This window comes from Agromyces sp. NPDC058484 (assembly GCF_042720415.1).
In the GTDB taxonomy this organism is placed as follows: Bacteria; Actinomycetota; Actinomycetes; order Actinomycetales; family Microbacteriaceae; genus Agromyces.
Genome location: NZ_JBHXMP010000013.1, coordinates 1 through 57,068 on the forward strand (window position 1 = coordinate 1; position 57,068 = coordinate 57,068).

At 65.5% G+C, this 57,068-nt stretch carries 51 protein-coding genes, 1 tRNA gene and 4 pseudogenes (1 of these 56 running past the window's edge); 12 read left to right on the forward strand and 44 right to left on the reverse strand.

Annotated features, from left to right (window positions below):
* The first annotated feature begins 326 nt into the window (after positions 1-326).
* Positions 327-1,562: an IS110 family transposase gene (locus ACFWN7_RS11665; protein ID WP_376938981.1), complete on the forward strand. Its 1,236-nt coding sequence runs from the start codon at positions 327-329 to the stop codon at positions 1,560-1,562.
* Positions 1,563-1,583: 21 nt separating this feature from the next.
* On the opposite strand, the gene ACFWN7_RS11670 is transcribed toward ACFWN7_RS11665, so the two are convergent.
* Entirely contained in the window at positions 1,584-2,057 is a 474-nt protein-coding gene (locus tag ACFWN7_RS11670) for a hypothetical protein (protein WP_376938982.1), read from the reverse strand.
* A 412-nt stretch (positions 2,058-2,469) separates the two neighbouring features.
* Between ACFWN7_RS11670 and ACFWN7_RS11675 the strand changes: the two genes are divergently transcribed.
* Positions 2,470-2,943: a hypothetical protein gene (locus tag ACFWN7_RS11675; RefSeq protein ID WP_376938983.1), complete on the forward strand. Its 474-nt coding sequence runs from the start codon at positions 2,470-2,472 to the stop codon at positions 2,941-2,943.
* 179 nt (positions 2,944-3,122) lie between these two features.
* Here ACFWN7_RS11675 and ACFWN7_RS11680 read toward each other — a convergent pair whose 3' ends face one another.
* The 12 genes from ACFWN7_RS11680 to ACFWN7_RS11735 form a co-directional block, all read right to left on the reverse strand.
* Positions 3,123-3,341, reverse strand: coding sequence for a type II toxin-antitoxin system RelE/ParE family toxin (locus tag ACFWN7_RS11680; RefSeq protein WP_376938984.1), 219 nt, complete (start codon positions 3,339-3,341; stop codon positions 3,123-3,125).
* Positions 3,338-3,607, reverse strand: coding sequence for a type II toxin-antitoxin system ParD family antitoxin (locus ACFWN7_RS11685; protein ID WP_376938985.1), 270 nt, complete (start codon positions 3,605-3,607; stop codon positions 3,338-3,340). Before ACFWN7_RS11685 ends, ACFWN7_RS11680 begins: the two co-directional genes overlap by 4 nt.
* Before the next feature lie 430 nt (positions 3,608-4,037).
* Positions 4,038-4,412: a hypothetical protein gene (locus ACFWN7_RS11690; RefSeq protein ID WP_376938986.1), complete on the reverse strand. Its 375-nt coding sequence runs from the start codon at positions 4,410-4,412 to the stop codon at positions 4,038-4,040.
* A gap of 37 nt (positions 4,413-4,449) precedes the next feature.
* The gene (locus ACFWN7_RS11695) at positions 4,450-4,980 is read right to left on the reverse strand and encodes a GNAT family N-acetyltransferase (RefSeq protein ID WP_376938987.1); all 531 of its coding nucleotides are present in this window, start codon (positions 4,978-4,980) and stop codon (positions 4,450-4,452) included.
* Complete coding sequence (locus tag ACFWN7_RS11700) at positions 4,980-5,930, reverse strand: LysR family transcriptional regulator (protein ID WP_376938988.1); 951 nt, start codon at positions 5,928-5,930, stop codon at positions 4,980-4,982. The genes ACFWN7_RS11695 and ACFWN7_RS11700 overlap by 1 nt, the downstream gene beginning before the upstream one ends.
* Before the next feature lie 103 nt (positions 5,931-6,033).
* Complete coding sequence (locus ACFWN7_RS11705) at positions 6,034-7,860, reverse strand: ABC transporter ATP-binding protein (protein WP_376938989.1); 1,827 nt, start codon at positions 7,858-7,860, stop codon at positions 6,034-6,036.
* Complete coding sequence (locus ACFWN7_RS11710) at positions 7,850-8,692, reverse strand: ABC transporter permease (protein WP_376938990.1); 843 nt, start codon at positions 8,690-8,692, stop codon at positions 7,850-7,852. Before ACFWN7_RS11710 ends, ACFWN7_RS11705 begins: the two co-directional genes overlap by 11 nt.
* Complete coding sequence (locus ACFWN7_RS11715; RefSeq protein WP_376938991.1) at positions 8,689-9,729, reverse strand: ABC transporter permease; 1,041 nt, start codon at positions 9,727-9,729, stop codon at positions 8,689-8,691. The genes ACFWN7_RS11710 and ACFWN7_RS11715 overlap by 4 nt, the downstream gene beginning before the upstream one ends.
* A gap of 2 nt (positions 9,730-9,731) precedes the next feature.
* Positions 9,732-11,315 carry an ABC transporter substrate-binding protein gene (locus ACFWN7_RS11720; RefSeq protein ID WP_376938992.1) on the reverse strand — a complete coding sequence of 528 codons (1,584 nt, stop codon included), beginning with the start codon at positions 11,313-11,315 and terminating at the stop codon, positions 9,732-9,734.
* 311 nt (positions 11,316-11,626) lie between these two features.
* Complete coding sequence (locus ACFWN7_RS11725; protein WP_376938993.1) at positions 11,627-12,757, reverse strand: FAD-dependent monooxygenase; 1,131 nt, start codon at positions 12,755-12,757, stop codon at positions 11,627-11,629.
* Between the two features lie 172 nt (positions 12,758-12,929).
* Entirely contained in the window at positions 12,930-13,829 is a 900-nt protein-coding gene (locus ACFWN7_RS11730; RefSeq protein ID WP_376938994.1) for a LysR family transcriptional regulator, read from the reverse strand.
* Positions 13,830-14,191: 362 nt separating this feature from the next.
* Positions 14,192-14,467 carry a cell wall-binding repeat-containing protein gene (locus ACFWN7_RS11735; RefSeq protein ID WP_376939083.1) on the reverse strand — a complete coding sequence of 92 codons (276 nt, stop codon included), beginning with the start codon at positions 14,465-14,467 and terminating at the stop codon, positions 14,192-14,194.
* Between ACFWN7_RS11735 and ACFWN7_RS11740 the strand changes: the two are divergent.
* The 3 genes and pseudogenes from ACFWN7_RS11740 to ACFWN7_RS11750 all read left to right on the forward strand — a co-directional run.
* Positions 14,357-14,796: pseudogene (locus tag ACFWN7_RS11740) on the forward strand (XRE family transcriptional regulator); the annotation flags it as partial. The gene ACFWN7_RS11735 and the pseudogene ACFWN7_RS11740 overlap by 111 nt on opposite strands.
* A gap of 122 nt (positions 14,797-14,918) precedes the next feature.
* On the forward strand, positions 14,919-16,364 hold the full coding sequence (locus ACFWN7_RS11745; protein ID WP_376938995.1) for an NAD(P)/FAD-dependent oxidoreductase: 1,446 nt from the start codon (positions 14,919-14,921) through the stop codon (positions 16,362-16,364).
* Between the two features lie 217 nt (positions 16,365-16,581).
* Positions 16,582-18,062: pseudogene (locus ACFWN7_RS11750) on the forward strand (amidohydrolase).
* Here the strand turns inward: ACFWN7_RS11750 and ACFWN7_RS11755 are convergent.
* The 8 genes from ACFWN7_RS11755 to ACFWN7_RS11790 form a co-directional block, all read right to left on the reverse strand.
* Positions 18,041-19,309: a cytosine permease gene (locus tag ACFWN7_RS11755; RefSeq protein ID WP_376938996.1), complete on the reverse strand. Its 1,269-nt coding sequence runs from the start codon at positions 19,307-19,309 to the stop codon at positions 18,041-18,043. The pseudogene ACFWN7_RS11750 and the gene ACFWN7_RS11755 sit on opposite strands and share 22 nt — an antisense overlap.
* A gap of 97 nt (positions 19,310-19,406) precedes the next feature.
* Positions 19,407-20,012 carry a class II aldolase/adducin family protein gene (locus ACFWN7_RS11760; protein WP_376938997.1) on the reverse strand — a complete coding sequence of 202 codons (606 nt, stop codon included), beginning with the start codon at positions 20,010-20,012 and terminating at the stop codon, positions 19,407-19,409.
* Positions 20,009-21,235 carry a Tm-1-like ATP-binding domain-containing protein gene (locus ACFWN7_RS11765; RefSeq protein WP_376938998.1) on the reverse strand — a complete coding sequence of 409 codons (1,227 nt, stop codon included), beginning with the start codon at positions 21,233-21,235 and terminating at the stop codon, positions 20,009-20,011. Before ACFWN7_RS11765 ends, ACFWN7_RS11760 begins: the two co-directional genes overlap by 4 nt.
* On the reverse strand, positions 21,232-22,038 hold the full coding sequence (locus ACFWN7_RS11770; protein ID WP_376938999.1) for an N-acyl homoserine lactonase family protein: 807 nt from the start codon (positions 22,036-22,038) through the stop codon (positions 21,232-21,234). Before ACFWN7_RS11770 ends, ACFWN7_RS11765 begins: the two co-directional genes overlap by 4 nt.
* Positions 22,039-22,845: 807 nt before the next feature.
* On the reverse strand, positions 22,846-24,177 hold the full coding sequence (locus ACFWN7_RS11775) for an MFS transporter (protein WP_376939000.1): 1,332 nt from the start codon (positions 24,175-24,177) through the stop codon (positions 22,846-22,848).
* The gene (locus ACFWN7_RS11780; RefSeq protein WP_376939001.1) at positions 24,174-25,814 is read right to left on the reverse strand and encodes a hydantoinase B/oxoprolinase family protein; all 1,641 of its coding nucleotides are present in this window, start codon (positions 25,812-25,814) and stop codon (positions 24,174-24,176) included. The genes ACFWN7_RS11775 and ACFWN7_RS11780 overlap by 4 nt, the downstream gene beginning before the upstream one ends.
* Positions 25,811-27,811, reverse strand: a complete 2,001-nt coding sequence (locus tag ACFWN7_RS11785; RefSeq protein ID WP_376939002.1) for a hydantoinase/oxoprolinase family protein — start codon at positions 27,809-27,811, stop codon at positions 25,811-25,813. The genes ACFWN7_RS11780 and ACFWN7_RS11785 overlap by 4 nt, the downstream gene beginning before the upstream one ends.
* Positions 27,812-27,838: 27 nt before the next feature.
* The gene (locus tag ACFWN7_RS11790; RefSeq protein WP_376939003.1) at positions 27,839-28,402 is read right to left on the reverse strand and encodes a helix-turn-helix domain-containing protein; all 564 of its coding nucleotides are present in this window, start codon (positions 28,400-28,402) and stop codon (positions 27,839-27,841) included.
* A gap of 109 nt (positions 28,403-28,511) precedes the next feature.
* Between ACFWN7_RS11790 and ACFWN7_RS11795 the strand changes: the two genes are divergently transcribed.
* A complete protein-coding gene (locus ACFWN7_RS11795; protein ID WP_376939004.1) occupies positions 28,512-29,879 on the forward strand; it encodes an NAD(P)/FAD-dependent oxidoreductase in 1,368 nt (455 codons plus the stop codon).
* 87 nt (positions 29,880-29,966) lie between these two features.
* Here the strand turns inward: ACFWN7_RS11795 and ACFWN7_RS11800 are convergent, their stop codons facing one another.
* On the reverse strand, positions 29,967-30,356 hold the full coding sequence (locus ACFWN7_RS11800) for a hypothetical protein (protein WP_376939005.1): 390 nt from the start codon (positions 30,354-30,356) through the stop codon (positions 29,967-29,969).
* Between the two features lie 253 nt (positions 30,357-30,609).
* Between ACFWN7_RS11800 and ACFWN7_RS11805 the strand changes: the two genes are divergently transcribed.
* Positions 30,610-30,681, forward strand: a tRNA-Gly gene (locus ACFWN7_RS11805).
* Positions 30,682-30,802: 121 nt separating this feature from the next.
* On the opposite strand, the pseudogene ACFWN7_RS11810 reads toward ACFWN7_RS11805, so the two are convergent.
* The 8 genes and pseudogenes from ACFWN7_RS11810 to ACFWN7_RS11845 form a co-directional block, all read right to left on the reverse strand.
* A pseudogene (locus tag ACFWN7_RS11810) lies at positions 30,803-32,111 on the reverse strand (ISL3 family transposase).
* A 506-nt stretch (positions 32,112-32,617) separates the two neighbouring features.
* A complete protein-coding gene (locus ACFWN7_RS11815) occupies positions 32,618-33,295 on the reverse strand; it encodes a hypothetical protein (RefSeq protein ID WP_376939006.1) in 678 nt (225 codons plus the stop codon).
* A gap of 265 nt (positions 33,296-33,560) precedes the next feature.
* The gene (locus ACFWN7_RS11820; protein WP_376939007.1) at positions 33,561-34,838 is read right to left on the reverse strand and encodes an alpha/beta fold hydrolase; all 1,278 of its coding nucleotides are present in this window, start codon (positions 34,836-34,838) and stop codon (positions 33,561-33,563) included.
* Positions 34,839-34,947: 109 nt separating this feature from the next.
* Positions 34,948-36,195, reverse strand: coding sequence for an RNA polymerase sigma factor (locus ACFWN7_RS11825; protein ID WP_376939008.1), 1,248 nt, complete (start codon positions 36,193-36,195; stop codon positions 34,948-34,950).
* Complete coding sequence (locus ACFWN7_RS11830; RefSeq protein ID WP_376939009.1) at positions 36,192-36,560, reverse strand: YciI family protein; 369 nt, start codon at positions 36,558-36,560, stop codon at positions 36,192-36,194. The genes ACFWN7_RS11825 and ACFWN7_RS11830 overlap by 4 nt, the downstream gene beginning before the upstream one ends.
* Before the next feature lie 203 nt (positions 36,561-36,763).
* Positions 36,764-38,446 (reverse strand): dihydroxyacetone kinase family protein, encoded by a 1,683-nt coding sequence (locus tag ACFWN7_RS11835; RefSeq protein ID WP_376939010.1) that lies wholly within the window; start codon positions 38,444-38,446, stop codon positions 36,764-36,766.
* A 126-nt stretch (positions 38,447-38,572) separates the two neighbouring features.
* Entirely contained in the window at positions 38,573-39,472 is a 900-nt protein-coding gene (locus tag ACFWN7_RS11840) for a dihydrodipicolinate synthase family protein (protein WP_376939011.1), read from the reverse strand.
* 90 nt (positions 39,473-39,562) lie between these two features.
* Entirely contained in the window at positions 39,563-40,888 is a 1,326-nt protein-coding gene (locus ACFWN7_RS11845) for an MFS transporter (RefSeq protein ID WP_376939012.1), read from the reverse strand.
* Between the two features lie 115 nt (positions 40,889-41,003).
* Between ACFWN7_RS11845 and ACFWN7_RS11850 the strand changes: the two genes are divergently transcribed.
* Positions 41,004-41,729: a GntR family transcriptional regulator gene (locus tag ACFWN7_RS11850; protein ID WP_376939013.1), complete on the forward strand. Its 726-nt coding sequence runs from the start codon at positions 41,004-41,006 to the stop codon at positions 41,727-41,729.
* Here ACFWN7_RS11850 and ACFWN7_RS11855 read toward each other — a convergent pair.
* The 9 genes from ACFWN7_RS11855 to ACFWN7_RS11895 form a co-directional block, all read right to left on the reverse strand.
* Complete coding sequence (locus ACFWN7_RS11855) at positions 41,726-42,307, reverse strand: Lrp/AsnC family transcriptional regulator (RefSeq protein ID WP_376939014.1); 582 nt, start codon at positions 42,305-42,307, stop codon at positions 41,726-41,728. The genes ACFWN7_RS11850 and ACFWN7_RS11855 overlap by 4 nt on opposite strands.
* Positions 42,308-42,393: 86 nt before the next feature.
* Positions 42,394-43,161, reverse strand: a complete 768-nt coding sequence (locus ACFWN7_RS11860) for an amino acid ABC transporter ATP-binding protein (protein WP_376939084.1) — start codon at positions 43,159-43,161, stop codon at positions 42,394-42,396.
* A 5-nt stretch (positions 43,162-43,166) separates the two neighbouring features.
* Positions 43,167-44,132, reverse strand: a complete 966-nt coding sequence (locus ACFWN7_RS11865; RefSeq protein WP_376939015.1) for an amino acid ABC transporter permease — start codon at positions 44,130-44,132, stop codon at positions 43,167-43,169.
* Between the two features lie 44 nt (positions 44,133-44,176).
* A complete protein-coding gene (locus ACFWN7_RS11870) occupies positions 44,177-45,127 on the reverse strand; it encodes an ABC transporter substrate-binding protein (protein WP_376939016.1) in 951 nt (316 codons plus the stop codon).
* Positions 45,128-45,218: 91 nt separating this feature from the next.
* Positions 45,219-46,394, reverse strand: a complete 1,176-nt coding sequence (locus ACFWN7_RS11875; protein WP_376939017.1) for a pyridoxal phosphate-dependent aminotransferase — start codon at positions 46,392-46,394, stop codon at positions 45,219-45,221.
* Between the two features lie 219 nt (positions 46,395-46,613).
* A complete protein-coding gene (locus ACFWN7_RS11880) occupies positions 46,614-47,171 on the reverse strand; it encodes a dihydrofolate reductase family protein (protein WP_376939018.1) in 558 nt (185 codons plus the stop codon).
* 114 nt (positions 47,172-47,285) lie between these two features.
* Positions 47,286-48,521: an RNA polymerase sigma factor gene (locus ACFWN7_RS11885; protein ID WP_376939019.1), complete on the reverse strand. Its 1,236-nt coding sequence runs from the start codon at positions 48,519-48,521 to the stop codon at positions 47,286-47,288.
* 53 nt (positions 48,522-48,574) lie between these two features.
* Positions 48,575-48,955, reverse strand: a complete 381-nt coding sequence (locus tag ACFWN7_RS11890; protein WP_376939020.1) for a YciI family protein — start codon at positions 48,953-48,955, stop codon at positions 48,575-48,577.
* 17 nt (positions 48,956-48,972) lie between these two features.
* Positions 48,973-49,557, reverse strand: coding sequence for a dihydrofolate reductase family protein (locus tag ACFWN7_RS11895; RefSeq protein WP_376939021.1), 585 nt, complete (start codon positions 49,555-49,557; stop codon positions 48,973-48,975).
* A gap of 76 nt (positions 49,558-49,633) precedes the next feature.
* On the opposite strand from ACFWN7_RS11895, the gene ACFWN7_RS11900 reads away from it, so the two are divergent.
* Positions 49,634-49,789 (forward strand): response regulator transcription factor, encoded by a 156-nt coding sequence (locus ACFWN7_RS11900; protein ID WP_376939085.1) that lies wholly within the window; start codon positions 49,634-49,636, stop codon positions 49,787-49,789.
* A gap of 42 nt (positions 49,790-49,831) precedes the next feature.
* Here ACFWN7_RS11900 and ACFWN7_RS11905 read toward each other — a convergent pair whose 3' ends face one another.
* Positions 49,832-50,257, reverse strand: a complete 426-nt coding sequence (locus ACFWN7_RS11905) for a TetR/AcrR family transcriptional regulator C-terminal domain-containing protein (RefSeq protein WP_376939022.1) — start codon at positions 50,255-50,257, stop codon at positions 49,832-49,834.
* 15 nt (positions 50,258-50,272) lie between these two features.
* Positions 50,273-50,455 (reverse strand): annotated as a pseudogene (locus ACFWN7_RS11910) (helix-turn-helix domain-containing protein); the annotation flags it as partial.
* A 226-nt stretch (positions 50,456-50,681) separates the two neighbouring features.
* Here ACFWN7_RS11910 and ACFWN7_RS11915 point away from each other — a divergent pair.
* The gene (locus tag ACFWN7_RS11915; RefSeq protein ID WP_376939023.1) at positions 50,682-51,944 is read left to right on the forward strand and encodes a globin domain-containing protein; all 1,263 of its coding nucleotides are present in this window, start codon (positions 50,682-50,684) and stop codon (positions 51,942-51,944) included.
* Positions 51,945-51,954: 10 nt separating this feature from the next.
* Complete coding sequence (locus tag ACFWN7_RS11920) at positions 51,955-52,653, forward strand: DivIVA domain-containing protein (protein WP_376939024.1); 699 nt, start codon at positions 51,955-51,957, stop codon at positions 52,651-52,653.
* A gap of 122 nt (positions 52,654-52,775) precedes the next feature.
* Here the strand turns inward: ACFWN7_RS11920 and ACFWN7_RS11925 are convergent, their stop codons facing one another.
* On the reverse strand, positions 52,776-53,996 hold the full coding sequence (locus ACFWN7_RS11925; RefSeq protein ID WP_376939025.1) for a globin domain-containing protein: 1,221 nt from the start codon (positions 53,994-53,996) through the stop codon (positions 52,776-52,778).
* Positions 53,997-54,262: 266 nt separating this feature from the next.
* Here ACFWN7_RS11925 and ACFWN7_RS11930 point away from each other — a divergent pair, with 266 nt between their 5' ends.
* Positions 54,263-55,156, forward strand: a complete 894-nt coding sequence (locus tag ACFWN7_RS11930) for an arginase family protein (protein WP_376939026.1) — start codon at positions 54,263-54,265, stop codon at positions 55,154-55,156.
* Positions 55,157-55,314: 158 nt separating this feature from the next.
* Here the strand turns inward: ACFWN7_RS11930 and glpX are convergent, their stop codons facing one another.
* Together glpX and ACFWN7_RS11940 are read right to left on the reverse strand one after the other, a co-directional pair.
* On the reverse strand, positions 55,315-56,301 hold the full coding sequence (gene glpX, locus ACFWN7_RS11935) for a class II fructose-bisphosphatase (RefSeq protein ID WP_376939027.1): 987 nt from the start codon (positions 56,299-56,301) through the stop codon (positions 55,315-55,317).
* Positions 56,302-56,395: 94 nt separating this feature from the next.
* A protein-coding gene (locus ACFWN7_RS11940) for an ATP-binding cassette domain-containing protein (protein WP_376939028.1) crosses the window boundary here: on the reverse strand, positions 56,396-57,068 show its 3' portion. It continues 92 nt past the right edge of the window; only the last 673 of its 765 coding nucleotides appear in the window; its start codon lies off the right edge, out of view; the stop codon is at positions 56,396-56,398.

Genomic DNA, 57,068 nt, shown 5'->3' on the forward strand with positions numbered 1-57,068 from the left:
TGGGCAGAACTCCTGGCCGCAGATGGGCAGTTCTATTGGCCACCAGCGGGCACTTCTGCTGGCCGCCGATGGGCACTTCCTACTGGCCGTTGACACAGCGTGGTCGCCTCTTGTTTGCTCGCGTCGCCGGGTGAATGCTGGTGGTGCCGGTCGCGGTCACGTCGGTCGTCTATGGTGCGGTCGAGCCCGAAGGGTAGCTTGACGTGGAGGACTGCCACGGGAACCGTGGATTGTTGCTTCGAGCACGTGTACTAGATTCCATTCTTTGATCCCTGTCCTTCCCGCGGCCGGTGCTGTCAGTCACTGCTGTGGAAGGAGCTGGGGTCATGGATGTCGTGCATGAACGGGCGGCGGGGATCGATATCTCCAAACGCGATGCGAAGGTCGCCGTCCGGGTGCCGGGGAAGCAAACCGGCACGTTCGTGACGACGGTGACGACGTGGGGTGCGACCACCTCTCAGGTGCTCGAGCTGATCGACGTGCTCACCGCGTCACGGGTGACGGTGGTGGTGATGGAAGCGACCAGCGACTACTGGAAGCCGTTCTACTACCTGATGGAGGACACGCTGCCGGTGATGCTGGTCAACGCGAAGCAGGCCCGCAACATCCCCGGACGCAAGACCGACGTGTCCGACGCGGCCTGGCTGGCGCAGCTGGCCGCGCACGGGCTGCTGCGCACGTCGTTCGTGCCACCTGAACCCGTCCGTCAGTTGCGGGATCTGACCCGGGCGCGCACGCTCGCCACCAGGGACATGACACGGGTGGAGCAGCGGCTGGAGAAGTTCCTCGAGTCCTCCGGGATCAAACTGTCCGCCGTGGTGTCGGAACTGACCGGGGTATCCGGTCGGCTGATGCTGGAAGCCCTCGCCGATGGGGAACGCGACCCGGTCGTGCTCGCAGATCTCGCGAAAGGGGTGTTGCGGAACAAGATCCCGCAACTCGAAGACGCGCTCGTGGGTCGGTTCACCGAACACCACGCATTCATGGTCCACGAACACCTGAACCAGATCGAGCAGCAGCAGGCGATGATCGACCGGCTCACCGAACGCATCGAGGAGGCGATCTTGCCCTTTCAGGCCGCCCGGGATGTCCTCGTGACGATCCCGGGTGTGTCCGTCCTCGTCGCCGACGTCATCATCGCGGAGACCGGCGCGGACATGACCATGTTCGAAACGGCCGCGCATCTCGCGTCGTGGGCCGGGGTCTGTCCAGGGCAGAACGAGTCGGCCGGGAAGATGAAGTCCTCACACACCACCGACGGCAACAAATACCTCAAAGGCGCACTCGGCGTTGCCGCGCTGGCGGCGTCCCACTCGAAGGGCACCTTTCTCGCCGCCCGCTACCGGCGCTTGGTCAAACGCCGAGGTAAGCCCCGCGCCATCGTCGCGATCCAGCACAGCATCCTCACCGCGGCCTGGCACATGCTCCGAAACGGTGAAGCCTACGACGAACTCGGCGCCGACTACTACACCCAACGCGACCCGCAACGAACCCGCGCACGAGCCATCCGCGACCTCGAAGCTCTCGGCTACAACGTGGTGATCACCCCAGTCGCCGCCTGAACGTCGCGTTCTACTCTCGTACTAGAGCCGTTCGAATCGCCAGCCCGCCCAGTACCAGGCAAGCGAGCCGTGGAGCTTGAGCACTTGGAAGGAATCGGCGGTATGTGGCGCTCCAGCGTCGCCTGCGAACTGAGGCTGTGTCGCCGGTGGAGCTGGAAACACGACGCGGTCGCCAAGAACTAGCTGAAGACTGTCCGAGCCCGCACCGGTAACTGGGGTACTTCCATTCACCGCGCGCTCTAGGAGGGTGTCGTAATTGAACGTCAGCACCGCAGCCCGCTCCGCGTCCCACAATGAGACGAGCTGTCTCAGCCAGACCGGAGACTCGATCGTGGAAGCACGTTTGCTCCGCTCATCCAGAAACGTTGCGATCTCAGCAATCACCCGCTGAACGGCGACTGTTTGCAAATCCCTCGAGGAACGGAAGCGGAGTAATTTGCAGGGTGAGCCAGTCCTCGAATGACTGATCTTCGCGAAGATCAAAGCGAACTTCATCGGCGAGCCGTTTCCTTGAGCTCTTGGCCAAGCTCGTTGGTGATGGGCATCTCGGCGCTTATCGCCTTGGAGAAGCCCGCTCCGAGCACGTACACGGGACGTGGGCCCGACGGCACGGCAGTCATTCAGACAATCTAGCGTTCGTGATGCTACTGGTCGCTAGCGGATCGTTCAGCGGGCGAGGTGCGGGTGGTGCTCCGAGTGGGCTACAACGCGGCGTTGTATTCAGATCCTTACGATTTGAACTAGGTAGGGCATGGATTCAGAAACGATCTCGCGCCCGGGGTTCCGCATCGCTCGGCGTACCCAGAGACTGACGGACATGGACGCTCCAGTGCTCCCAGATGCCCGCCTCCTCACACGGATCAAGGCGTAGTGGCCCCCGCTCGCGGCCGGTGCTGCCTCGTTCTTTGTGCTCGCCCTGATCGCGCCTGTCAGCGAAGTCTGCGCGGCGTCTTATCCAAGCACCTGCCCGCCGGAATCGCGCGAGTCGGTGGCGCTGCAAAGCGCGCTGATACTGCTCATCGTTGTACTCGTCGGCATGCTCGTGCTCGCGCTCGTTGGTCGTGCACGCCGCGTCCGAACGAGTCGATGGGTGACTGCCGGGGTCGTGGCGACCGGGCTGGCCTTGATCGGGCGAACCCTCCTCTTCTCGGGATTCGGACTGTCGCCGATCCCACGGATCGATGCCTCGGTCACGGTGCCTGCTGTTCTTACCGCGGCGTCTGCCCTGATCGTCGCGATCGGTTGGATTCTGGACAACTACATCCAGTCAGCGCCGCCCCGTGCCAGCCGCGCACTCCTCCGTGTCGGCCTCGTGCTCCTCGCGGCCAACGGTGCTTGGCTGCTCATCTGGAGTGTCTTCTTCATCCAACCCCCGTCGTGACTCCACGGCCGCAATCGGAGTCTCAACAGGATGGAGCCGTTGGAGCGTCCGCCCGCGAACCCATCCGCTGTCGGGACGCTCCAGGGACTATTCAGTGCCGCGCAGTAATCGTTCGTGATCGCGGCCGCCGTAGAAGATGCCGACGATCGCCACAGTCTCGTCGATGACGGCATATGCGATCACAACGCGCTTGCGGAAGCCGATCGTCCGCAGTCCAGGGCGGAGGTCATCCTCGCTGTACCGCGGTGAGGGAAATCGGCGAGACCCTCACAGAACGAGACGATCGACTCGGTGAAGCCTGCGGCGTTGTCGGGTGCGCCAGCGTCGGCGATGAAGTCGTACAGCTCCTCGAGGTGCTCGAGTGCTTCCCGCCGAAACACAACCCGGTATCGGCTCACTTCTGTTCAGAGTGCTTCGCCGAGAGCCGCGCGCGCACGTCATCGATGCTCACCACGGCGGAAGGATTGGCGACGAGCGCGTCGTAAGCACCGACGACCTCCTCGCGGAGCCACGACTCGAGCACCTGGTCTCGCGCGAACAACGTACGCAAACCATCGCGCACGACTTCGCTCTCACTCGCATAGGCACCCGAACTCACGCGCTGGCGCAGCGCGTCAGCCATCTCGTTCGGAAGGGTGATACTCAGCTGTCGAGTCGTGCGCATGATCGCTCCCAAACTCAGTAGGACTAAATCCTACTCCCCATACTGGGCGGTGGGCAATGATGGAGAGGGTGCCAAACTCGCGTGGACACAGGCGGCTCGTGAGCGTCCGCAAGCGGATCGGCGGATTCTGGCGGTCATCGCAACAGTAGGTCGCCGATCAGTTCGATCGGTTTCTTGAACGCTAGTCGTTTGCGGGGTCGGTCGTTGAGTTCTTGAGCGACCCAGTCGAGGTCTGAGGCCCCCGTTGCGCGTGCCCTGTCGCTGTCGGCTCAGCTCACGCTGTCCGCAGCGACCGAAAGCGCGCATCTCAATCAGCACTCAAGGCGCCCCTGACAGCCGAGCGGCCAGTCCACCGGAGCCACCGAAACAGCAATCAAGGCTCAGCCACACTCGACCCTCCCTGACCACTCAAGAGCCTGCGAATCGAGGCTTAGTCGCCCGACGAATCGCCGCTTGGCATCCAGGGAAGATAAGCGACTCCTGATCGTTGCCGGCCTGGAATCTCGGTTCCTACCGTACTCTTCCATAGGAATCCAACCCGGTACACGACAGCGCCGGACCGTGAGATATCGATGAGAAGGTCGCGCAACGCTTCCTCCTTCCAATCGAGCTCGACGCTCCAGTGTTCTCCGATACTCACATAGGCGAGATCGAGCTTTGCAATGACGATGGGAACTTCCCACCCCGGGGGCATGATCGACAGCGTAGGCGGAAAACCCTCAGGGTCGACCTCAACTGAAGCACGTCCAACCGCCACCGAGCGCCACGGCCCACACCGCTTTCCTTCGGCATCAGCGAGGCTCATGGCAAGATCCGCGCTACCGAAAGCCTCGACTAATCATTCATCCGAGCCGCCGTTTCGTTTCTGGTCCGCCGAGTCCTTGATTGCTTGCCGCTTCACCAACTCCCGCCTGACCCTCGACAGGATCAGTCACCAATACTTGGCGATACGTCACCCAGTCGGTTTCCTCAGAGATCCGGCGGTAGTACGAACGGGCAACCTCATTCCATGGGTTGGTGACCCACTGGATTTCACCCGCCCCGTTCTCGCGCGCGACACGCTCCAGCTCGCTGAAGAGCGCCGAGGCCACGCCCCGACCGCGCACAATTGGAGACGTGTAGAGATCATCGAGGTTCATCAAGAGGTCCCCGAGGATTGTCCTCGGGGACAATCGGAACTGCGCGAATCCGACGATCTGTCCGTCCAACTCGGCAACAATCAGGCGGCTTGGGTGCGAGCAATCCATAACCCATTCCCAGACCCGATCGACGATGCGCTCGTCTCTCGGTAGATGGTGGAATACCCGGAAGCCGTGATAGAGCTCGGCCCATTCGACGGCATCCCGCTGCTCACCCGCCCGCACGATGATCATTAGGTTCGACGCCCTTCAGTTTGGTCGCGAAATTGGCGCTCGTTTCGCTGTTCGTACATGCCTTGAAACTCTTCGCCGACGACGTCTCTCAGCGCCCCAATGAAGGAGCGAGCGAGTGCGTCGAACTCTCCCGGGGTATAGACCGCAAGCTCCCTGACGTGACCACCCACGAATGGGCGGGCGAGAGTTCGAAGGTGCTCCGGAATGACGTTCAATGGAACAAGCGTCGGACCCAAGCCAGCTACTGCGAGATTGATTGCGACGTCGACTTGGGTCACGTAGGCGGCGCCCTCGACGTGGAGCCCTCGACTTTCAAAGAGCTCAGTGTGCAATCTAGAAAGGCCATTCGCCGACTCGAAAAGCACCCAGGGTGTCCTCTCCAAGTCTCGCAGTTCAACTTCTGCCCGCGAGAGCAACTGGCTACTCCGAGGAAGCAGGACAACGAATTCCTCCCGACCGATGCTGAGTTGCGTGGCATTCATTGACGGCACCGGTCCGATCGCGAGGTCAAAAAGGCCGGTAACGGATTCCAGCTCGAGCTTGCGCGGGTCATTGAAGGCGGCGAGTGTCAGGAGACCGCCTGGATGGTCCTCTCGCCATCGTTCAAGCGCCCGAGGCACAATTCCGGCGGCCAGGCTCTGGACGGTTGCGATTCTCAACTCACCAAAGCTTCCTTCGGCAAGGAGCCTGGTGACGCGCTCTGCCCGGCTTACTGCCCCGACCGCGATTCGCGCCTCTTTCAGGAGCGCTCGGCCGGTTGACGTCAAGAGCACGCCTCTTGGCCGCCGAGTGAATACGGGAGATCCGATCTCCCGCTCGAGCTGGGCGATCTGATTCGAAAGCGTCGGTTGTGACACGTAGAGACTCGCTGCTGCCATTCGGAGCGAACCGAGTTCAGCGACCACCATGAAGTAGTTCAACTGACGGACCGTAATCTTTGACAGGACCACTCTTGACCTCCTATCCTCCTGCGCGCGGTGAACTGTGCGTTGTCAAGGTTGCCCCGACTTGGCAATGGTAGCCATTGCCGTGAAGAGGGGCGGATGCCGGCAATCACGCCAACTTGGGTTGACCCGGCGTCCCGGTCCAGTCCTGATGAAGGCTCGGGGCAGCTTCGAGAAGCCTCATCGTGTATTCCTGTCGGGGTAAGGTGAGAACCTGCCGCACATCACCGTGCTCACAGATCTCCCCGTCCTTCAGTACTAGGACCTCGTGCGCAATCGAAGCGACGACTCCCAAGTCGTGTGTGATCATGAGCATGCCGAGTCCCCGGCTATCGCTGAGCTCGCGAAGAAGTTCCAAGACTGCCGCCTGAACTGAGACATCGAGCGCTGAGGTGACCTCGTCGCAGACCAGAACTCTCGGTGAGGCAGCAAGCGCTCGCGCAATACCCACGCGCTGGCGTTCGCCGCCCGAAAGCTCACTCGGATACTTTCCCGCCGTACTCCCGGGCAATCTCACCTCATCCAACAGCGATCGAGCCTCTGCTTCGAGAACCTTTCCGCGCATGGATCTCAACGTGCGCAGCGGGCGCGAAACTATCTCAGCAATCGTCTGCTTGGGGTTGAGTGCTGCACGCGGGTTCTGAAAAATGAACTGTAGGTCCCGCCTTTGAGCGACACTGCGCTGCCGGATCATGTCTGAGATAACTTCGCCAGCGAGCCGAATGGTTCCGGAGTCGATTCGATGGAGGCCGACAATGGATCGGGCGATTGTGGTCTTGCCGCTGCCGGACTCTCCGACGAGCGCCAGACACTGCCCCTCTCGGATTCCAAATGAGATTTCTCGAGCTACCGTGATCCTCCCATGGTGAGATTTGTGGCTGGCACTGAGCCGCTCCACTGAGAGCAGGACCTCGGAGGCGCCGTCGCTGACCTGCGTTGCACGCGCTCGGGCCTCCAGAATCGGGCCAACGCGATCGGAGTGAAAGCATCTGACCTTGTGCTGTTCGCCGCAATCGTCGAGGCTCGGCTTTTCCGCAGTACACCGTTCTGTGGCGAGCTCACAACGAGGAGCGAAACGACATCCAGCTGGGCGCACCCCGAGGGATGGTGCAATTCCACGCAGGGGGACAACGTGCGATGGTCTCCGATGGTTCGGAGCTGCTTCGATAAGGGCCTTCGTGTACGGGTGACGAGGCAAGCGCAGAACATCTGCGGTCGGACCCCACTCCACAACTTCGCCGGCATACAGCACCGCGATTCGATCGGCGATCTGGGAAACCACGGCGAGATCATGCGTGATGTACACGATGCCAATCTTGTTGGCTCTCGCGAGAGAAGTCACCAGCTTCAGGATCGCTTCCTGGGTGACCACGTCGAGCCCGGTCGTGATTTCGTCCAGGACCAGAACCTCGGGGTTGCACGCGATGCCAAGCGCCAAGCTCAGTCGTTGCTGTTGTCCGCCCGAGAGCTGGTGCGGGAATCGCTGCTGGAAGGTCTCTGAGGACGGAAGGCTGACGCTCTCGAGCAGTTCTTCGATCTCTCTTGGGGTACTGCTCATTCCGTGAGTTGAGCGCATCAAGGCGAGTGCTCGACCCACGCGGGTCGCAGGATTGAGCGACACGCCCGATTCTTGGGGCACATACGCTACCTTCGTGCCCCGAAGTTTGTCAATGCTTCGATCGGCCCCGAGTTCGAAACTGCTGTCGCCCATCAACATCACACCGGACTCGAAATGAGCGCCTGGCTGAACGTAGCCGAGCAATGAAAGAGCGACGCTTGACTTGCCGGCACCAGACTCGCCGACGAGGCCGAGAATTTCGCCAGGACCAACGGTCAGCGTGACCCCTTCAACGATCTTGTACCCGGAATCGGTCGCGATGGTGACGTCGGTGAGACCCGCAAGAGAGCGAGGCGCTGTATGGGTATCAGTTTTCATTCTGCAACTCCGCTGTTCTTCTGCGCGACGCTGAATTGGGTTTTTGGAATGCGTCCCAGGTTCCCGAAATGCCGATTGTTAGCAGGGCGAGGAGAAGCGATGGAACCAGTACCGAATATGGATTGATCGTAAAGATGCTTCTGTTCTCCGAGATCATGATTCCCCAGTCCGGGGTCGGCGGCTGAATGCCAACACCCAGGAAGTTGAGACTGGAGATGAGAAGAACCGCCGCGGTGAAGCTGAGCCCGACGGTGGAGAACACATCGTTTCGGATGTTTGGGAGAACCTCTCGGAACAGCACCGACGAGGTGCGCTCTCCGCGGACAATCGCTGCTTCGACGAACTCCTTCGCATAGACCTCAGATGTAGCGGCGCGAGTCACCCGGGCAACGAGCGGCACTCGCACGACGGCTGTGGCGAGGACGATTGCTGGCAAGCTATTCCCACTAGCACTCAGCACAACCAGCAGCGTGAGAAGCGCCGGGATCGCGACGAGAATGTCCACACCCCTCATGAGCACGTCATCGATGGCTCCCTTGCTTACCGCTGCGGCCATTCCGATAGGGATGGCGATGAGGTACGTAATGAGAGTGGACGCGAGCGCCAGGAGGGCAAGGAGGAGTCCACCGTGGAGAATCCTGCTCAGAACATCGCGGCCAAGCGTATCTGTGCCGAGAAGATTCGAAGTGGTAGGACCGGAGAGAGGGGGCCCCGCGATCTCCGTAGGGGAGTAGGGAGCGACAAGCGGACCCAGCAACACCAACAGGAGCACGAAGGCCAGAATGGCGAGGGAGGCTCCGCCTCGTAGCGTGAATCGAGAGACGGTATTCATCGCGCGCTTGTCCTCAGCTTTGGTACAAGAAAGAGCACTGCAAGGTCCGCGATCAACGAAAGCGTGACGCTGAGCGTTGCGATGATCATGGTCACCGCCTGAAGGACAGCGATTTCACGCTCGGTCACCGCGCGGACGAGGATGTTGCCAATACCTGGATAGGCAAAGACCTGCTCGACGACGATGACCCCACCGAAGAGGTAGATCAGTACCAACGCAAGTACTTGAACAGCCGGCGCGAGAGAGTTTCGCAGAATGAAGCCGGAGGTCACAATTGACCTCGGGTACCCATTCAATCGTGCAGCTTGCACATACGGTTGCTTGGCCACCTCGATCACCGCGGCACGAACCTGCCGTATTGTAACCGCAAGTAGGCCCAAGGCAAGCGTAAGGACCGGCAGAACCAACGTCAGGGGCCTCTCGAATGGACTTGAACCATCTGGAATCAAGGAGACGGGCGGCAGCAACCTAAGCAGGTAGAAGAAGACGAAGGTCAGCAGCGTCGCCAACACGAACTCAGGAAGTGATGCCAGGGCCAGCGTCACACTGGAGACTGTTCGGTCCGAACCCTTGCCTTCCCGCATCCCCGAAGTAACTCCGAGCCATAGGGAGATCGGTGCAGCGATGACAAAGGTCATCATCGCGAGTATTGCGCTGTTGCGTAGCGGCTCGGCAATGAGATCGGCAATTTCAACAGGTTGGCCCGCCAGCTGGCTCGCTGAGGTGGCGCCGAAGTCTCCCTGGACAAAAGCACCGAGCCACTCGAGGTAGCGCACATAGAGTGGCTGGTCGAGACCAAGCGTCTGACGAGCTGCCTCGAGCGCAGCGGGCGTGGCGTCCCGTCCGAGAAGCACTGACGCACTGTCACCGCCCAGCAGTGAAACCGTTAGGAACACGATCACGGAGATGAGGAACAGCGTGCCGAGAGCGGAGAGAACCCTGCGAACAATGTAGATGAAGATCGCTTTTCGGTCATTGTCACTTCGCGCGTATGCCTCTCGGACACGCGTCGCTTTGGTGGTCGGAGCGCTTGACATGACTAACCCGTGAACCACATGTCGAGGAATCGATAATTCCCGAGCGGGCCACCGGAGTGGGGCACCGTTCCCGCAACGCGCGCTCCAAGTACATCGATGATGCGCAGCGAGTTCCACGTGAGATAGCCATTCTGCTCACGCCAAATCTGTTGCGCCTCCACCCAGATCTCCGTCGCGAGAGCATCATTGGCCGCTTCAGCTTGAGTCAGGAGCTTTGCGAACTTGTCGCGTTCCGGCCCCGCCCAATGCGTCTCGTTGAATGCGAAGGTTCTCAAGCTGTATCCCTGCGAGAGGGAGCGCACTGGTGCGAACTCCGACTGGGTGAAGTTCATCTTCATCCAGATCTGCGAAGGATCGTAGAAAGCACCCGGTTCTTCCTTCTGGATCTTGACATCCAGGAGACCGGTCTTATTGATCTGCTCTGCGAAAAGCACGGCGGACTCCACGATCCCCGGGCCGACATCTGCCGTATGGAGGGTGATAGTCTCCTTCCCCAGGCCAGCCGCCTTGAACAAAGACTTGGCCTCGTCGACGTCCTGCTGCGGTACCGGCACAGTGTTGTCGAAGAACGGAAGTCCCGGGCCCACAAGATCGTTTCCTGGTTCACCGAATCCCAGGAGCGCAACGTCCACGAGTTGCTGGCGGTCCGCCAAGAGCTTCAGACCTTGACGTGCCCGGACATCCTGGAAAGGTCCCTGGTCAGTCCTCACAAGGAAAGAGCTGTTCGTCGGTGACGGTACGTCGAGTACCGCGAACTGAGGGTCTGCGGCGAAGCCCGGCACCTGAGAGAACGGCACGGTGGCCATACCGTGTACCTCACCGGACTTCGTCGCGTTGATGAGTGCATCCGAATCACTGAAGGAGAGGATCTCCACTTCATCGACGTACGGCTTGCCTTCTTCCCAATAGTTCGGGTTCCGCTTCATGAGGCTGCTATTGCCGGGGCTAAAGTTCTCAACAACAAATGGTCCCGTGCCGTTGAACTGCCCGCGGTTCTTCGAGGCGATGCCGCAGCTCGGCATTGTGAAAAGCGGATGGGGACGGGCCCAAGGCTCCTTGAATTGCACCTCGACCGTGAGCTTGTCCAAGGCCCGCACGCTAGTCGCGTCGTACTTCTCGCCCAAACCCGCATAGTTCCTGTTGGCAGGATCCGCCCACGCCACCAGGTTCGCAATGACGTCTTCGGAAGTCAGCGGCTGGCCGTCATGGAAGACCACATTGTCACGAAGCGAGATCGTCATGACACGGGAATCATCACTCACGCGCATGTCTTCCGCCAGCCCAGGTTCCCAGTCTGTGAGGTCGGATTTCATACCCACAAGAGTGTCGTAGACCTGAGCTGCTCTCGCGTGGTCAACTGAGGTTGGCCCGGCATACTCGCTGATGACTTCCGAAGAACCGCCTCCGACGATTCCAATCTTCAGGCGACCGCCTCGGATCGGTTCGGTGGCTGCGCCTGATGGCGTTCCAGCGGGCCCCGGCGTGCAGCCTGCAAGGCTCATAGCGCCGACTACGGCGAGTCCTAGTGCCCCAGTCTGGATGAACGTGCGGCGGGACAGGCCGGAGGCAACAAAGTTCGATTCCATTTTCTTTCCCCTTTAGCAAGGGCTTCCCAAGAACTGAAGTCGTCCGCTTAGGTGGCGGCCATCAGTTTCGCCAAGTCTTGCCTTGTTGAGTCGCTGCTCCCGGTTGGGGACGTTGAAGATTAGAAACGTCGCGGCAGATCCGGGCGGGCAAGCAGAGATTTGGTTCTGGTCAAATCGTTGGCACTTCACGGGTGTTCTTTACTTGGGTGGTTCCTCTCTTCATTGAGCGAAAGACCTAGGAGATAAGGGTGCTAGCCGCCCCGGAGGGCGAGCGGTGCGTTCGACGAGTAAACTACGCGCTTGAGCCTTCGTTAGGCGGGTGTGTTGATCCAGGCCGTGTATGCGGTCTTCAGTTCCTTGCGACCACCCCAGTTGTCGAGCGAGGGGCCGTTGCTGAAAACTGTCCAGGAGTCCTTCAAGACCCGCGACACCCGGGGGTGCCTGCGCGCCGAATATTCCTTAAGGACATTCGGGACTTCCTTCGAGTCGACCGACCCGATCATCCGTGACAGTACAGATGCGTCCTCGACAGCCATGCTGCCCCCTCCACCAAGGTTCGGCGGCATCGTGTGGGCAGCATCACCGATGAGGACCACCCTCCCGATGACCGGATCCTCGACGAACAGTGCCTGAACCCCGCGAAAATTCACGGGCGCCTTGTAATCGCGAATCTCGGCGATAAGTGCGGCGGTCTGGGGAGTCGAGAATGTCTCCAGGATGCGAACGAATTCGTCCCGAGCTTCGTCATCGCTCAAGTATCCGCGGGAGTTGGCGACAAAGATCCCGGCGTACACCACGCCTGAACCGGAGGGGTAGGTGTATACGAGCCCCTCTTCGCCTTCGAAGGCGTAGGCCTCGGAGAGGGTGTCTGAGAGCGGCACGAGGGTGCGGAAGAAGCCACCTTCTGTGTCTCTAGGCGTCAGACCGGGTGCGACATACTCACGGCGAACTGCGGAATTGAGGCCATCAGCTCCAATGACCAGGTCGAAGTCGCCGACAGATCCATCCGTGAACCAGACGCGAACTGCCGATCCCTGCTCCTCGATCCGAAGGAACGTCGTGTTGTATGAGATCTCAACCTGGCGATTCAGTGCTTCCGCGCGGAGTGTATCGATCAGCGCAGGGCGCCCGAGCATGAGCTCGACAGGGCCTTCGCGCCCTGGAATCTGGTCGTGCACTTTGACGCGGATGAGATTTCCGTTCGCGTCACACAGTTTGACCTTGGTGTTGCTGAATCCGACACGGGAGACCGGTTCTTGCAGTCCCAGGTAGCCGAGCGCGTCATAGGCGTACGCGGGAAAACCGAGTCCCGAGCCTCCAGCAAGGCCGTTTCCGAGTTCAACGACCTTCACCTTCCAGTCCTGGTCGGCCAAGCCCGAAGCAAGACTCAGACCACCGATGCCTCCGCCGATGATCAGAACTTCACGTGATTGCGATTTCATCTTTCTCCGTGCTCCGTGCTCCGAGTCTCAAGTCTTGATTCAACTTTCTCGGGGACCGGGTGATAGGTCAAGTACGTTATTTCGATAGTTGTGATAGATAAAGCAAATGGCACCGGAATCGGCGAGCTACCTCGCACAGTTCCCCGGGGCTGGGGCAGGTCCACTCGTTCTTTTAGTCGGCGCCAACCGTGGCGTCTTCTGCGACTACCGTGCCGAGCTCGGTGACAAAGCTGCCGGAGAAGGGGTCCAAGGAGTCCGGTGCGTAGGCGAACACTTCTCGCAGGTACCGGTTGTGGAAGGGTCTCAGGTTCGGCTTGAGGTGCTCTGGGACAGCGTTGCTTGGGACGATCGTCGGACCAAGACCGGCCGCCGCCAGATTGACCGCAGCATCGGTCTGGCTGGTGAACGCGGCGCCTTCGATGATGAGGTTCTCCCGCGCGAATATCGACTCGTGCACTCGGAAGATCCCGTTGTCAGGGGTGAAAAGCACCCACCGACGTTTCGAGAGCATCGCAAGCGAGACTTGCTTCTCTTTCAACAGTGGATCTTCACGCGGGAGGAGAACGACGAACTCCTCTGCCCCAAGCGATTGCATATAGGCGAACGTCGTTCCAGGTTTCGGGCCGATGGCGAAATCGAACTGGCCGTCTCGAACTGACTGCTCGAGCGCTATCGGATTGCGGAACTCGGTCATGCTGACCAGCGCACCTGGCCGGTTGATCCGCCACCGTTCGAGAGCGCGCGGCACCAGGCCGGCGGCGATGCTCGTGATCGTCGCGAATTTCAGATCGCCTGTACTGCCATCCGCTGCCAGCCGTGCCAGTCGATATGCTCGGTCAGCGGCGGCGACCGTCGTGAGTGCCTCCCGGAGCAAGACTCTCCCCACCGGGGTCAGGTTGACCCCGCGGGCATGCCGGTAGAACAGTGCGGCGCCGAGCTCGCGCTCCATCGCTCCGATCTGCGTCGATAGCGACGGCTGAGAGATGTAGAGTGCTTCAGCCGCTCGCCGAAATGATCCCGCGTTGGCGACCGCGATGAAATACTCCAGCTGGCGATGTCCGAAACGGGCCATACGTACATTCTCCGTGGGTGCGGCCCGTTACGTGACTGAGGTACTCCACGTGGGTCGAACAGGATGAGGGGAGCGGCCGGTTAACGGGTGGAGCTCGAGGCGGCGCTGGGCCGGTAACGGCTCACGTCGCGCACCATCAGTTCTGTGCGGCCGCCCGGGTGCTGAAGTACTGCAATCGACGTCAGCAGGCACCGGGGGTTTGCTCGGCTTGGGCGGCGCCGGTGGGGCGGGTGGCGGTGGTGGGGCGCATTCGGTCAGGGACGCGACGGCGTTGCTCAGCACGCCGGTGCCGCGGACGAGGACCACAGTGGTCGGGTTCAGCGCGTTGATTCGGTTCAGCACGACTGGTGGCACGCACTTGCTCATACGAGGAACAGCGGTGAGTTCGTCGCTCCAGCCAGTGCGCCACCTGCGAGTGCGTCTGCGAAGCCGGTGCCGACGGCGAGGTACACGGTGCTGGCTGAGGGGAACGCTGCCTGGTTGATCTCGACGCCGGTTGAGTACCGGTCCGCGCCGGCGTATCGGCTGACGGTGTAACTGTTCCGGAGCTCGGCGCGATCGAGGGCACCACGATGTGCCGCAACTGGACGGCGCGTACCGCCTTCGACCTCGAAGACCGGTTCAGCCCCTGGTATCAGTACACCGACACCCCGTCGGGCACGTTCTGGTGCACGTCGCGCATCGAGAAGGCCAAGGAGGGCGAGTACTCGGTGTCGGTGGGGGTGCCGTTCGAGCACGTGAAGTGGTTCCGCGGGCGCGAGACACCGCATCGTGCGGTGTCACGCTGCCCCGACGAGTCCTGCTGCCGCCAGGCGCCGGGCACGCTGGCCGAAAGTGGGCGGATGCCTCGTGGCCGGCCGCCCGCACGCCGACGAGCCTGCACGCGGCGCTGCCGACGGGCACGTTTCCGGGCGTGGACCAGACCGAGGTGTACCAGTTCCTCGAGGCGCACGCGCCGCGCGGATGACCGGGCACCGGATAGGACACCTCGTCCGGCGGCGCAGCCCGTTCGCGACAATGAGACGTGGCACGAGCATCGATCCGCATCCGAAGATGGACTGATACCGACAACATCGAAAGTGATCGCCCGTGGGCACTACCGTCTTCGAACGCAACATCCCCAAGCCATCCGTCATCGAGCACGCGCTTGCCGACACCCGGCACTCGGTCTTCTGGCGCGACGATCTGCCCGAGGCGTTGAGACCGAACCGGCCGAGGCTCACGGGCACGAAAGTCGCCGACCTCGTCGTCGTCGGCGGTGGATACTCCGGACTCTGGACTGCGCTGCTTGCGAAGGAGCGCAACCCCGACGCGCGCGTCGCCCTCGTCGAGGCACGGCAGGTAGGGTGGGCGGCTTCGGGCCGGAACGGCGGATTCTGTGAAGCGAGCCTCACGCACGGGCATGAGAACGGCGTATCCCGCTGGCCGAACGAGATGCCCCTGCTCGACCGTCTCGGGCTCGAGAACCTCGACGCCATCGAGGCGAGTGAGTCGAAGTACGGCATGGACTTCCAGTTCGAGCGCAACGGAGTGCTCTCCGTCGCCGTCGAGGAGCACCAAGTCGACTGGCTCCGCTCGCAGGTTGACGATGCTGCAGCTGGGGCGGAGGACATCGTCTTCCTCGACCGCGAGGCGGTTCAAGCTTCGGTGGACTCCCCCACCTACCTCGGCGGAGTCTGGCGGAAGGGCACGGACGCTCTGGTGCACCCCGCACGCTTTGCCGCGGAGCTCGCCCGCGTCGCGGAGGAGCGTGGTGTCGAGATCTTCGAACGCTCCCCCGTGAAGCGGCTCGACACCCCGGGCTCCACCGACACCGTGAGCGTGATCACCGACGGCGGGCGCGTCGACGCTGCACGCGCGGTGCTGGCGACGAACGTGTTCCCGTCGCTGCTGAAGCGCAACCGGCTGATGACCGTGCCGGTGTATGACTACGCGCTCATGACGGAACCGCTCTCGGCGGCCCAGCTCGCATCGATCGGATGGAACGACCGGCAGGGCATCGCCGACCTCGCCAACCAGTTCCACTACTACCGACTCTCCAAGGACAACCGCATCCTGTTCGGCGGCTATGACGCGATCTACCACTCCGGTCGAAAGGTGCGCGAGCGCCACGAGTACCGACCCCCCAGCTGGCAACTTCTCGCGAGCCACTTCTTCACCACCTTCCCGCAACTCGAGGGACTGAAATTCAGTCATCAGTGGGCCGGCGCGGTCGACACCAGCACCCAGTTCACGACGTACTTCGGAACGGCACGCGACCACCGCGTCGCCTACTCCGCCGGTTTCACCGGGCTGGGCGTCGCATCGACGCGCTTCGCCGCCGAGGTCATGCTCGACCTGCTCGAACGCCGCGACAACGAACGCACGTCGCTCGAGATGGTACGCAAGCGCCCCCTGCCGTTTCCTCCGGAGCCCGCCGCGACGCTCGGAATCAACGCAACGCGCTGGGCCCTCGACCGGGCTGACCATAACGAAGGCAAGCGGAATCTCCTCCTGAAGACGCTCGATGCACTCGGATTGGGGTTCGATTCGTGAGTGACACGGCGCGTCTGCATCCGACCGGCATGGTGAGTTGCATATGACCCACGCCGATCTCGTCTTCACCGGCGGTCCCGTCTTCACTGCGAACACCGTGCGCTCCCTTGCGTCCGCGGTCGCTGTGCGGAGCGGGCGCATCGTCGCGGTCGGTTCCGATGCCGACGTGCGCGACTTGATCGGCTCACGTACCGAGGTCGTCGACCTCGGCGGGCGGATGCTCCTCCCCGGCTTCCAGGACGCGCACGTGCATCCCCTGTGGGGCGGGCTTAACCTGATGCGGTGCGACCTGGCCCCGTTGGGCACCGAGGCACAGTATCTGGCGCGGATCGGGTCGTTCGCGCTCGAGCATGCCGACGAGCCCTGGGTGCTCGGCGGCGGCTGGCAGATGTCGGCGTTCCCGGGCGGCACACCGACGGCGTCGGCGCTCGACACGGTCGTGCCCGACCGTCCCGCGTTCCTGCCGAACGCGATAGCCACGGCGCGTGGGTGAACTCGGCGGCGCTGCGCCTGGCGGGCATCGATCGCAACACCCCCGACCCATCCGACGGGCGCATCGAGCGCGACGCCGACGGCAACCCCACCGGCACCCTGCACGAGGGCGCGATGACCCTCGTGAACCGGCACCTGCCCGACACCAGCGTCGAAACCATCACCGAAGCGCTCCTGCTCGGCCAGCAGTACCTGCACGCGTTCGGCGTGACCGCCTGGCAGGACGCGATCGTCGGCCCCTACGGCGATGCCGGCGATCCCGGCCCGGCGTATCTCGCGGCTGCGGCATCCGGCCGGCTCACCGCCCGGGTGGTCGGCGCGCTCTGGTGGGACCGCACCGCCGGACTCGAGCAGATCGACGCGCTCGTCGAACGGCGCGAGCGCTACCGCGGTGGCCGATTCGCAGCGACCAGCATCAAGATCATGCAAGACGGGGTGGCCGAGAACTTCACGGCGTCGATGCTCGAACCGTACTGCGACGGGCACGGCCACTTCACCGACAACTCGGGCATCTCCTTCGTGCCGCCGTCGGTACTCAACGACGCTGTCCCACAGCTCGACGCACTCGGCTTTCAACTGCACTTCCACGCGATCGGCGACCGCGCGGTGCGCGAGTGCCTCGACGCCGTCGAGCACGCGATCGCCCGCAACGGGCGCAACGACCACCGCCACCACATCGCGCACATCCAAGTGGTGCACCCCGAGGACATCCCACGGTTCCGCGAACTCGGCGTGGTCGCGAACATGCAGTCCCTGTGGGCGGCGCTCGAGCCCCAGATGGTCGACCTCACCCTGCCGTTCCTCGGCTCGCCGCGCGCCGCCTGGCAGTACCCGTTCGGTGACCTGCAGCGATCGGGCGCGGTGCTCGCCGCGGGAAGCGACTGGTCGGTCTCGACACCGAACCCGCTCGCAGCGATCCACGTGGCCGTGAACCGGGCGGCACCGGGCCATGCCGGCAGCGGAACCGACGCGTTCCTACCCGAGCAGGCAATCGATCTCGCAACCTCACTCACCGCGTACACCGCCGGCTCGGCATTCGTGAACCACCTCGACGACGTCACGGGCACCGTCGAGGTCGGCAAGTTCGCCGACCTCGTCGTGCTCGACCGCGACCCGTTCACGGGGCCGCCGTCCGAGATCGGAGCGACCCGCGTGCTGCAGACGTTCGTCGAGGGCGAGCGGGTCTACGCGTCGACCGACGCGTAGACCCGAGCCGACGGGATCCAGGCGTCCTCGCTATCGGTGACGCGACGCGGCTGGCTCCGACGTGATGCGAGGGGCAGGAGACGACTCGCCCACAGCTTGGGTACGACGCGCATCAGCACGAAGTAGCTCACGCCGGCGGTGATGGCACAGGGAATCGACGCGGCGATCAGGCCGAGGTCGAGGCCCGGGACGTACGTGAACGGGTCCAGCAGCACGAGGTACGTCGCCATGCCGACAAGCAGCGAGACGAGTCCGGCCGGGTTGAAGCCGGCGAAGTACCAGTACCGGCCCGACGAATCGTTGGAGAACAAGCCACGGACATCCAGTTCCTGACGGCGGATGAAGAAGTAGTCGACGATCTGAATCCCGCAGATCGGCCCCAGCAGGATCCCGGCGAGCGTGATGAACGCGCCGTAGTTCGCCATGAAGAGGTCGGAGAACACGGTCGGGCCGCCGATCTCGATGAGGAATGCGGTCGGATCGCCGCCCGACGCCGGCAGGGCGAGGGCCGCGAACATGCCGATCGCGAGCACCAACCCCATCATCAGACCGAGGCCGGCCATCGAGGGGAGCGCAGCGTGCCGGATCGACTTCGCGTTTCGGGTGAGGCCGCCGACATACGGCCACCGGGACATGCCTCCGGCGACACCGAGTTCGATCACCAGCATGAAGTTGACCCGGTTCTCAGGGAACGGAGCCAAAGCCTCGGCGCTGAAGATCTCGTCCACTCCGAACTGCGCGAAGATCGTGACTCCGATCCAGACGGCGAGTACCAGCACGGTGATCGCCACGACCGGCCCGGCCCAGCGAAGCGTCGTATTGCCCCGTCGAAGCAGGAAATGGACGGCGACGACACCGACCAGCGAGAAGACCACCGCCCAGACGCTCGTCTGTGCTGCGTCGATGACGCCCATCTGCACCAGAGCAGCCGCGGCCGCCTCGGCAAGCGAGATCATCAGCACGGCATTCCAGCCCACCAGGATGACCAGGGCGAGCATAACCGCCAAGAAGGAACCGCGAACGCCGAAGATGGGCCGCGTCGACCGAACGGCTTCGACTCCATAGCGACTGGCCGCGGGGAGTGCCGCGAGGAGCACGACGAACACGCCGATGAGTGTGCCGGCGATGATCGCCAACGCCCCTTGGGTCGCTCCGAGGTATGCCGCAACGAACCCGCCACTGATGAAACACGGCTCTCTGGTGAAGGTCGCGTAGTAGGCCTGCTCGAACTCTTCGGGCGGGACCATCCCGACGCTACCGTGGAGCCTGCCAGTCGACCCCCAGCCGGCGGTCGCGTACTCGACGTGACGAGTACGACTCTGGCTCTATTGCGATAGACGGAAGCTATCGCTCGCCGAGCATCGACCCAACGAACGCGATGTGCGCCGTCTCTTCGACCAATTCGGCCGTGCACAGTGCGTCGTCGATGTCACGTCCGATCGCGACGAGCCCGTGTCCTTGGAGCACGACCGCCCGCAGGCCCGACGCCGAGTCGAAACCGGCAAGCACGGTGTCGATCTGGTGGGCCGCCACCGAGTAACTCCCGGTGTCGATGACCGGCACGGGGCCGCCCAGCTTCAGCTCGGAGTGGTAGGTGACATTCGGTATCGCACGACCCGTCAACGACCAGCCAACTGCCCATGGCGAGTGGCAGTGGACGATCGCGTTGACATCGGCACGTGCGGCGTAAATCGCGCCGTGCAGCAGTGCTTCTTTCGTCGGTGTGCGGGTCCCGTCGACGAGTGCGCCGGTCAGACGGGCAATCACGACCGCTTCCACATCCTCGCCCTGAAACGAGCAGTCGGTAGCCTTCACCGCCATGAGGTCGCTTCCCGCGACACGCACGCTGACGTTGCCGCCGTTCCCGGATTGCATCTTCTGCTCCCAGCAGCGTCGCTGTGCCGCGATGACCGCGTGGCGCTCCTCCGCGTATGCGATGGTCACGTTCACGCCGCCCCTTCGAGTTCGATGAGGCGGAGCATCTCCGAGGCTGCGACGTGTGCGAACTCGGGGTCGATGAGGTTCGCATCGACGGTCCGCACACGGATCGTCGGCGCCAGACCCGTTCGGAACTCTTCCAGGATGGCGGCGTCCACGACCGGGTCATGCAGCGCTTCGCCGGGGCGTGCGTAGGTCCGAAACCCTTGGGTGGGAAGGAGCACGGTGACCGGTCCGCGGGCCTGGTTCAGCCGTTCCACGACCAGCCGGGCGATCGCGCGGGCCTCGAGCTCGGTGAGCTTCACGTGGGCCAGCTGCGCGTTGTGCCAGATGACCTTCCGGTCAGCGGCATCCGGAAAGAGCTCACCGCGCCATTGGCAGATGAAGTCCAGACCGCCAGGAGCGACGACCATCGGGATCCCGGCCTCCGCGGCCGCGGTGAGACGGTTCTCAGTGCCGGCTCCGAATCCGCCACCGAGGTACTCGTAGACGATTTCGTGCAGGGTCAGGTCCATCGTTGCCGCGAGCGTCCCGTCGCCCACGAGCTCCTCGAGGATCTGGCCGCCCACCCCGGTCGCGTGGAAGGACATCACCGCCAGGCCGGCGGTCTCCAGTTCCGCCACCGCCCGGGCGACCCCGTCGTTCGTTGCTCCCATGAGCGTGGTCCCGACGGTGGAACGCTTGGGCACGACGATCTGACGGCCCCCGGCATCCACCATCCCGGTCACCGCTGCGGCCGCATTCGCGAGGACTCGTTCACTGATCGGGTTCAACCCGGCGAGATCGGTGATGGACGGCATCACGGTGATGTCCTTCGTGCCGACGATCGCGTCAAAGGTGCGGGTCCCGCACGCGACCGTGGAGACGATGAGCTTCGGCACCCCGATCGGCAGCGCCTGCATCGCTCGTGCCGCGATGGTCGTGTTCTGCAGTCCTCCCAGGCCCAGCGCACCCTGGATCCTGTTCGACGAATGCAGCTCCTGGAACAGTTCCACCGCTCCCTTCGCCATGACATCGAGAAGGAAGTCTTTGGGCCGGTCGACGATCTCTGTCCAGCGGTATCCGGCCGCCTCCGCGACCTCTTCCCGCCGGATGTTCGACGAGGACTCATGCGCTCTCGACGTGCTGATGTCGATGGTCAGCGGACGGCCGCCGTTCGCGGTGATCTGGCTGGAAACGAACCCGATCTCCGCCTGTTTCGTGTCACTGCTCGCGAGCACTGCGATCGTGTTCATACAAGCCCCAGCACAGGCGTCTCACGGATCCGGTCGAGGAGTGGACGGTCATGCGCCCCGAGGATGAAGCTCGGATCAGCGACCCGATCGCGTTGGGCGACGATCGAGTTCCACATCCCGATCGCATCAACGTAGCGTCCCGGCGGCGTGATGTCGTAGCCGAGTTCAGGGATCGGCTCGAGATTCTCCGGACAGAAGATCGAATCACCGGAGCAGACGAAGTTACCGGCCGCGGTGTCGACCTCAACCGAGAGATGACCCGGGGAATGCCCGTGCGTTTCGAACACCCGCACGCCGGGGATGAGCTCCCGCTCGCCCACAACGGTCGTGAAGTCCACGCCTGCGAAGTGCGGAGTGACGCCGATCGCCTCATTCTCGTACGACTTGTAATACATGGGAATCGGGTTCTCAGCGAACGCGAGTTCACGCTCATGCACGTAGATCGTGGCGTTCGTGAACTTCTCCAGGTAATACGAGTGGTCCCAATGCAGATGGGTGATCGCAATGACCCCGATGTCCTCGCACCGGATATCCAACGCAGCCAACCGCTCATGAATCGCCATCCCGTCCGGCTGGTGCGAGCCCGGATGGTGGTACTTCGACGCACGCTCCGTCCAACTCATGCCCGTATCGACCAACATCAGCTCCTCGCCCCCTTCGACGAGGAATGCGAAGTCCGGGATCTCCACCCGATCATGCGTGGCGCCGTCGACGTAGGGATGAACCGAGTGATGGAACAGATACTGCGCGGGCACGGTCGTGACGAATCCCGTATTCAGCGGTCGGATCGTCAAACTGGTCACGGCTACTCCTCGCATGGTCGGTGCGGCGGTCTTGGCGTGCCCGGTTGTTGGTCCCGGAAATGCGACATGGCTGTCCGCTGCGGTATATACCGACGATCGCAGACAAGGGCGAAAGGGACAACGACGCATTCGCGTCCTCATATATAGGAAATAGCTATCGCGCGGAAGGGAAGGCGGCCGCAGACTGCTCGGATCGCTGCCGTCGCCGCGAGCGCAACTCAGCTGATGAATGCCTATCGCGGCGAGCCGACCGGCGGCTGCGACCGGGGCATCACGGCCGCCGCCGCGCGAGCCGCCGCCCACAGGCCCCATCCGGGAGCGTCGGTGGCGCAACGTCGGCGAGGCAGAACAGCAATACCACCACGGCTCATACGCGCCCGCTCCTCCGCCACGCGTCGGGCTCTGGCCTCGAGGACCGCGATACCCGAAGAAACCTCGCCATAGCGCTCCCCATCGTTGGGAACGCATGCAGCGACCTTGGCCGCCACGGTGCTGGACATCCCAGACAGGGAGCCCTATAGGCGTACTGCGTGATCACTCGTTGCACCGAACCGACCTGATCCCTCTGACGTCATCCGCACCATCCGCCGCATCGTCGCGCCCATTCCTCACCGATCGCGAGTTCACCCTTGACGTAGGCGCAGGGCAGCCAGCCTAAGCCCGACTCCCGTCGGGCCTCCCGCCCGTACGTGCTTTATTGTTCAATACCCAACGAAGACCCCCGCGCGGCGTGTGGGTTTGAAACCCCACCCCGCACGGAGGTCAGCGCAGTTGTCGATCGCTACAGTTGGCGACCGTGGCCGGTGGTCAGACGCGCTCCAGCTTTCGATCGGCGGTTGTGGCTTGGTCGTGCGCGACATCCGGCTGCTGGAGCCGCGGGAGGATGAGCACGCAGACCAGCATGATCACGGCCGTGACCGCCGGGATGAGTGCGATGTAGAAGATGCCTCCCCCGGTTGCTTGGAGGATCGCGGTCGCTGCGATCGGTGCGAGGCCACCGCCGACGACTGCCGCGAGGTGGTACGACAGGGATGCCCCGGTGTAGCGGGTGTCGGTGGTGAAGAGTCGAGCGACGTCCGATGCGAGCACGCCGTAGGCGGCGCCGACGAAGATCATCGAAACTCCGACCGCGATGTACAGACCCCACGGCGGAGCAACGGCGGCCAGGAAGAAGGACGGGAACGCCCAGACGAGCAGCCCGATCGCTGAGATGACATTGATCGGTTTCGTGCCGATGCGCACGCTCAGCACGGCCGCCACGACGATGAAGATGCCTTCGACGACCGCTGCAACGATGTTCGCAGGCAGAGAGAACGCCGAAGAGATCCCGACTTCATCGATCGCGTAGACGAGCATGAAGCTCGTCATCAGGTAGTAGGTGAGGAACACCGCAGAGAACGACCCGATGCCGACAAGGAGGTGCGGTGTCTGGAACTTGAAGAGCTGCACAAGAGGAACGGATCGCTTGTGCTCACGTGCCGAGAGCGCGAGGAACTCGGGGCTTTCCGCCACCTTGGACCGGATGATGAACCCGATCGGGACGAGGACGATGGAGGCGAGGAACGGGATCCGCCATGCCCATTCCTGCATCGCTTCGGGTCCGAATGCGGCGTTCACGCCGATCATCACCGAGGTCGCCAGGATCAGACCGATCGGGGAGCCCATCTGCGCGAAAGAGCCGAACAGTGCCTTCTTCTGCGGGGGGGCATGCTCCACGCCGATCAGCGCGGCCCCGCCCCACTCCCCGCCGGCGGCGAGTCCCTGAACCAGTCGCAGTGTCACGAGAAGGATGGGTGCGATCACCCCGACCTGATCGTATCCGGGCAACAGACCCATCGCGAATGTGCCGAAGCCCATGAGCAGCAGCGTCATGATGAGGGTCTTCTTGCGACCGATCCGGTCGCCGATGTGTCCGAAGATGATCGCGCCGAGGGGTCGGGCGACGAAGCCCACGCCCATGGATGCGAACAGGATGAGGACGCCGATCAGCGGGGTGACTTCGGGGAAGAACACCACGTTCAGGGCGATGACCGCGGCCTGTGCGTAGATGAAGAAGTCGTACCATTCGATGGCGGTGCCGATGACGGCTGCCCCGGCGACTCGTCTCATCGACGTCGCCTGGGTTGGTGTGGTGCTCATAGCTTCTGCTCCTTTGCATAGCCGTTGATGGTGTCGGATTGTCGTGCCTGGCGGGATCGTGCGGCAGGCTCGCCGATTCCGCCGCCGCCGCCGGTGAGGATCTCGATGCGGTCGCCGCGGTCGAGGATGCCGCTGAACACCGATGCGATCGGTTCGGTCGTGCCGTTGGCCCGCATCACCCGGAATCGGCCGACGCCGCCCGCGTTGCCGCCGTGGAGGCCTGGCGCCCCGGAGCGGTGCCGGTCGGAGTACCCGGCGATCTGCACACCGTCGTCGAGGGCTTCGTAGACCCTGCGGATGCCGAGCCCGCCGCGGTGCCCGCCGTCCCCACCGCTTTCCTCGACGAGGGAGTACTCGGTGATGGCGAAGTGGGTGTAGTCGGTCTCGAGAGATTCGATCGGAGCGTTCGCGCAGTTCGAGATGGGATTGTCAAGCGCGTCGGCGCCGTCGTGCGTCTGGCATCCGCCCCAACCGCCACCGAGGATCTCGACGACGACTTGGTAGTCGCCCGATTCCGCGAGACGGCTGATCGCGAAGGCGGTGGTCGTGTCGAACCCGGTCGCGACCGCGGCATCCGGAATCGCATCGCCCATGGCGCGGACGACGACGTTGAACACGCGGCTGGCGGGGGTGAGCCTGGCCCGCACCGCCGCGGGCGGCGCCGGGTTGAGGATCGAGCCGTAGTCCGTGAGCACGGTGATCGGCCGGTTGCATCCCTCATTGAAGGGGATGTCGGTGTCGCTGATCATGCACCGGATGGCGCTCTGTACCGCTGAGATCGTGGACGCGTAGGGGCAGTTGACGTTGCCGACCACCTGTGGGCCGCTGCCGCGAAGATCCACCGTGATCTCGTCTGCCGCGACGGTGAGTTCCACCTGAATCGGGATGTCCCCGGCACCCCATGGTTCGCCGTCGACGAAGTCGGACGCGGTGTACCGCCCGTCGGGGATCGCTCGGATGGCCGCGCGGAAGCGTCGTTCCGAGTAGTCCTGCAGTTCCTGCATGGCGTCGAGGGTGGGCTGGGCTCCGTAGCGGTTGGCGATCTCGGCGAACCTCACCTGTGCGATGCGGTTCGCCGCGAGCTGAGCTTCCAGATCCCCGATGACCAGGTGCGGAACGCGGACGTTCGCCTCGATGATGCGGCGAACGAAACCCCGTTCCCCCCAGTCTTTCGAAAGGGAGAAGGTCGACACCGGTAGCCGCAGGCCCTCCTGGTAGATCTCGGTCGCATCGGCGCTGAGGCCGGCGAACGCGCCACCGATATCGACGTGGTGTGCGGTGGTCGCAGCGAACCCGACGAGCTTGCCGGCGAGGAAGATCGGGTTGAACAGGTACAGGTCCTGAAGGTGCTGGCCACCCTTGTAGGGGTCGTTGTACAGGATGGCGTCGTCGTCGGTCAGCGCCGCGACGTCGATGTCGGCAAGGGCGTGCTGCAGCGCGATCGACACACCAGCGGTCATGATCGGGATGCATTCGGCTTGCGCGACGATCGCGCCGCGGGCGTCGGCGAACGCCACCGAGAAGTCCCTGGCCTCGCGAACGATCGATGAGAACGCGGCGCGCCTGAGGTTGACCGCCATCTCGCGGGCAAGGGACTCGAAGGCCGACTTGAACAGGCCGAGTTGGTGCTGGCTCATGAGCTGCTCCGTTCGAGGAGGATGTTGCCGTGGGGGTCGAGGGTCGCCTGCCAGCCGGCGGGCACCAGGGTCGTCGAGGTTTCATCCGCGATGACGGCAGGCCCCTCGACCGGTTGGATGAGGCCGCCGCGGTGCAGCAACGGCGCGTCCAGCCGCGCGCCGGCGATCACCATCGAGGTGGTCCTGGCCGGTTCGTCGACGCGTGAGATCTCGGTCCCCGCGGTCGGCGGCTTGGGGCCCATCAGGCGGAGCCGGAGGGTGACCAGCTGTGCTGTGCGCTGGTCGCTGGAGTGCCCGAACTGCCGCTGGTGCGCGGCATGGAACCGCTCGAGCAGCGTTTCGGGGTCCTCCCCCGGGGTGAACGGCACAGACAGTTCGAAGCCCTGGCCGCGGTAGCGGATGTCCGCGAGCCACGACTCGGTGAGTTCTCCGGTTGCGACGCCGGATTCGGCGATCTCGTCTCGGGCGGTTTCTGCGATGTCGTGACAGGCGTCGGCGAGTTGCCCGGTTCCGACATCCGCCAGGTCGGGCTGGAACCAGGTCACCGAGAAGTCCCGCTTGAATGATGCTGTCAAGAGTCCGTAGGCCGAGGTGAGGCCGGCGTGCGGGGGCACGAGCACCCGGTCCACGCCGAGTTCGTCGGCGACGGATGCCGCGTGCAAGGCGCCCGCCCCGCCGTAGGCGATCAGCGCGGCCCCTTCGAGTTCGTGCCCGCGTTCCAGTGAGACTTCGCGGATGGCGCCGGCCATCGTCACGTTCGCAAGCTGGATTGCATCTGCGGCGACCTGCTCGACTGGTCGACCGAGCGCGGCAGCGAGGGGTTCGAACGCGCGGTGCGCGGCGTCTCGGTCGAGGGCGAACCGGCCGGCCAGGCGGGCCTCGGCGGGCATCGCGCCGACCAGGAGATTGGCGTCGGTGATCGTGGGGCGGGTGCCGCCCCGGCCGTAGCAGGCGGGCCCGGGTGCGGCGCCGGCGCTCTCCGGGCCGACCGAGAGCAGGCCGCCTGCGTCGATGTGCACGATGCTGCCGCCGCCCGCGCCGACCGTGTGGATGTCCACCAGCGGCACCCGCAGCGTCAACCCGTCGACGGTGGTCTCGGTGGCGAGTTCTGGCTCGTCGCCCTCGACGAATGAGACATCCGTGCTGGTGCCGCCCATGTCCATCGTGATGATGCGCCCGACTCCGGCCGCGGACGCGATGGTGACCGCGCCGCTGACGCCTGCGGCCGGCCCGCTCAGGAGCATGGTCACCGGCCGGGCGATCGCCGCTTCAGGTGGCACGATGCCACCGTTGGACTGCATCACCGACATCGACCGGACACTGCGAGCCGCGACATCCGAACGCAGGTTCGTGAGATAGGCGCCAACCCGGGGTCGGATGAACGCGTCCACGACGGTGGTTGTGGTGCGCTCGTACTCGCGGAACTCCCGCACGACTTCGTGGCTGAGGGAGACCGGTACCGTCAGCCCGGCCTCGGTGATCGCCGCCGCGACGCGGCGCTCATGTTCCGGGTTCGCATAGGAGTGGAGCAGGCAGACTGCGATCGCTGCCACGTTGGACTCGGCCAGCGTCGTGATCGCCCGATTGAGATCGTCGTCATCGATCCCCCGCAGGACGGTGCCGTCAGCGGCGACGCGCTCGGAGACTTCGACGATGTTTTGCCGGGCGACCAGCGGTTGCGGCTTGGCGTAGCCGAGGTCGTACATGCGGGTGCGGTCCTGCCGCTGGAGGAAGACCAGGTCTCGGAACCCCTTGGTGGTGATCAGTCCGATCGGGCCGCCCTTGCGCTCGAGGAGCGCGTTCGTGGCGATGGTGCTGCCGTGCAGCAGCGCCGCACCGTCGGCGAGTCCGTCAGGCAGCCCGTCGACGCCTTCCATGACCGCGATCGAGGGATCGTCGGGGGTCGAGAAGACCTTGTTGGTCGCGACGATCTGCCCACGGTCGTCGACGACGACGATGTCGGTGAAGGTGCCGCCGCACTCGATTCCGATCCGCATCGTTCCTCCTGGGGTGTCGTTTCGATATCAGTAGCTGGGTGGGGAGATGAGCCAGACGGCCACCGCGTTGCCGCCATCGGCCTCGCGGGCACGGTGCGGTGTCGACGAGGCATAGGAGATGCTGTCGAGCGCGCCGAGCACGTGCGTCTCGGACCCGATGGTCACCTCGAGCCGACCGCTCACGACCAAGAGCGTTTCCTCCGAGTCGCCGTGCGCATAGAGTTCGTCGCCGGTGGAACCGTGGGCTTCGAACTCGCCGATGAAGGATTCGATCTGCGTGTTCGTGGTCGGCGTGATGCGCACTTTGCGGGCGCGGACGCCATACGGGTTGAAGCTGGCCGTCTCGTGCCGGTGCACCGACAGATGCCGTGGCTCGTTGAAGAGATCGCCCACCGGCATCTCGAGCGCTGAGCAGATACGCTGCAGCGTCGCGATCGTCGCACTCGCCCGATCCCGCTCGAGTTGACTGAGGAAACTCTCGCTGATCTGCGCTTCCGCGGACACGCTCGCGAGCGTCTTGCGCAGCACACGACGCCGAGACCTGAGGCGATCGCCCACGGTGTGGTCATTGAGGAGCACGTTCTCCGGCATGCCCACGAAGCTACAGCGCTCTTTCATGAGAGTCAAGTGTTCTTGAGTATCAGTTCATTTTTCTTTACTATTGAGTGGAGCTGACAACGTCGATGGTGAGGGTGAACTGATGATCAACGGAGACTTCGGATTCTGGGCGAATCGAAACGACCCGATCCATGCCGACCCGCTCGTCGAGTCCACAACGACCGACGTCGTCATCGTCGGCGGCGGCTACACCGGTCTGTGGACGGCGCTCTCAATGCACGACTTGGACCCGTCACTCGAGATCACCGTGCTCGAAGCCGAGCAGTTCGGGTTCGGGGCATCCGGTCGAAACGGCGGATGGCTCTCGGCCAAGCCCGTGGGCATGCGCAACGTCCTCGCGCGTCACGGGCGCGACGCCGTCCTCGACGTGGAACGCCGGCTCCAGGACACGATGGAGGAAATCGTTCAGGGCTTCGCAGCCGACGGCGTCGACATCGGGGCAGCACACGGCGGGTGGATGCAGGTCGCCCGGTCCGAGCCCGAACTCGCCAGGCTCCGGTCAGGCCTCGACGCGCATCGTGCATGGGGCCTCGACGAAACTCGGGTGCGCCTCATCGACGGCACCGAGTTCCGCGAGTCCATCCACATCCACGACGCCCTCGGCGCACTCGTCTCGCCCGACTGCGTCCGCGTCGACCCGTTCCTTCTGCTCCACGCGATCGCCGACCGGGCGCGTGTCGCGGGCATCCGCCTCCACGACCACTCCCGTGTGACCTCGATCAGTCCGGGCGTCGTGCGTGTCGGCGACATCGAAGTCCTGGCCCCCCGGATCGTGATCGCCACCGAGGGATACTCCTCGGCGCTCCCGAACCGCAAGCGCGAGCTGCTCCCGCTGAACAGCGCCATGATCGCCACCCGGCAACTCACCTCCGCGGAATGGGCACGCGTGGGATGGGAATCGGCCGCCGGGCTCTCCGGCTCCGCGCACACCTACTTCTACGGACAACGCACCCCCGACGGGCGCATCATCATCGGCGGGCGCGGCAAGCCCTACCGGTTCGGATCACGATTCGACAATCGCGGCCAGATCGACCGGGGCACCGTCAACGCCCTCGAAACCATCGTCGAAGACCTCTTCCCCGGCCTAGGCGCACGAGCCGACTACGCCTGGTGCGGCGTGCTCGGCGTGACCCGCGACTGGAGTCCGTTCGTCGACTGGGACGCCGAGACCGGAATCCTCGAACTCGGAGGCTACGCAGGCCAAGGCGTCACCGCCGCGAAGCTTGCAGGCCAGGCAGGCGCGGCACTCATGCTCAACCAGGCAGACCCGATCACACGAATCCCTTGGGTACGACCCAAACCCCGACGATGGGAACCTGAACCACTCAGATGGATCGGTGCGAACGGACTCTACAAAGCGTACTCAATGGCCGACTGGATCGAGCACCGATCCAAGACATCCCGCACTTCCATCGTGGCGAAAGCGGCCGACATCATCGCCGGAAGATAGGATCGGAGGCCCCTCAACTAGGACCGGGCGAAATTGAACTAGGACCGGGCGAAATTGACTTCGACACAGTTCCGTCGCGGCCATGGCTCAGCGCACAAGAGTAACTGGGAGCTGAACCTGCAAGTCCGTGCCGTTCACCTGACTAAATGCGTGGATTGTGCCGACCTCGGAAAGACCGATTGTCGCGTCCCTGAAGTGAACCACGATTGCGTCTTCCGCGATCGTGACGCTGTCGGCTTCGTAATTCGCCTGGGTGTTGCTCGACCACTCGAACACGTGGGCCGTGACCTTCTCATGGAAGCGCACACCGAACCGCTTGCCGCCGTTGCCGTCAGGTCCGTAGTAATCGACCCCATATCCGAAGTATTCGACTAGCGCGACGTCAGCCGCTTCCCCAAGATCCCATGTGACTGTGACCGACCGCTCATCTTCTTCCACGAGCACCGACGTGACGAGACGTGGCAGGGCAGGAGTCATGTTCAGACGATAATCGACGCTGCGGGCAACAGCATTCATAGCAAAGGGTGCCGCCGGAAAGGGTCGAAGCACGCGCCGCGGATGATTCCTGGCGACGACGCTGCCCAACCTCGGCTGGCGTGCCCCGAAGCGGCACACGCCCATCGACTGGAGCACGGTCTTGTAGTCACTTAATAGTCACAAAGTCGGCATCACAGTCGTTCACCTGAGTTCACACTTCCGCGAGATTTCGGGGCTCGTGAGCTCGGGTGAAGCCGAGTGAATCACTACTGGATATCTTCTGCTTCCCAAGCAGACAGCGCGGGTTCGATTCCCGTCATCGGCTCTTCGTGAATAATCCCTGATCAACATGCTTTTTTGACCGATGTCGACGCCCATGAATTCGATTTGTTTTCGTCGCATCACGGTTAACTCACGGTATCAGGCGCTCCTGCTCTTTCCGTGGGTCAGGCCCTGCCGGGGAGGACGGGTTTGTGGCCGCCGAGGGTGAGCATGGCGAGGGCGATGAGGGCGTCGGGTGATTTGAATCCGAACGCGATGCGGGTGATGAGGCGGATCTTGGAGTTCATCGACTCGACGCGTCCGTTGGACAGGCCGTGTTCGATCGCGGCGAGGATCGCGGCGCGGTGCTTGACGATCGTTCTCTGTAGTGTCACGAACGCGGGGATCCGGCACCGGCGTGCCCAGCCCACCCACTTGTCGAGCGCTTCACCGGCTTGATCGTGGGGCAGTTTGAAGATCACGCGTAAGCCTTCCTTGAGGTAGTAGGCCCGGCCGAGCCTCGGGTCGGTCTGCACGACCCAGGCGAGATTGGCCTGCTGCTTCTCGGTGAGGTTCTCCGGGTTCTTCCACAACGCATACCGGGAGTTCTTCAGCCCGGCGGCGCGAGCGCTGTCCGGGCGGGCCGGAGCGTCCTTGCGCGGCCGACCCCGGCTCCTTCGGGCTTCGTTCGCGCGGGCGGCTTTCCGGGCGTCGTTCCACGCGGCCCGGCGAATTTCATCGAGGGCCTCGGTGGCCCACTTCACCACGTGGAACGGGTCAGCGCAGCGAACCGCGTTCGGGCACTTCTCGGCCACCACCGCGGCGATCCACGCGGCCTCATCCGCGGAGACATGCGTGATCCGGGCGGATCGTTCCGGGCTCAGCGGGTCGAAGAACGTGACGAGCGTGGCCTTGTGCTGCCCCGGGACCGCCCAGACCAGCCGGCCGCTGTCGTGGTCGACGACGACGGTCAGATTTTTGTGTCCGCGCTTGTAGGAGATCTCATCGATCCCGATCCGGGTCAGCCCGGCGAACTGGTCGTGGAGCTTGCCGGTGTCGTCCCCGACCCGGGTGATGATCGCGCCCACGGTGCGTCACGCGATCCGCATCAGCTCGGTGATCGCGGTATTGGACATCTGGGTCGCCAGCCAGGCGACTTGCGCGTCGAAGAAGGCGGGTGTGACCGGTCTGGTGCCGAGACCACGGCACCGCCGCGACGGTCACCCCCGTGCTACCGGCACGACACCCAACCCTCGGCGCGTCCGCTTCCAGCTCAACCCGAACCGGCCCGGAATCCAACGACGGCCACCGTCTGCGGCCCTCGCCCTGGTCATAGCGTGGGCACCGCCGCCGGCAGATCCCGCACCGGTTCCGCATCGACCCCGTCGACCTCACCTGCGCGACCAGCACACCAGCTTCCTCGTCGAGATCGACCGCCTCGACCACCGTCTTCTCGACACCGAGCAGAGTTCGCCATAGCCGTGCATTCCGCACGCCGTTTCCCCGTCTGAAAGTTTCTATTCCTTGAACAGTCAGAAACCTAGACAGGAAGAGGCGTGCGGCCGTCCAGACGCCCCGAAACCACCCACGGTTACGTCAGGAGCGCCCAAATAGGGTTTGCCTCTACCTCACGCGGTAGACGGGGGTTGATCGTGGCGCGCTGCGCACGCTGCTGGAGCGCTCGCTCGCCGAACCGAGAACGTGATCGCGAGTGCCCTGAGAACGCTGAGCGCGCCACCTGCAGCACCCGGCAGGCGTATCCCCCGCCAGGATCATTGAGTCCGCCGTGCTGAGGATGCAGGGCTCCTTGTGCAGCAAAGTGAGGACCACATGTTCCCCGCTCGCCATAACCATGTCTCCCCCATCGTGGGCAGGCAACTCCCGGCTCCGCCGTCCCGGCGGCGAGGCCGTCGGGATCCGCCCGAAGACCTCGTCTTGCCCGGGTCGGCTCTTGGCGGAGACCGCCACGCCCGCCCCGGCGGTCGACTAATGTCCCCGGGCTACACGGCCCGTGGCCGTGGTGCGGCGGGCGGCGCCGCGGCTTCGGCTCGACGAGCGTGTTGCGGGAGTCGGATCGCGAGGGCGATGCCGACCAGGGCGAAGACCGCGGCGCCGATCGGTTGCGCGATCTCCAGCATCAGGAAGCCGAGGACGAACACGACGAGGCTCCCGGCGAATCCGATGCCGACCCATTTCAAGGATCGACCCTCCCGCGCGATGGCGATTCCGAGCACGATCCCGCCGATGAGGAAGAGCAGCAGGCCGATGCCTGCGGTCACGACCAGGGGCAGACCGTAGACGTCCTCATTCACCTGGTGGATTCCCGGCCTGTCCGCGAGGTAGGCGCGGCCGATGGCGGGCTGCGCGAAGGCGGCGACACCGAAGACCGCGACGAGGAACACGCTCCCGATGATGAAGCTTGCAGCGCCGAGGGTTGCGGGTACGGCCGTGCGACCGCGAACGAGGAAGGCGAGGACCGCCACGATTCCAAGCTGGCCGAGCGCCGCGCCGGCGATGCTCGCGCCGAGGTGGCTCACCAAGAACTGATCCGTGGTGATGTACTCGGCATAGCTCTGGAAGTCGGTGTCGTAGCTGGGCTGGTGCGTGATCGTGCCGAGCGCCAGCAGGGCACCGTAGACGGGGATCAGCCATAGGCCGGCCGTGGCGAATCTCGTCATAGGCCGAGATTCAGCAGACATTGTGGAACTCCATCTTTCGTTGGGCTTGAGGCAATCTGGGGACGAGAAGTGGATGTTACTAGCTAGGCTTGGAACTCACAGACGATGCCTCACAACTTCTACTCCCATTAGCGTCAATTGAGTAGTCCCCACTTCCGGCAGGCCGTTCCCGCTCGGGTGTCCCGATTGGTGGTGTAGCGCGCGGTGGCCGGAACCGGAAGCGACGACGCGGGCGGCCCGCCGTTGCGAGCCGCCCGCCTGATCCTCAGCGCCGGGTCATGGTCGAGTCGTACCCGCCGCCGCCGGGGTAGACCCAGGCGCCGTCCATCACGCGATCCCGGTCGCGGAACTCTCCGCGGAAGTAGGCCGGGCTCCCCTTCGGGCCGCCCCAGATGGTGAGCGTGTCGCCCTCCAGCTCGTACGTGTAGTCGAGCGTGTTCCCCGCGGAGTCGTAGAACCGGGAGACGACGTCCGTGCCGGCGGGCTCGCCGAACGGACGGAGGTGCCCGATCACCTCGAGCCCCACGATCCGCTCGCCGAACTGCTCCAGCTCGACGTGCTGTAGCAGGAAGTGCCGCCCGTTCATCCACTCGTAGCGCACGATGCCTTCCACGCCGCCGGTCACCGCCCACTCCCCGACGAGGCGGTCGAGCGCCGCGACGGCCGCGCTCGGGGCCGGGCTCTCGTTCGCTGCGTCGACGTCGCCGGCCCGGTCGGACGCGGCCGGCGTGGCGAGCAGGAACCCGCGCGCCTGCTCGGCGACGGACTCCGGAGCCACCCAGAAGGCGGAGTGGTCATGACCCTCCAGCTCGAGGACGCGGACGTTCGGCAGCAGTTCGGCCAACGCCTCGGCGCCCGCGCGGATGAAGGCCTCGCCGTTCCCCCCGACCGCCACGGCGATCGGGGCGTCGATTCGCCAGCGATCCCGGGGCAGGGGCGCGCCGTCCTGGAGCCCCTGCAGGATCCGTCCGTCGTACGCGTAGGTGTGGGCGTAGCGGACCATCTCCTGCCAGGACGGGTCCTCCTTCATCATCGGGAGGTACTCGGCGGGGACGCCGATCATCTCGGTCATGAAGTACTCGACGGCCTCGTCGCGTCGGCCCGCGGATACCAGCGCCTCCTGGTGCTCGACGTACCCGGCGGGTGCGGGGGCGCGGGAGTCGTCGACGATGAACGGGGGCTCGTAGAGGTAGAGGCCCGCGACCTGACCTCCGAGAGCGCTGGCGGCGTCGAGGGCGAGACCGCACCCGCCGGATCCGCTGGTCAGGAACACCGGTGCGCCGACGACGTCGATCAGTGCGGCGATGTCCTCGATCTCCCTGGCCGGGTCGTAGGGCTGCGGGTCGCCGCTCTCGCCGCGTCCGCGACGGTCGTAGGTGACGACGGTGAAGTCTGCGGCGAGCGCGTTCGCGATGCCGGCGACGCCCGTGCGGTCCTCGGTGACGTTGCTGATCACGATGATCGCCGGACCGGATCCGGTCGTCTCGAACGCGATCGTTGTGCCGTCCGTCGAGCTGACGGTGGCGGTCTGGATGTCGCTCATGATGTCCTCCGTGTTCGGAGCCGCCCCTCGGGCAGCTTTCACAGGAACATCGGAGCCGTCGCGACGTTCTTGACATCCCGCTGCGAAATAGATTCGAGACGATCGGAGCTCACGCCGTCGCGTCGTCCGCCTTGCCCCGGAGATACCGCGATTCGACGCGGTTCTCGGTGAGGTCGGCGGCGGCCAGGAAATCGGCGCGCGCCGCATCCGCGCGCCCTGCGCGCTCCAGGAGATGGGCCCGGATGGCGTGCGCGCGGTGGGAGGTCAGGGGAAGCTCGCGCAGCCCGTGTTCGCGGTCGAGCCGATCGAAGAGCTCCAGTGCCTGCTCCGCGCCGAAGGCGTGCGCGACGGCGACCACGCGTGCGAGCATCGTCGGGCCGCTGGGCTCGAGCCGTTCGAGGGCGACGTAGAGCGCCGCGATCTGCCGCCAGTCCGTCGCATCGGCCGTCGTCGCTTCTGCATGCACCGCGGCGATCGCAGCCTGGACCTGATACGGACCGACCGGCCCGCGCGACCACACGGACTCGATGAACCCCGTCCCCTCGGCGATCATCGCGCGATCCCACCGGCCGCGGTCCTGATCGGCGAGCGGCACCAGCTTGCCGTCGGCGTCCGCCCGGGCGGCACGGCGGGAGTCGGTCAGGAGCATGAGGGCCAGCAGCCCTGTCGCCTCGGCGTCGTCCGGGGACTGGGCGTGCAGCAGCCGTGCCAGCCGGATGGCCTCCGCGGCGAGGTCCGCGCGCACCAGCCGATTGCCGGCCGAGGCGGTGTAGCCCTCGTTGAAGACGAGGTAGAGGACCTTCCGCACCGAGGTCGTGCGTGCCGCGAGGTCGTCGCCGGCGGAGAACTCGAACCGCGCTCCGGCCTTGCGCAGCTGCTGCTTCGCGCGGCTGATACGCACCGCCATGGTCTGCTCGGTCACGCCGTAGGCATGCGCAATCTCAGCCGTCGTGAGCCCTCCCACGGCGCGGAGCGTCAACGCGATCTGCGAACCGGAGGACAGCACGGGGTGGCAGCAGAGCAGCAGCAGGTGCAGGCTGTCGTCGACGTTGAGGGCGACCCGCGTGTCGGGGTCGACGAACTCGGGGGCACCGGCGACGTACTCCTCCTCCCGGCGCCGCTCGGCCTGTGCGGAGCGGATCATGTCAACCATCCGTCGGTAGCCCACGCGGATGAGCCACGCACGGGGCTCCGAAGGGATGCCGTCGGCGGGCCACTGCTGACTCGCCGCCAGGAGCGCCTCCTGCGCCGCGTCCTCCGCGGCGTCGAACCGGCCGAACCTCCGGGCGAGCGCGCCCACCACGTGCGGCGCCTCGGCGCGCAGCACGCGGTCGAGCGCGTCGGCGTGGGTCGTCAAGCGAAGTCGTCGCCCATGATCGGCCGGATCTCCATCGGCTCGCCGAGGACGGCGACCATCCTGCCCACGATGTCCTTCGCACGATCGAGGCTCGACACGTCGAGCACGGCGAAGGAGGCCAGCACCTCCTTCAGTTCCGCGTAAGGGCCGTCGGTGACGACCACCGAGTCACCCTGCTTCTGCACGGTCGTCGTCATCACCGGATGGCCCAGCCCCTCGGCGCTGACGAACTCGCCCGTCGCCCGGAGCTCGGCCTCGAACTTCTGGTATTCGGCGAACGCGGCGAGCGCGTCCTCCGACGGCACGTCCGCGGTCGCACCGTCCCACGCGTCGGCCGGTGTGTAGCCAAGGATCAAGAACTTCACGACGCCTCCCCTGTCGTGGCGATGGTAGCCGCCGCCGGATCGGCTGTCACCCGTTCGCGTCGGCGGAGGCGTCACTCCGCGCCGGTGAGGACCACCAGCTTCCCGCGCACGCCCCACGCAGTCGGGCTACCGCCACGTCTCGATGCGCAACCTCGTCGACCCCATCCACGAGCACACCGAACTCGCCCGTCGGGTGCCGAGGACTACTGGTTGGCGGTGCGTGTCAGCGCGTCGATCGCGTAGGCGACGGCAACTGATCCGGGATCTTTGAGCCCGATGCTGCGTTCCTGGTGCCACGCGGCGCGGCCGCGTGCGGATCGTAGCTTTGCGACGTCGTCCACGCGGGCGGTGAGAAAGCCGCGCAGTTCTGCCTCGTCGATGCCGGAGTCGAGCTCGTCGAGGGCGGGCAGTAGCACGTCGAGCAGCGTCTTGTCGCCCAGCTGGGCCCCGCCCTTCTTCGACACGGCAGCGCCGATGGCACGGCCGATCGCGATCGCGGCAGCCTTGTCGACCTGCTGGGTGTCATCGACCACAGAGGATGCCGAGAGCATGCCAGAGCCGACCAGCGCGGCGAACGTCGATGGGTTGGCGGACGCGAAGGCGACGGCCGCTGCACGCAGGAGGGTGCTGGCGGCGGCATCATCCGGAACCTCGTTGATGCGGGCGGCGATAGCGCTGACCCCGGCAGAAACGGTCAGGCCGAGGTCGCCGTCGCCCAGGGCGGCGTCGAGGTCACGGAGTTCGTCTTCGTGGGCGGGCATCTGTTCCGCGAGCCGGAGCAAGGCGCCCCGCAGGTTGGAGGTGAACCCGGTGGTGGCGACATCCGTGTCGTCGTCGTCTCCGGTGGCGGCGTCAGCGTCGTGTGTGATCGGGCGGGGGATCGACGTTCCCGGCCGGTAGAACGGGGACGAGGCGGGAGCGTTGAGGAGCTCTTCGAGTTCGCTGTCGAGCGGCATGATCGAGATGGACGCGCCGGCCATCTCCATGCTGGTGGCGTACTCGCCGACGAAGTTGTAGGCGATGTGAGCGCCTTCGGCCTCGATGAGCTCGGCGATCTCGGAGTAGAGCACGTACAGCTCTTCTGGAGGTGTCGCCCCAAGACCGTTGACGAGCACGGCCACCCGGGACCCTCCGCCCAATTGCAGTTCTGCGTTGAGGTGCCCGAACAAGGTGTCGGCGATGGATGAGGCGGTCGCGATCTCGACGGTGTCGACGCCGCTTTCGCCGTGAATGCCGACACCGATCTCCATTTCTCCCTCGGCGAGCGTGAAGGTCGGCTTGCCGGCGGCGGGAAGGATCGTGGGTGCCAGTCCGACTCCGGCGGTGCGGACCGCGTCAGCAGCGCGCTGGGCGACTTCCGCGACCTGGTCGAGATCATCGCCACGGTCTGCGGCGGCACCGGCGACCTTGTAGACCATGATCAGACCGGCGATGCCACGCCGGGTGCTCGCGTTGTCGGCCGGTGCAGACAGGACGTCGTCGGCCCCGAGAACCGTGCGGGTCTTGATACCCTCGACCTCGGCCTGCTCGCCGGCCAGATCGAAGTTGTACACGTCACCGCCATAGTTGCCGTACAGGTACAGCACGCCGCTGCCGGCGTCGGCTGCTTTCGTGGTGGCGAGGATCTGCGCCGGAGACGGAGACGAGAACACGTTGCCGACCGCCACACCCGTGGCCAGGCCCTTGCCGACGTAGCCGAGGAAGAGCGGAAGGTGACCGCTGCCGCCGCCGGTGACGATGCCGACGCGGCCCGGCGATGTGGTGGTGACGACGGCGCGGTGATCGCGAGACGCGAATCGGTAGGTGTCGGGGTGGGCCCGGACGATGCCGGCGAGCACTTCGTCCACGAACTCGTGCGGATCGTTGATGATCTTGCGCAACGTCATCGTGTGGTCCTCATTCTTCAAGCAGGGGTGGCGGGGAATCCGCACGGATGCGGAGGGTAGGTTCACGTTCACGGGCTGAGGTGTGCCGGCCCGGTCGCCCGCGGGGACCGGGCCGGCATGTGGCGGTCAGGCGACGAGCGTGTCGATGAGCGGCTCGACCTTGGCCTTCTGCGCGTCGCTGAGCTCGGCGAGCGGGCTGCGCGCGGAGCCGGTGTCGATGCCCTGGTACTTCACGGCGTACTTGAAGATCTCCAGCCAGTGCGCGTCTTGGGCACGGGCGGGGTCCATGAAGTACTCCATGAACGGCACGAACTTCTTCCACAGCTCGCGACCCTTGTCGAGGTCCTTCTCGTCGCGCACTGCGGTCTGCAGTTCCCGGCACTGCTTGGGGAACGCGGCCGGCAAGCCGGAAAGCCACCCATCCGCGCCTGCGGCGTAGCCGCCCAGCGGGGAGTAGTCATGCCCGTAGAAGATGGTGATCCCCTCGGACAGGGCACGCAGGTCTGCCACGCGTGCCGGGTCGCCGTGCGCGGCCTTGATCGAGACCACCACGCCGTCGTCGAACAGCTCAGCCGCCTGGCGGGGCGAGAGCTCGTAGCCGGCGAAGTTGGGGTTGTTGTAGAGGCAGATCGGCAGACCGACCTCGTCGTGGATGCGGCGGATGTGACGGATCGCCGCCTCCTTCGAAGGGGTGTAGTAGTACGGCAGGATGACCATCAGCTGGTCCGCGCCGGAGGCCTTGGCCGCATGTGCGAGCTTCAGGGTCTCGGCGGTGCCGTACTTGCCGACGCTGGCGAGCACCGGAACCTGGCCGGCGACGAATCGCGTCACGTGATCGATGATCGCGATCTGCTCGTCGTTGTCCATCGCGAGCATCTCACCGGTGCTGCCGGCGACCGAGATCGAGTCGGCACCGTTCTCCAGCAGCCAGGTGATGTACCGTTCCTGCGCGGCGGGGTCGTACTGCTCGTTGCCATCCCAGGCGGTGAGGGAGGCGGGGGTGATTCCACGTGCGGCGGATGCCATGGTGTTTCCTTTCTGGATGTCGGCATTGCGCCGACGTTCTGGTGGGAGGTGTGTGTGAGCTTCTGATCGGATTCGGGGTGACTGCGCCGGTCAGACGGCGACCCTTTCGGGGGCGGGCGGTTCGACATAGCTCGCCTCGCCCTGGCGCAGGCCGGCGGCGCTGATGGCGGAGATGAGGCCGACGACGAGGACGTAGACGAGAACCAACGGCCAGCCGCCCCCGGCAGCAGCGATCAGGGCCGAGCCGATCAGCGGGGAAAGCCCCCCGCCGAGGGTGGCGCCGATCTGCTGCGTTGCAGACAGGCCGCTGTAACGCACCTGCACGGGGTAGAGATTCGCGAACAGTGACGCCTGGCTGCCGTACATCGACCCGTGGCCCACGCCGAACGCGATCACCATCGCGAGGGTCAGCAGCACGAAGTCGCCCGTGGAGATCATCAGGAAGAACGGCACCGCGAACAGGATCTGGAAGACCGCACCCGCGACGTAGACCTTGCGGCGCCCGATGCGGTCGCTGAGCCATCCGAAGAACGGCAACGTGAACACCTCGACACCGACGCCGATCAGGATCGCGGTGAGTATCGGCCCGCGTTCCTGGCCGAGTTCGACGGTGACGAGTGCGATCGCGACGACGTAGTAGATGTTGAACAAGCCGCTCTCGGCCATCTTCGCGAGGATCGACAGAACCAGTCTGCCGGAGTAGTTGCGGAAGATGTCGGCGATCGGGACCTTGGTGAGTTCCTTCTGTTCACGAGCTGCGATGAACTCGGGGCTCTCGGTGACGCGCATGCGGATGTACACGCCGACGCCGATGAGGAGGATGCTCGCCAGGAACGGGATCCGCCACGCCCAGGCCTCATACGCACCGTCGGGGAGGGTGGCATCGAGGATCGTGACGAACGCGGTGGGGAGGAGCACGCCCGCGGGCGTGCCGACGTGCACGATCGACGTGAACAGCCCCTGGCGAGGCTTGGGGCTGTATTCGAGCGCCATCAGCACACCGCCTCCGTACTCGCCGCCCATGCCGAGCCCTTGGACCAGGCGAATCACGACGAGCAGGATCGGCGCCCAGACACCGATCTGGTCGTAGCCGGGAAGCAGACCGATCGCGAACGTGCCGATGCCCATCATCAGCATCGTGATCACGAGGATGTTCTTGCGGCCGAGCTTGTCGCCGTAGTGGCCGAACAACAGCCCACCGATCGGACGTGCGAGGTAGCCGACGAAGAACGTCGCGAATCCCGCGAGGACGCCGACGATGGGCTCCGCGCTCGGAAAGAACACCGGCCCGAATACGAGGGCGGCAGTGGTGGCGTACAGCGTGAAGTCGTAGTACTCCACCGTCGTGCCGAGCGTGCTCGCGACGACGACTTTACGCAACGAGGTGGATCGTTCGGATTGAGACTTCGTGGTCATGCCCACTCCTATGTGAGAAACTTGGAACATCTGAACGCTAATCGATCAGCGACTAGCGGTCAAGTCGAAATCTCGATAAGGTCGTGACTACGATCGGCAGCAGAGGGGGTCCGAGATGGTGAGCACCGCAGACGCCACACAGAGCGGCGGCGTATCAGATCTGATCTCCGACCGGCTCTACCGGATTCTCACCGACCGCATCATCGCCGGTGAACTCCAGCCCGGCTCCCGCATCGACCCCGCGGCGATCGCTGCGGAGTTCGAGATCTCGCGGGCGCCGATTCGTGACGCTTTTGCGAGGATGGAATTCGAGCAACTCGTGGAGACCAAGGCTCGCTACGGAACGTTCGTCGTGCGCCCCACGGTGCGCGACATCCATGAGGTGTGCCAGTTCCGCAAGGCGGTGGAGTGGCTGGCGACCGGCCTCGCCACGAACGACATCGACCGGCAGGTACTCCGAGACCTCCGTCGTGAGGCCGAAGAGGCGCTCGTCGCCGCCGAACAGGGCGTATATGAGCCGTTCTTCGAGAGCGACCGGAACATCCACCAGACGATCATCGCGACCACCGGCAACTCGCGGCTGCTGCGGGCCCGCGCCGGCGTGGAGCCATGGGTGGCGTGGCTGCGGGTGCTGGGCGCAACGGGTGTGCACCGTATCGCGGGTTCGACGGTGCGCCACCTCGAGATCCTGGATGCGATGCTCGCGAAGGACGTGGAGGCGGCGCAGGCCGCCGCCGCGGTGCATCTCGACGAAGTCGAGGCGTGGGCGGTCGAGGACTTCCAGCGCGATCGCGAACCGTCCGTGCTCGCGGCCGACGACGTGCAGCGCACCGTGAGTTAGTCGCCTGCGGCCGACGTCTCCTCGGTGGCGCCCGACAGCAGGTTCTGCAGGAGGTCGGGGATGGGGATCTCTCCGAGTGTGAGGAACGTCTCGAACCGTTGCAGCCCCGGGATCGGGAACACGCGGTCGAGCAGCATCTCCTGCAGATGCCGGTGGTCGCTGACGCGGAACCGGGCGATCAGGTCGTAGCGTCCGGTGACGTGCGTGAGCCCCTCGAGTTCAGGGACTGCGCGAAGTTCGTCGAGGATCTGCTGGATATCGACGCCGGGGGTCACCGTCATCGGGATGAACACGCGTATCGGTGCCCCGACAGCCCCCCAATCGATGTCCACGGTGTAGCCGCGGATCACCCCCGACTTCTCCAGGCGTGAGATCCGCTCGGCGATCGCGGGAGCGGACATCCCGATCGTGCGCGCTAGGTGCCGTTGCGACACGCGGGCGTCTTTGCGCAGTTCGGTCAGGATGCGACGGTCGATGTCATCGAGATTCGCTTGCGGCGACATCCGCTCGACGTGCCGTGAGAGGCCCGCCGCCGGCGCTCGCGATCGCTGACCACGCTGCTCACCGGATGTCGCCACGCGCGCCTCCTCGATTGATCGGTCTGCCGAGCTCGTGCACACCCGAGTATGTCAGGGCTGCTGGACGAGCCGGTCACACAGCGCGTCTAGTGGATGCTGCGCAGGAACTGCTTGGTGCGCTCGTGCTGCGGTGCGTCGAAGAACTCCGATGGGGGTGCTTCTTCGACGATCTCTCCTCCGTGCATGAAGATGACGCGGTCCGCGGCCTGCCGGGCGAAGCCCATCTCGTGCGTGACGACGATCATCGTCATTCCGCCGGCGGCGAGGTCGAGCATCACCTGCAGCACGTCCCCGACCAGTTCCGGGTCGAGCGCGGAAGTGGGTTCGTCGAACAGCATGACCTTCGGATTCATCGCGAGCGCCCGCGCGATCGCGACCCGCTGCTGCTGACCGCCGGAGAGCTGTGCGGGATAGGCGCTCTCCTTCTCACCGAGCCCGACCCGCTCCAGCAGTTGGCGTGCCTTCGCGACCGCGGCTTTGCGCGGCTGCTTGAGGACACCGGTGGGAGCTTCGACGATGTTCTGCAGCACGGTCAGGTGTGAGAACAGGTTGAATCGTTGGAACACCATTCCGATGGGCTTGCGCTGCACCGCGACCTGTGTCGGGGTGAGCTCCCGGTACACCTGGCCGTGGGGTTCGTAGCCGATCAGTTCCCCATCCACCCAGATCTCGCCGGAGTTGATGGTCTCGAGATGGTTGATCGAGCGGAGGAAGGTGCTCTTGCCGGCACCCGACGCACCGAGGAGGCAGACGACTTCTCCGCGCTGCACGTCGAGGTCGACGCCCTTGAGGACTTCGACATGGCCGAAGGACTTGGTCACGGCACGGGCGGAGACGATGGGGCCCGGAGTGATGTCGTTCACTTCTTCTCCTCCGTGATCGGCGACACCGCGGGCTGCGACGTGAACTCACGCGTGAGCGGCAGGGCGAGCGCCTTCGCGATGATGGCGCGGATGCTGAACGGGGTTCTGGGGGTGACGCTGGAGTCCAGCGTCCGCTCGAGGAAGTACTGGGCGGTGCTCGTGACCGTGATGATGACCATGTACCAGAACGCCGCGGCGAACAGGGTCTCCATGACCTGCAGGTTGACGGATGCGATGTTCTGTGCAGCTCGAAGCAGTTCGGGATAGGTGACGACCGCGGCGAGCGAGGTCGTCTTGAGCATGTTGACGAAGTCGTTCCCGGTTGGCGGGATGATCACTCGGAGCGCTTGCGGGAGCGTGATGCGCCGCATGGTGCGACCAGGGGACATGCCCAGCGCCGATGCCGCCTCGATCTGCCCGAGGTCGACGCTCTTGATCCCGCCCCGCACGATCTCCGCCATGTACGCGGCCTCGTTGAGCGCCAGTCCGAGGAACGCGGCCACGAACGGGGTCATCAGCGCATTGGTGGATTCGTCGAGCAGGACGACGTCGGTGAACGGCACGGTGACGGTCACGCGCGGGATCACCAGAGCCAGGTTGTACCAGATCAGGATCTGCAGCAGCACCGGAACGCCGCGGAAGATCCAGATGAAGAAGGATGCGGCCGCCGCCGCGACCGGGTTCGCTGAGAGGCGCATGACGGCCACGATCACCCCGAGCACGATCGCGACGAACTGGGAGACCACCGCGAGCACGATGGTGTTCCAGACGGCCTGCAGCACGAGCGGGTAGGTGATGTACCCGACCACGCTGGGCCAGTCGATGCGTGCTTGGGCGAGAGCGACGATCACCCCGGCGATGACCGCGATGATCACGGCCGCGGCGACCCACCGCCACGGGTGCTTCCGCCTGACGGTCGGCATCTGGATGCGGATCGCGCGAGTGGGTGTGAGCTCGTTCATGCTGGTCATGGTGTACTCGCCTCTCAGCGAACCGGAACGGTGGATCAGTTGCCGCCGTTGATGGAGGCCTCGGTGCGGGCGCCGCGGGCGAGGCCCCACGCGTCGAGGATCTGCTCGTAGGTGCCGTCGTCCATCAGGGACTGCAGCGCGGCCTGGACCGCATCACGGACGTCGGAGTTGTTCTTGTTGAAGCCGATCCCGTACGGTGCGGCCAGGAGCGGCTCGGTGTCGAGGACCTCGAAGTCATTGCCGTTGCCGGCGGTCTGGGACACGTAGACGACGTAGGGGAGGTCATTGAGTGCTGCGACGACGCGGCCGGTCTTCAGGTCGTTGAGGCGCTGCTGGTCGCTGGGGTTGGTGACGATGTTGATGGTCTCCCCGTTCTCGCACAGGTTGGGGCTCTCCTCGGTCACCCACGCGACCGACGTGGATCCCTCGACGCCGTTGACGTCGTGGCCGCACAGGTCTGCCGTCGTGGTGATGCCTTCGGGGTTGCCCTTCTGGATCAGGATGCCGATGCTCGAGTCGAAGTAGTCGACGAAGTCGATCACCTCCTGCCGCTTGACGTTGTCGTTCATTGCGGCGATCGTCAGGTCGACCCGTTCGGTCTCGAGGCTGTTGATGAGGGTGTCGAACTGCATGTTCTCGATCTGCACATCGACGCCGAGCTTGCCGCCGATGGCATTGATGATGTCGATCTCGTCTCCGATCGGGGTGGTGCCGTCGCCGGCGAGGAAGGTGGTGGGCGGGGACTGCAGGTTCGATCCGACGGTGAGCGAGGTGGTGCCCTCCGGGAGGCGGGCTGCGGCGTCCTCGTCGACCTCGACGGCCGCGACGATCGGTGCGGTGACGTCCTGCGGGAGCCCGGTCGTTCCGCTGGTGTCAGCGCTGTTCGTCGACGAGGGTGTGCCGACTGCGGTGCTGCTGCACGCGCTCAACGCGAGAGCGGCGACTGCGGCGAGGACGAGGGCATTGGTGCTGGTGGTGCGCTTCATTGCTGTTCCAATCTGTGTGGGGTGACGGTCGACGTGGCGAGGACCGTAGGGGGCCTCCGAGGCGCGCCGAGGCGCCGGAGGAGGTGGTCGGTCAGGAGGCAAGGGCGGCGAGGTGCCGGCCGAACGCGGTCAGCCCCGCAGTCAGCTCGAGCGGGTCGCCGCCGTAGGAGATCCGGAAGTACCCTTCGCATTCGTCGCCGAACGCCGTTCCGGGTGCGACGGCCACAGCGGAGTCGCGCAGCAGTTCGAGGGCGAATTCGCGGGTCGACGGCACGAGCTCGCGGGCATCGATCCAGAGATAGAACGCTCCAGTCGGCACGATCGCGGGCTTCACGCCATGCATCCCGAGTGTGTCGATCGCAAGGTCTCGTCGATCCAAGTACGCGGCTCGCATCTGATCCACAGCGTCACGTGGACCGGACACGGCCGCGATCGCAGCGGCCTGGCCGACGGTGCTGACGCAGCTGACGATGGGCTCGTGGATGCGGGTGATGATCTGCGACAGACCCTTCGGGAGTGTCAGATATCCCACCCGCCACCCGGTCATCGCGTAGGTCTTGGAGAAACTGTGTGCGGTCACGATGCGCGCGCTGTCACTGACCGCTGATGCCGACACGAAGCCCGGCTCGTAGGTGAGCTCGTCGTAGCACTCGTCCGAGATCACCCAGATGCCGTGCCGGTCGGCGAAGTTCAGAAGGTCGCGCATCAACGGCTCGTCGATGACACTCCCCACCGGGTTGGAGGGCGAGTTCAGGATCAGAACCCGGGTACGCGAGGTCACAAGCTCCTCGAGCTGTGCGACGCTCGGCAGATAGCCGGTCTCGGCGCTGAGCGAGTACCCCACCGGATTCACCCGAATCAGATGGGCCATCGCGAGGTAGTTCGACCAGCCGGGATCGGGCACGAGGACCTCGTCGCCCTGCTCGCACAACGCGAACAGGGTCAGGAAGAGCCCCTCCACCGCCCCCGCGGTGACCACGATCTGGTCGGGATCGGCGGTGATCTGATTCACACGATGCAGCTTCTCGGCCAACGCCACGCGCAGAGCCGGCACTCCGGCATTCGCGGCGTATTTGGTCCATCCATCGGACAGCGCTCGCTGCGCCGCCTCGATCACATGCTCCGGCGTCGGGAAGCTGGGTTCTCCCAGTGAGAGCTGGATGACGTTCTCCATCGTCATCCCGAGTTCGGAGATCTCCCGGATCCCGTTCTGCGGGGTTCCGAGGGCGAAGGCAGAGCCGTGAAGAGCTTGCTCAAGAGTCGACATTGCTTTGCATCCGTTCGGTCAACATTGTCCGCAAGTTTGCGTTCGCCAGCTAGTGTCGCCAATTTATCTTGCGTTCGTCAAGCCTTAATTGTGACGGCTGCTGACCGTGGAGAGTTGTGCGGCCTTGTGGCCGCACCCTATGCACTCGCAGCAATCCACGTGATCGTCGACGCCGCACGCGGCTAGCCGTACTTCCTGCAGACCTCAGGCCGGCACGGCTCAGCGGGTCCGGTAGCGCGCGTAGATCATTCCGCTGTCGAAGGTCCGCTCCTCGACCAGGTCGAGATCGAGGCGCACGCCGTCGGGGAAGAACCGCTTGCCGCCGCCGACCACGCTCGTCGTCATGAAGAGGTGGTACTCGTCCACCAGTCCGGCAGCGATCGCCTGGGCCGCGAGGTTCGGTCCGTCGACGGAGAGGTCGTGATCAGCCTCGGCCTTGAGCCGGCGCACCGCGTCCGGGTCGAAGGTCCGCTCGATGCGGGTCTTCGCGCTGGATGCCGACTCCAGCGTCGTGGAGTACACGACCTTCTCTGCGGCCCTCCAGTCGTCCGCGTACTGCAGGATGTGCGGCGGCACGTCGGGCGCGGCGTGCACCGTCTCCCAGAAGACCATCGTCTCGTACATCCGGCGGCCGTAGAGGAACGTCCCGACGTGGCGGAAGACATCGCCGATGAAGGAATGCACCTCCTGGTCCCCGGCGTCCCAGCCGAGGTCGCCCTCCGCCGCCTCGGCGTAACCGTCGAGCGAGGTGATCATCGAGTAGATGAGCTTTGCCATGTTCGGCTCCTTCGGCTTGTGGTGAGTCAGCCGGCTCACCACGCCGAGCGTATCCATGCTGACGTCATGAGTCAAGCGACTCACCTTCAAGTGAGTACAGCGGTGAGGTGGGGTTCAGCCGCCGACTTCGCGCCGTCGGCGTTCGAGGTATTCGCGTACCGCGGCGTCGTTCGTGAGCCTGATCGCGTGTTGATAGGCGTCGGATGCCTCGGCCGCTCGCCCAGCGCGGGCGAGGAGCGCGGCGCGGGTTGCCCACCACGGCTGGAACTGCTCGCCGCCGGGCGGGAGTGCGTCCAGCCCAGCGTCGGCGGCATCCGCTCGCCCGATGACCGCAGCAAGCGCGACGCGCGATCCGAGGCTCGGGGCGACGGCGACGAGCGCGGTGTACAGCTGCCGCATGGCGTGCCAGTCGGTGACGCCGGTGCGTCGGCGGTCCAGGTGCACGGCCTGGATCGCGGCTTCCAGCTCGAATCGCCCGGGTGCGGCGCCGGATGCCGCGGCGAGGCGCAGGTACGACACGCCCTCGTCGATCATCCGCGCGTCCCACAGGGTGGGGTCCTGCTCGTCGAGCGGCACGAATGGGCCGGGACGGCGGCGGGCGAGCGACAGAGTCACCAGCGCGGCGAGCGCCCACGCCTCGGGCTCGCGTTCGAGCAGGGACGCAAGTGTGACCGCGAGGTAGTGCGCCTCGCCGGCGAGGGATCGCGCGTCGCCGCGCCAGGTGATGGCGGCGCACCCGTAGACGGCCTCGAGCACTGGAGGCAGGCGCTCGGGCATCCCCCGCCGGTCGGGCACGACGAACGGGATGCGGGCGCGCGCGATACGCCGCTTCGCGCGCACGAGGCGCTGCGCCATGGTGGGGGTTGGTACGGCGTACGCGGCGGCGATCTGTGTGGCGCTGAAGCCGAGCACGGCCTGCAGCATGAGCGGGGTGCGCGCGGCGGGGTCGATGGCCGGGTGGGCGCAGGTGAAGAGCAGCTCGAGTCGCCGATCGGGGATGCGGAGCGGGTCGAGATCCTCGAGGCCGCCGGCAGGCGAGTCGGTCCAGGCCTCGGGCCCGGCGTCGTGCCGCTCGAGCGGCACGTTCGCGCGCGTCGCCGACGACTTCCACACGTCACGCTGCCGGTTGCGTGCCACCGCGATCAGCCAGCCCTCCGGGTTCTCAGGAACGCCCGCGCCGGGCCATCGTTCGAGTGCCGCGGTGAACGCCTCGGCGAGAGAGTCCTCCGCCAGTGCCAGGTCACCGCTGCCGGTGGCGAGCACGGCAAGGAGTCGCCCATACGAGGCGCGAGCGGCATGCTCTGCGGCGGCGCGGGCCGCCTCGATCGAGGCTGCACTGACGGATGCCACGACATCCGATTCTTCGTTTGCGGATCCCGTCTTCGCGCCTGTCCCGTTCGGCGTCAGCCGTTCGCGGTCCACACGCCGTCCACGGTGTGGGTCGCGCCCGGCCGGATCTCGACGGTGCCGCCCCACTCCAGCGCGGGCGCCTGGGAAGCCCAATCGAGCGCAGCATCCAGGTTGGGGACGTCGATGACGATTGTGCCGCCCAATTGCTCCTTGGTGTCGGCGAAGGGGCCGTCCTGCACCTGCAGGGCGTCGTCGACGCGGCGGAGCGTGGTCGCGACATCCGACGGCTGCAAGACCTCCGCGGCGATGAGCACGCCCGCAGCCTGCAGGGTCGCGGCGTAACTCGCCATCTGGCTCATGCCCTCGGCGATGACGTCGTCGCCGATCGTCTCGGGCGATTCTTCGACGTAGTGCAGAAGCAGCGTGTAGCGCACGGTGATCCCCCAGCCCTTCAGCGAACAGAGTACTCGGCGATGACGACGCCGGTCGTGGTGGGAACGCATCGGCGCAGTTCGAGCTCGACGCGGGCGTGTTCGAAGAGTGTCGTGCCCGATCCGAGCACCAGCGGATGCACCAGAAGCACGAGCTCGTCGACGAGTCCCGCGGCGAACAGCGCTCGCGTGAGCTCAGCACTGCCGAGCACCGTGATGGCACCGTCGACGTCACGCTTGAGGGCCGCGACGGTGTCGCCGGCCTCGCCGGTCAGCCGGGTCGAGTTCGGGTAGGCGAGCTCGGGGCTGCTGTCGCGCCCCCGCGAGACGACGTACTTCGGCGACTGCACGAGCACTCCGGTGAAGGGGTTCGGGTCAGGCGTCGTGGTCCAGAACCCGAGCAGGTCGTCATAGGTGCGGTGCCCGAACAGCAGCGCGCCGCCCGCTGAGAGCCCCTCGCCGGCGAAGCGCATCGCGACCTCATCCTGGAAGGGCAAGGCCCACCCGCCGTGGGTGAATCCGCCGCGGGTGTCCTCGTCTGCGCGGCCGGGTGCCTGGATGACGCCGTCGAGGGTGATGCTCTCGAACACGGTGATGGTGGCCATGATCTGCTCCGATCCCGGCCGCCCGGTGCGGCCTCTTGACTGATGAACGAGCGAGGGGCGCGTTGATCGACAGCTGATCGCGGCGGGCACGACGACGCGTGAGGCCGCGGCACGCCTTTTCATCAGCGAATCGACCGTCAAGACGCACGTGCTCCACGTCTTCGCCAAGCTCGACGTCAACGATCGCGCGGCCGCGGTCGCCGCCGGTTTCCAGCGGGGCCTCCTCGAGTAATCCGGTCGGTGATGCGTGCCGGATGTCCTCAGGTCGGAGCGTTCACGGTGCAGCGTATCGTGCAGCCGTCGTCGAAGCCGCCTCGTGCACCACGTGGAGCGTCTCTTCCTCAGTGAGTGCCCAGTTGCCGTGGACGAGACGGGGCCAGAAGACAACCGTGGCGATCATGCCGAGGAATTGCGTTGCCGCCATGTCCGGGTCGTCGACGTTGGCAGTTCCCGCAGCAGTCTCTGCCAGGAAATACCGCTTCAGTGCGGCGAGCACCGGCAGCGTGCCGAAATCGAACGTCCTCTCGCGCAGCTCGGGGAACGTCGGGGACTCAGCGATCACCGCCCGGATCAAGTCCGCAATGCGAGGGCGGGACAGCAACTCCGCATACGCGCAGCCCAAGACGACCAAACCTGCGGTGAAGTCTCCGGACGGCGGTTCGGCAAGCTCGCCGGCAGGCGTGTCACCTGCCGCGAGCACCGTTGCTTCGAAAAGCTCCGCCTTCGTCGGGAACTGCTTGAACAGCGTCGCCTTGGAGACCCCGGCGCTCTCGGCGACGCGTGCCAGCGAGGTGCGGTCGTAGCCGGATTCGAGAAACAGGTCTGTGGCCGCGTCGAGGATCGCCGCACGGTTGGTTGCGGCGATCTGCCGGTGGTAGGCGGAGAGTTCGCGAGGTATTCTCCCAGTATGGCATAGAGGTGAGTCGCTTGACTCACGTCAGAGGGAGTCGTGCGTTGGCGACACGATGACGAGACCACGGATGCCGCCAAGTGCCCACATTCCCGTCGTGGTCCTCCGCCCGGGACGCGCGCACAATCGGGCAGGCGCCTCCTACTGCTATGAGGTCGGATTCTGCTATGAAGGGTAGATCCCTGCCCTGCCAGCGATTGGATGAACTCGATGAATGCCAGCCGTGCCACGCAGCCTGATCTCGTCGCGCACCGCGACAACGTGGAGGCGGGCGGGTGACGCAGTGAACACCGCAGCACTGAAGGAGACGTGGGCCCTCGCACAGAGCGTCGGCGACGAGGTGCCGCTGTATTTCTATTCGCACCTGTTCCTGTCCCACCCCGAGTTGCGGGGCATGTTCCCAGTCTCGATGGCCACGCAGCGGGATCGACTCGTGGGTGCGCTCGGCCGAATCGTGTCGAGCGTGGATGAACTCGACGAGGTGACCGACTTCATCCAGCAGCTGGGCCGCGACCACCGGCGGTTCGAGGTCGTCGCGGCGCACTACAACGCGGTCGGCGCATCCCTGCTCGCCACGCTGAAGCACTTTCTCGATGAGCGGTGGACGGCTGAGGTCGCAGCGGACTGGGCCGAGGCCTACGGACTGATCGCCACGGTCATGGTCCAGGCGGCCGAAGCGTCCGAGGACACCAGCCCGTCATCGTGGCCGGCCGAGGTGACCGCGGTGGAGCGACGCGGTCTCGACATCACGGTCATACAGGTCCGGCCTGAGCCCCACCTGCTGTTCCTGCCGGGCCAGTCCGTGGCAGTGGAGGTACCGTCGCGGCCGCGGCTGTGGCGCTATCTCAGTCCGGCGAATGCACCGCGTGCCGACGGCACCATCGAGTTCCACGTGCAGATGGTCCCCGGCGGCCAGGTCAGCAGCACCATCGTCCGCTCCCTCGAAGTCGGTGAAACCGTGCGCCTGGGCGCCCCCGTGGGTCAGGAGCTGACCTTGGACGAGGACGAGCGCCACCGCGACCTGATCATGGTCGCCGGCGGCACCGGCCTGGCTCCGCTGCGAGCCCACCTGGAGCGGATCGACCAGGAGTGGCAGTCGACCGGGCGGGCTCCCCGGGTCCAACTGTTCCACGGGGCGCGGCTGCCATGGAGCCTGTACGAGAATCGGCTGCTCCAGAACCTGGCCGGTCGCCCATGGTTCACCTACACACCGGTGGTCTCGGACGACCCGAGTTACCCGGGCCGGAAGGGCTGGGTCGGGGATGCCGCAGCCGACGCCGGGCCGTTGCATGGACTTCTCGCTCTGGTGTGCGGGTCGCCCGAGATGGTGGCGCACACGGTTTCCCGCCTTCGTGTCGCAGGCATCGCACACACGGACGTACGCTTCGAGCAGTTCGCAACGCTCGACGAGGACAGTCATGCCATGCACCATCACACACATGACCCGCAGTCGTCTCGGCTGCCGCACAGTGAATAGGGGACCACCCATGATGCAGAACGAGACCGATCCCGACATTCTTGCTCCCGCGCCCGGTACGGAGCCTGAGAACGACCTGGCCGTCGCTGTCAGCCATCTGCCGGACCCCCACTCCGTGGAGTTCACCATGAAGGTCAGGGGCGGCGCGTACGACCGCCTCGAAGTCGACACCTTCATGAGTCAGCTCTCGCAGGCGATCGCCGAGGTCCGGGCAGCCGCCACCAGCACACGACAGGAGCTCGCTGCGCTGCGGGCCGAGAACACGAAGCTCCACGGGTCCGGCGCCGACTCCGAGGAGGAGATCACTGCCGGAGCAGTGGGGCTGCTCACTCAGGCTCAGCTGATCGCCGACAAGGCGATCTCAGATGCCGAGCAGTACGCGCGCGACTTGGTGCTCACCGCTCGCAACCAGTATCGGGAGATTCTGGAACGTGCCGAGACCAGCGCCAGTCAGGTGACTGCGACGATCGGCGTGCAGCAGCCCAGCCCGGTCGTCCCGGAAATCGAGTACGTGCGCACCTACGCCCAGGTCGCACAGATCCAGTTGCGCTCGGTCCTCGATGCGCTCACCGAGCAGGTCGACCGCCTCGGCAGCCTGCCCCAGCCGGCACCCGAAACCGACGCGCAGCCGAACGCCGACGAGGGCCCCACGGGCGAACCCGACTGGACGCCCTCGACCTCGGAGCAGCCGCCGACCCAGCAGGGCTGACAGGCGCCGAGCCCGAGGATCTGTCTCCGAGACCGAGGGGCTCCCGGGTCGCTCGCAGACTGCTCCGGCCGGGAGGCAATCGAGCTCCGCTTCGCGGAGCTCAACTGCCTCCCGGGTCGGACTCAGGCGTCGGCGGTGGCGGGGTTCTGCGCCCAGAGATCCGGGCCGAACACCTCGTAGTTGATCCGTTCGCTCGGGATGCCGCGCCGAATGAGGACCTGGCGCATGCTCTGCATGAATGGCAGCGGCCCGCACATGAACACGGTCGCGTCACTGGGCAGCTCAACGGCGCTGAGGTCCATGAAGCCGGGTAGAGCGGGGGACAGGGTCGGTGCCTCCGACGCGGCTTCCTCGTACCAGTTCTGCGCCCGCGCATCGCTCATCGCGAGCACCTGGCGCCGGAGCGATGAGTAGAGCGCGTGCGTGTCATGGGCGCGGTCGGCGTGGAACAGGCGCACGGTGCGCCGCGGCTGACGACGCGACAGGTCCTCGAGGATCGCCGCCACCGGAGTGATGCCGATGCCTGCCGACACGAGCACGAGCGGTGCGTCCGACTCGTCGAGCACGACGTCGCCCGCCGGCTGCGAGACGTCGAGGACGGCGCCGGGCTGCGCGTTCTCGTACAGCCAGTTCGACACCTGGCCGTCGGGTGCGCCGTCCACGCCGCGCACCCGCTTGATCGTCACCCGCAGCGAGTCTCCGCGGGGCCCGGATGAGATCGTATACTGGCGCGGCTGGCGGGATCCATCGGGAAGGTCGACGGCGATCGCGACGTACTGCCCCGTGTGGTGCGAGGGCACCAGGTCGTCGACGGGGACCATGAGCAGCGAGAAGACGTCCTCGGATTCCTCGAACCGTTCGACCACGCGATGCCGGCGCCATGGCTGCTCGGGATCGGTGCCACCGAGTGCGTAGAGTCTCGCCTCTTCGGCGATGAGCGTCGTGCCGAACAGCCAGTACACCTCGTCCCATGCGGCGCGCACCTCCGGGGTGACCGCGTCGCCGAGCACGGTGCCCACGGCATCGAGCAGATACTTTCCCACGATGGTGTACTCGCGCGCCTTGATGCCGAGCGATACGTGCTTGTGCGCGATGCGCCTCATGACCGGCGTGAAGTCGGGCGCGTCGGGATCGATCAGCTGCACCGCGAAGGCGACCACAGATGCCGCCAGTGCCTTCGGCTGCTCGCCGATCGCCTGGTTCGCGCGGTTGAAGACCCGCAGCAGTTCGGGGTGGGCGGCGAACATCGCCGGGTAGAACTCGCGTGTGATCTCTTCGGCGTGCTCGGCGACGACCCCGGCAGTGGCGCGGACGATCGCTTCAGAGTCTGGTGAGAGTTGCATGGATGTTCCTTTCCGTTCGCAAACGCGTCCCTCCGAGTCTGACGTCGCGGATACCGGAGCGCCAGCCGGGTCGACCGGAGAGAATAGCCGGGTGCCCGGATCGGGTTGGTCCAGGCAGGGGATGGTCGACATGCTCCTTGTGCTTCCGCGCGTCGACGCGGATGACTGCCCGGCGGAGTAGGTCAAGTATGGTCGGGAGGACTGGCCGCAATCCTGTGGGCCGATGAACACCGCCGGATGCCAGGCAGAAGGGGAAGAGGCAGCACATGACCGAGCACAGCACGCCTCCGGCTTCCCGCACCCTCCGACTGATGTGGCCGCAGTGGCAGGGAGCCGGACGCGAGGTCGTCAGCGTGCTCGCCCCGGAGTTCCCGATCGACGTCGCGCGGCGTGGATACTCCATGGGCACGAGAGTTCTCGAGGCCATCCTGCCGCCCCCCGACGGCCCGACCGCATGGGTCCCGGTCGACTCGGGCGATGACGGCTTGGAGCGCGAGGACGGCGTCGAGGCGAAACGCGCCGTACTGGCATCCCTCGAGAACGCACTCTCGACGCTGGCAGCCCACGACTTCGATCGAGTGGTCACGCTCGGCGGCGAATGCTCGGTCAGCGTGGCGCCGTTCTCGACGCTCGCCGCGCAGTACGGCGACGACCTCGCCGTCGTATGGCTCGACTCGCACCCGGATGTCGGTACCCCCGCGAGCGAATACTCCGGCTACCACGCCATGGCCGTCGCCGTGCTCACCGGCCACGGTGACCCCGACCTCGTCGGCTGCCTGCCGGCAACGGTCTCTCCTGCGAAGGTGGCGCTCGCCGGCCTGCACTCGTGGACCGAAGACGACTTCCCGAACGCCGCGCGATGGGGCATTCGGGCGTTCTCGGCGCAAGAACTCCGCGCTGATTCGGCATCCCTCGTCGAGTGGCTGCGCGAGACCGGGTGTTCGAAGCTCGCCATCCACCTGGATGTGGATGTGGTCGACGCAGACGAAGTGGTCCTCGGGCTCGGAGCGGAACGGGGTGGCCTCACGACAGCTGATGTGCGTCAGGTCATAGCCGCCGTTGAGGCAACAGCCGATGTGGTCGGACTCACGATCGCCGAGTACCTGCCCCGGCAGGTCATCCAGGTGCAGCGACTGCTCGCGGATCTGCCACTTCTCTAGGTGGCCCCGCGCGACTCTCCATGACGATTCCCGTCGTCGGCTCTGGCGAGGCGTCAATTGATCCGCCCATTCTTCCGACTGTCCAAGCGAACGATTATCGCGCGGTGGGAGCCCCACCGCTTCGCAGTGGTTGCTGGCTTCCCGTGTCCCCTCGTGCGTCAAAGCCACTTCTCGATCAGGTGGTCGGCCGCGATCCGGCGGATCGTGCCCGACTTGCCGCGCAGCACGATGCTCTCGGTTCGGATGATCGGTCCCTTGCGGCGCACGCCGTCGACGAGCTCGCCGTCGGTGACGCCGGTCGCGACGAAGAAGGTGTTGTCGCCCTGCACGAGGTCCTCGAGCTCGTACACCTGGTCGCAATCGAGACCGGCGGCCTCGCCACGGGAGCGCTCGGCGTCGTCGAGCGGTGCCAGCCTGCCCTGCATGAATCCGCCGAGCGCCTTGATCGCGCATGCCGTCGTGATGCCCTCGGGGCTGCCGCCGATGCCGACGCACATGTCGATGCGGGACTCGTAGCGGGCCGCGTTGATGCCGCCGGCCACGTCGCCGTCGCTGATCAGGCGCGTGCCGACGCCTGCCTCGCGGATCTCCGCGATCAGCTGCTCGTGCCGGGGCCGGTTCAGCACCGCGACGCGCATCTCACCGACCGGCTTGCCCTTCGCCGCGGCGAGCGCGCGCAGGTTCTCGCCGATGGGCTTGCGGATGTCGACGACGCCGTGGCCCGCGGCATCCGTGACGATCTTGTCCATGTAGAAGACGGATGACGCGTCGAGCATGGTGCCGCGGTCGGACACCGCGATCACCGACAGCGCGTTCTGCCGCCCGGCGGCGGTGAGCGAGGTGCCGTCGATCGGGTCGACGGCGATGTCGCACGCGGGACCCCGCCCGTTGCCGACCCGCTCGCCGTTGAAGAGCATCGGGGCCGCATCCTTCTCGCCCTCGCCGATCACGACCACGCCGTCGAAGTTCACCGTGCCCAGGAACGCGCGCATCGCGTCGACCGCTGCGCCGTCGGCGCCGAGCTTGTCGCCGCGGCCGATCCACGGGTACGCGCGGATCGCGGCCGCCTCGGTCGCCCGAACGAGCTCGAGCGCGATGTTGCGATCGGGGTGGAGGTAGGGGCTTGCGGTTTCGGTGCTGTTCATCGAGGGTTCCTCCGGGAGGTCGGGGATCGGTTCTGCGTACGACGAGCCGGGGCCACCTCTCGCTCCGACGTGGCGGCCCTATTGCGGGAGCCCTCTATGACGCCGCGCCCGTCATGAGCGCGACCCCGTCGGTCATCGTGTGCGACCGGGGTGTGATCACGCCGGCGCGGCGCCCGAGTCGCTGCACCTGGATGCGGTCGGCGACCTCCCACACGTGCGGCATGTTGTGGCTGATCAGGATGATCCCGAGTCCCTCGTCACGAAGGCGCTGAATGAGCTCGAGGACCTGGCCCGACTCGCGCACGCCGAGCGCAGCGGTGGGCTCGTCGAGAATCACGACTCTCGACCCGAATGCCGCTGCCCGCGCGACGGCAACCGCCTGGCGCTGCCCACCGGAGAGGTTCTCGACCGCGACGTCTGGATCCTGGATGGTGCGGATGCCGAGCGCATCGATCCGCTCCTTGGCCGTGGCTCGCATGCCCTTCCGGTCGGTCATCCGAAGCACGGAACCGAGCAGCCCCTTGCGCCGGACTTCGCGCCCCAGGTACATGTTTCTGGCGATGTCGAGGGCGGGAACGACGGCGAGGGTCTGATAGACGGTCTCGATCCCGTGGTGCTGCGCATCCTGCGGTCGGCGCAGCTCGACTTCCTGGCCGTCGACGAAGATCTGACCCGAGTCGGGGATCAGAGCTCCGGTGAGGCACTTGATGAGCGTCGACTTGCCGGCGCCGTTGTCGCCGATGATGGCGAGGACTTCGCCGCTTCCG

Excerpts from the sequence above, each read along its gene's own strand:
- ACFWN7_RS11665 (WP_376938981.1), top strand. The coding sequence starts at position 327 with ATGGATGTCGTGCATGAACGGGCGGCGGGGATCGATATCTCCAAACGC.
- ACFWN7_RS11670 (WP_376938982.1), bottom strand. The coding sequence starts at position 2,057 with ATGAAGTTCGCTTTGATCTTCGCGAAGATCAGTCATTCGAGGACTGGC.
- ACFWN7_RS11685 (WP_376938985.1), bottom strand. The coding sequence starts at position 3,607 with ATGCGCACGACTCGACAGCTGAGTATCACCCTTCCGAACGAGATGGCT.
- ACFWN7_RS11690 (WP_376938986.1), bottom strand. The coding sequence starts at position 4,412 with ATGAGCCTCGCTGATGCCGAAGGAAAGCGGTGTGGGCCGTGGCGCTCG.
- ACFWN7_RS11695 (WP_376938987.1), bottom strand. The coding sequence starts at position 4,980 with ATGATCATCGTGCGGGCGGGTGAGCAGCGGGATGCCGTCGAATGGGCC.
- ACFWN7_RS11705 (WP_376938989.1), bottom strand. The coding sequence starts at position 7,860 with ATGAAAACTGATACCCATACAGCGCCTCGCTCTCTTGCGGGTCTCACC.
- ACFWN7_RS11710 (WP_376938990.1), bottom strand. The coding sequence starts at position 8,692 with ATGAATACCGTCTCTCGATTCACGCTACGAGGCGGAGCCTCCCTCGCC.
- ACFWN7_RS11715 (WP_376938991.1), bottom strand. The coding sequence starts at position 9,729 with ATGTCAAGCGCTCCGACCACCAAAGCGACGCGTGTCCGAGAGGCATAC.
- ACFWN7_RS11720 (WP_376938992.1), bottom strand. The coding sequence starts at position 11,315 with ATGGAATCGAACTTTGTTGCCTCCGGCCTGTCCCGCCGCACGTTCATC.
- ACFWN7_RS11725 (WP_376938993.1), bottom strand. The coding sequence starts at position 12,757 with ATGAAATCGCAATCACGTGAAGTTCTGATCATCGGCGGAGGCATCGGT.
- ACFWN7_RS11730 (WP_376938994.1), bottom strand. The coding sequence starts at position 13,829 with ATGGCCCGTTTCGGACATCGCCAGCTGGAGTATTTCATCGCGGTCGCC.
- ACFWN7_RS11755 (WP_376938996.1), bottom strand. The coding sequence starts at position 19,309 with ATGGTCCCGCCCGAAGAGTTCGAGCAGGCCTACTACGCGACCTTCACC.
- ACFWN7_RS11765 (WP_376938998.1), bottom strand. The coding sequence starts at position 21,235 with ATGAACACGATCGCAGTGCTCGCGAGCAGTGACACGAAACAGGCGGAG.
- ACFWN7_RS11775 (WP_376939000.1), bottom strand. The coding sequence starts at position 24,177 with ATGAGCACCACACCAACCCAGGCGACGTCGATGAGACGAGTCGCCGGG.
- ACFWN7_RS11780 (WP_376939001.1), bottom strand. The coding sequence starts at position 25,814 with ATGAGCCAGCACCAACTCGGCCTGTTCAAGTCGGCCTTCGAGTCCCTT.
- ACFWN7_RS11785 (WP_376939002.1), bottom strand. The coding sequence starts at position 27,811 with ATGCGGATCGGAATCGAGTGCGGCGGCACCTTCACCGACATCGTCGTC.
- ACFWN7_RS11790 (WP_376939003.1), bottom strand. The coding sequence starts at position 28,402 with ATGCCGGAGAACGTGCTCCTCAATGACCACACCGTGGGCGATCGCCTC.
- ACFWN7_RS11795 (WP_376939004.1), top strand. The coding sequence starts at position 28,512 with ATGATCAACGGAGACTTCGGATTCTGGGCGAATCGAAACGACCCGATC.
- ACFWN7_RS11800 (WP_376939005.1), bottom strand. The coding sequence starts at position 30,356 with ATGACTCCTGCCCTGCCACGTCTCGTCACGTCGGTGCTCGTGGAAGAA.
- ACFWN7_RS11815 (WP_376939006.1), bottom strand. The coding sequence starts at position 33,295 with ATGACGAGATTCGCCACGGCCGGCCTATGGCTGATCCCCGTCTACGGT.
- ACFWN7_RS11820 (WP_376939007.1), bottom strand. The coding sequence starts at position 34,838 with ATGAGCGACATCCAGACCGCCACCGTCAGCTCGACGGACGGCACAACG.
- ACFWN7_RS11835 (WP_376939010.1), bottom strand. The coding sequence starts at position 38,446 with ATGACGTTGCGCAAGATCATCAACGATCCGCACGAGTTCGTGGACGAA.
- ACFWN7_RS11840 (WP_376939011.1), bottom strand. The coding sequence starts at position 39,472 with ATGGCATCCGCCGCACGTGGAATCACCCCCGCCTCCCTCACCGCCTGG.
- ACFWN7_RS11845 (WP_376939012.1), bottom strand. The coding sequence starts at position 40,888 with ATGACCACGAAGTCTCAATCCGAACGATCCACCTCGTTGCGTAAAGTC.
- ACFWN7_RS11850 (WP_376939013.1), top strand. The coding sequence starts at position 41,004 with ATGGTGAGCACCGCAGACGCCACACAGAGCGGCGGCGTATCAGATCTG.
- ACFWN7_RS11865 (WP_376939015.1), bottom strand. The coding sequence starts at position 44,132 with ATGAACGAGCTCACACCCACTCGCGCGATCCGCATCCAGATGCCGACC.
- ACFWN7_RS11870 (WP_376939016.1), bottom strand. The coding sequence starts at position 45,127 with ATGAAGCGCACCACCAGCACCAATGCCCTCGTCCTCGCCGCAGTCGCC.
- ACFWN7_RS11875 (WP_376939017.1), bottom strand. The coding sequence starts at position 46,394 with ATGTCGACTCTTGAGCAAGCTCTTCACGGCTCTGCCTTCGCCCTCGGA.
- ACFWN7_RS11880 (WP_376939018.1), bottom strand. The coding sequence starts at position 47,171 with ATGGCAAAGCTCATCTACTCGATGATCACCTCGCTCGACGGTTACGCC.
- ACFWN7_RS11895 (WP_376939021.1), bottom strand. The coding sequence starts at position 49,557 with ATGGCCACCATCACCGTGTTCGAGAGCATCACCCTCGACGGCGTCATC.
- ACFWN7_RS11915 (WP_376939023.1), top strand. The coding sequence starts at position 50,682 with ATGCCAGCCGTGCCACGCAGCCTGATCTCGTCGCGCACCGCGACAACG.
- ACFWN7_RS11920 (WP_376939024.1), top strand. The coding sequence starts at position 51,955 with ATGATGCAGAACGAGACCGATCCCGACATTCTTGCTCCCGCGCCCGGT.
- ACFWN7_RS11925 (WP_376939025.1), bottom strand. The coding sequence starts at position 53,996 with ATGCAACTCTCACCAGACTCTGAAGCGATCGTCCGCGCCACTGCCGGG.
- ACFWN7_RS11930 (WP_376939026.1), top strand. The coding sequence starts at position 54,263 with ATGACCGAGCACAGCACGCCTCCGGCTTCCCGCACCCTCCGACTGATG.
- glpX (WP_376939027.1), bottom strand. The coding sequence starts at position 56,301 with ATGAACAGCACCGAAACCGCAAGCCCCTACCTCCACCCCGATCGCAAC.